46 protein-coding genes are annotated in these 51,342 nt (G+C 69.5%); 25 read left to right on the top strand and 21 right to left on the bottom strand.

The window, feature by feature from the left end:
- Positions 1-292: 292 nt before the first annotated feature.
- The 3 genes from EJK15_RS11565 to EJK15_RS11555 form a co-directional block, all read right to left on the bottom strand.
- Complete coding sequence (locus EJK15_RS11565) at positions 293-535, bottom strand: hypothetical protein (protein WP_138710379.1); 243 nt, start codon at positions 533-535, stop codon at positions 293-295.
- 124 nt (positions 536-659) lie between these two features.
- Positions 660-1,412: a GntR family transcriptional regulator gene (locus tag EJK15_RS11560; RefSeq protein ID WP_138710378.1), complete on the bottom strand. Its 753-nt coding sequence runs from the start codon at positions 1,410-1,412 to the stop codon at positions 660-662.
- 152 nt (positions 1,413-1,564) lie between these two features.
- Positions 1,565-2,107, bottom strand: coding sequence for a VanZ family protein (locus tag EJK15_RS11555; protein WP_138710377.1), 543 nt, complete (start codon positions 2,105-2,107; stop codon positions 1,565-1,567).
- A 202-nt stretch (positions 2,108-2,309) separates the two neighbouring features.
- Here EJK15_RS11555 and EJK15_RS11550 point away from each other — a divergent pair, with 202 nt between their 5' ends.
- The 8 genes from EJK15_RS11550 to EJK15_RS11515 all read left to right on the top strand — a co-directional run bounded on the left by EJK15_RS11550 (position 2,310) and on the right by EJK15_RS11515 (position 9,447).
- Positions 2,310-3,719, top strand: coding sequence for an aldehyde dehydrogenase family protein (locus EJK15_RS11550; protein WP_138710376.1), 1,410 nt, complete (start codon positions 2,310-2,312; stop codon positions 3,717-3,719).
- Positions 3,712-4,509 carry a 2-keto-4-pentenoate hydratase gene (locus tag EJK15_RS11545; protein ID WP_138710375.1) on the top strand — a complete coding sequence of 266 codons (798 nt, stop codon included), beginning with the start codon at positions 3,712-3,714 and terminating at the stop codon, positions 4,507-4,509. The genes EJK15_RS11550 and EJK15_RS11545 overlap by 8 nt, the downstream gene beginning before the upstream one ends.
- A gap of 11 nt (positions 4,510-4,520) precedes the next feature.
- A complete protein-coding gene (locus EJK15_RS11540; protein ID WP_138710374.1) occupies positions 4,521-4,931 on the top strand; it encodes a RidA family protein in 411 nt (136 codons plus the stop codon).
- On the top strand, positions 4,928-5,443 hold the full coding sequence (locus EJK15_RS11535; RefSeq protein WP_138710373.1) for a 3-hydroxyanthranilate 3,4-dioxygenase: 516 nt from the start codon (positions 4,928-4,930) through the stop codon (positions 5,441-5,443). The genes EJK15_RS11540 and EJK15_RS11535 overlap by 4 nt, the downstream gene beginning before the upstream one ends.
- Positions 5,444-6,412 carry an amidohydrolase family protein gene (locus EJK15_RS11530; protein WP_138710372.1) on the top strand — a complete coding sequence of 323 codons (969 nt, stop codon included), beginning with the start codon at positions 5,444-5,446 and terminating at the stop codon, positions 6,410-6,412.
- 13 nt (positions 6,413-6,425) lie between these two features.
- Positions 6,426-7,529, top strand: a complete 1,104-nt coding sequence (locus EJK15_RS11525) for an ABC transporter substrate-binding protein (protein ID WP_138710371.1) — start codon at positions 6,426-6,428, stop codon at positions 7,527-7,529.
- Between the two features lie 4 nt (positions 7,530-7,533).
- The gene (kynU, locus tag EJK15_RS11520; RefSeq protein ID WP_138710370.1) at positions 7,534-8,730 is read left to right on the top strand and encodes a kynureninase; all 1,197 of its coding nucleotides are present in this window, start codon (positions 7,534-7,536) and stop codon (positions 8,728-8,730) included.
- Positions 8,731-8,841: 111 nt separating this feature from the next.
- The gene (locus tag EJK15_RS11515) at positions 8,842-9,447 is read left to right on the top strand and encodes a LysE family translocator (RefSeq protein WP_138710369.1); all 606 of its coding nucleotides are present in this window, start codon (positions 8,842-8,844) and stop codon (positions 9,445-9,447) included.
- On the opposite strand, the gene EJK15_RS11510 is transcribed toward EJK15_RS11515, so the two are convergent.
- Positions 9,448-10,488 (bottom strand): DUF2293 domain-containing protein, encoded by a 1,041-nt coding sequence (locus EJK15_RS11510; protein WP_138710368.1) that lies wholly within the window; start codon positions 10,486-10,488, stop codon positions 9,448-9,450.
- 172 nt (positions 10,489-10,660) lie between these two features.
- Here EJK15_RS11510 and EJK15_RS11505 point away from each other — a divergent pair, with 172 nt between their 5' ends.
- The gene (locus EJK15_RS11505; protein WP_138710367.1) at positions 10,661-11,464 is read left to right on the top strand and encodes an FKBP-type peptidyl-prolyl cis-trans isomerase; all 804 of its coding nucleotides are present in this window, start codon (positions 10,661-10,663) and stop codon (positions 11,462-11,464) included.
- Positions 11,465-11,494: 30 nt separating this feature from the next.
- On the opposite strand, the gene EJK15_RS11500 is transcribed toward EJK15_RS11505, so the two are convergent.
- The gene (locus tag EJK15_RS11500; RefSeq protein WP_138710366.1) at positions 11,495-12,007 is read right to left on the bottom strand and encodes a GNAT family N-acetyltransferase; all 513 of its coding nucleotides are present in this window, start codon (positions 12,005-12,007) and stop codon (positions 11,495-11,497) included.
- A complete protein-coding gene (mads6, locus tag EJK15_RS11495) occupies positions 12,004-13,350 on the bottom strand; it encodes a methylation-associated defense system protein kinase MAD6 (protein WP_138710365.1) in 1,347 nt (448 codons plus the stop codon). Before mads6 ends, EJK15_RS11500 begins: the two co-directional genes overlap by 4 nt.
- 61 nt (positions 13,351-13,411) lie before the next feature.
- On the opposite strand from mads6, the gene EJK15_RS11490 reads away from it, so the two are divergent.
- The 3 genes from EJK15_RS11490 (at position 13,412) to EJK15_RS11480 (ending at position 14,895) form a co-directional block, all read left to right on the top strand.
- Entirely contained in the window at positions 13,412-14,029 is a 618-nt protein-coding gene (locus EJK15_RS11490; RefSeq protein WP_138710364.1) for a type 1 glutamine amidotransferase family protein, read from the top strand.
- Positions 14,026-14,472 carry a MarR family winged helix-turn-helix transcriptional regulator gene (locus EJK15_RS11485; protein WP_138710363.1) on the top strand — a complete coding sequence of 149 codons (447 nt, stop codon included), beginning with the start codon at positions 14,026-14,028 and terminating at the stop codon, positions 14,470-14,472. The genes EJK15_RS11490 and EJK15_RS11485 overlap by 4 nt, the downstream gene beginning before the upstream one ends.
- Positions 14,473-14,682: 210 nt before the next feature.
- A complete protein-coding gene (locus EJK15_RS11480; protein ID WP_138710362.1) occupies positions 14,683-14,895 on the top strand; it encodes an SAM-dependent methyltransferase in 213 nt (70 codons plus the stop codon).
- Here EJK15_RS11480 and EJK15_RS11475 read toward each other — a convergent pair.
- Positions 14,879-15,766 carry a helix-turn-helix domain-containing protein gene (locus EJK15_RS11475; RefSeq protein WP_138710361.1) on the bottom strand — a complete coding sequence of 296 codons (888 nt, stop codon included), beginning with the start codon at positions 15,764-15,766 and terminating at the stop codon, positions 14,879-14,881. The genes EJK15_RS11480 and EJK15_RS11475 overlap by 17 nt on opposite strands.
- Positions 15,767-16,005: 239 nt before the next feature.
- On the bottom strand, positions 16,006-16,470 hold the full coding sequence (locus tag EJK15_RS11470) for a hypothetical protein (protein WP_138710360.1): 465 nt from the start codon (positions 16,468-16,470) through the stop codon (positions 16,006-16,008).
- Positions 16,471-16,879: 409 nt separating this feature from the next.
- Here EJK15_RS11470 and EJK15_RS11465 point away from each other — a divergent pair, with 409 nt between their 5' ends.
- Complete coding sequence (locus tag EJK15_RS11465) at positions 16,880-17,146, top strand: hypothetical protein (RefSeq protein ID WP_138710359.1); 267 nt, start codon at positions 16,880-16,882, stop codon at positions 17,144-17,146.
- 257 nt (positions 17,147-17,403) lie between these two features.
- On the opposite strand, the gene EJK15_RS11460 is transcribed toward EJK15_RS11465, so the two are convergent.
- Positions 17,404-17,874: a C40 family peptidase gene (locus EJK15_RS11460; protein WP_171074242.1), complete on the bottom strand. Its 471-nt coding sequence runs from the start codon at positions 17,872-17,874 to the stop codon at positions 17,404-17,406.
- A gap of 628 nt (positions 17,875-18,502) precedes the next feature.
- Here EJK15_RS11460 and EJK15_RS11455 point away from each other — a divergent pair.
- Positions 18,503-18,847: an STAS domain-containing protein gene (locus EJK15_RS11455; protein ID WP_138710357.1), complete on the top strand. Its 345-nt coding sequence runs from the start codon at positions 18,503-18,505 to the stop codon at positions 18,845-18,847.
- A 9-nt stretch (positions 18,848-18,856) separates the two neighbouring features.
- Here the strand turns inward: EJK15_RS11455 and EJK15_RS11450 are convergent, their stop codons facing one another.
- The 5 genes from EJK15_RS11450 to EJK15_RS11430 are packed head-to-tail and all read right to left on the bottom strand — an operon-like array spanning position 18,857 to position 25,863.
- Positions 18,857-21,040 (bottom strand): terpene synthase family protein, encoded by a 2,184-nt coding sequence (locus EJK15_RS11450; protein ID WP_138710356.1) that lies wholly within the window; start codon positions 21,038-21,040, stop codon positions 18,857-18,859.
- Positions 21,041-21,049: 9 nt separating this feature from the next.
- Positions 21,050-22,420, bottom strand: coding sequence for a family 2B encapsulin nanocompartment shell protein (locus EJK15_RS11445; RefSeq protein WP_138710355.1), 1,371 nt, complete (start codon positions 22,418-22,420; stop codon positions 21,050-21,052).
- A 6-nt stretch (positions 22,421-22,426) separates the two neighbouring features.
- A complete protein-coding gene (locus EJK15_RS11440) occupies positions 22,427-23,839 on the bottom strand; it encodes a family 2B encapsulin nanocompartment shell protein (RefSeq protein WP_138710354.1) in 1,413 nt (470 codons plus the stop codon).
- Positions 23,840-23,860: 21 nt separating this feature from the next.
- Positions 23,861-24,802: a 4-hydroxy-3-methylbut-2-enyl diphosphate reductase gene (locus tag EJK15_RS11435; protein WP_138710353.1), complete on the bottom strand. Its 942-nt coding sequence runs from the start codon at positions 24,800-24,802 to the stop codon at positions 23,861-23,863.
- Positions 24,803-24,813: 11 nt separating this feature from the next.
- Positions 24,814-25,863 carry a polyprenyl synthetase family protein gene (locus EJK15_RS11430; protein ID WP_138710352.1) on the bottom strand — a complete coding sequence of 350 codons (1,050 nt, stop codon included), beginning with the start codon at positions 25,861-25,863 and terminating at the stop codon, positions 24,814-24,816.
- A 279-nt stretch (positions 25,864-26,142) separates the two neighbouring features.
- On the opposite strand from EJK15_RS11430, the gene EJK15_RS11425 reads away from it, so the two are divergent.
- The 5 genes from EJK15_RS11425 to EJK15_RS11405 all read left to right on the top strand — a co-directional run bounded on the left by EJK15_RS11425 (position 26,143) and on the right by EJK15_RS11405 (position 30,498).
- Positions 26,143-27,324: a zinc-dependent alcohol dehydrogenase gene (locus EJK15_RS11425; protein ID WP_138710351.1), complete on the top strand. Its 1,182-nt coding sequence runs from the start codon at positions 26,143-26,145 to the stop codon at positions 27,322-27,324.
- A 52-nt stretch (positions 27,325-27,376) separates the two neighbouring features.
- Complete coding sequence (locus EJK15_RS11420) at positions 27,377-28,432, top strand: NAD-dependent epimerase/dehydratase family protein (RefSeq protein ID WP_138710350.1); 1,056 nt, start codon at positions 27,377-27,379, stop codon at positions 28,430-28,432.
- Positions 28,433-28,647: 215 nt separating this feature from the next.
- Positions 28,648-29,118: an ATP-binding protein gene (locus EJK15_RS11415; RefSeq protein ID WP_171074241.1), complete on the top strand. Its 471-nt coding sequence runs from the start codon at positions 28,648-28,650 to the stop codon at positions 29,116-29,118.
- Between the two features lie 72 nt (positions 29,119-29,190).
- On the top strand, positions 29,191-30,090 hold the full coding sequence (gene folP / locus EJK15_RS11410; RefSeq protein WP_206060794.1) for a dihydropteroate synthase: 900 nt from the start codon (positions 29,191-29,193) through the stop codon (positions 30,088-30,090).
- 9 nt (positions 30,091-30,099) lie between these two features.
- Positions 30,100-30,498 carry a DnaJ family domain-containing protein gene (locus EJK15_RS11405; RefSeq protein WP_138710348.1) on the top strand — a complete coding sequence of 133 codons (399 nt, stop codon included), beginning with the start codon at positions 30,100-30,102 and terminating at the stop codon, positions 30,496-30,498.
- A gap of 124 nt (positions 30,499-30,622) precedes the next feature.
- On the opposite strand, the gene EJK15_RS77140 is transcribed toward EJK15_RS11405, so the two are convergent.
- On the bottom strand, positions 30,623-32,971 hold the full coding sequence (locus EJK15_RS77140; protein ID WP_138710347.1) for a glycoside hydrolase family 6 protein: 2,349 nt from the start codon (positions 32,969-32,971) through the stop codon (positions 30,623-30,625).
- Between the two features lie 321 nt (positions 32,972-33,292).
- Between EJK15_RS77140 and EJK15_RS11395 the strand changes: the two genes are divergently transcribed.
- Genes EJK15_RS11395 through EJK15_RS11385 form a run of 3 tightly spaced genes read left to right on the top strand, consistent with a single transcriptional unit; the run spans position 33,293 to position 40,320 of the window.
- On the top strand, positions 33,293-36,190 hold the full coding sequence (locus EJK15_RS11395; protein ID WP_138710346.1) for a glycoside hydrolase family 48 protein: 2,898 nt from the start codon (positions 33,293-33,295) through the stop codon (positions 36,188-36,190).
- Entirely contained in the window at positions 36,133-38,688 is a 2,556-nt protein-coding gene (locus EJK15_RS11390) for a glycoside hydrolase family 9 protein (RefSeq protein WP_138710345.1), read from the top strand. Before EJK15_RS11395 ends, EJK15_RS11390 begins: the two co-directional genes overlap by 58 nt.
- A 57-nt stretch (positions 38,689-38,745) precedes the next feature.
- Positions 38,746-40,320 carry a cellulase family glycosylhydrolase gene (locus EJK15_RS11385; RefSeq protein WP_138710344.1) on the top strand — a complete coding sequence of 525 codons (1,575 nt, stop codon included), beginning with the start codon at positions 38,746-38,748 and terminating at the stop codon, positions 40,318-40,320.
- Positions 40,321-40,532: 212 nt separating this feature from the next.
- On the opposite strand, the gene EJK15_RS11380 is transcribed toward EJK15_RS11385, so the two are convergent.
- The 5 genes from EJK15_RS11380 to EJK15_RS11360 all read right to left on the bottom strand — a co-directional run bounded on the left by EJK15_RS11380 (position 40,533) and on the right by EJK15_RS11360 (position 46,849).
- Positions 40,533-41,045 (bottom strand): hypothetical protein, encoded by a 513-nt coding sequence (locus EJK15_RS11380; protein WP_138710343.1) that lies wholly within the window; start codon positions 41,043-41,045, stop codon positions 40,533-40,535.
- A complete protein-coding gene (locus tag EJK15_RS11375; protein ID WP_138710342.1) occupies positions 41,042-42,097 on the bottom strand; it encodes a lytic polysaccharide monooxygenase in 1,056 nt (351 codons plus the stop codon). Before EJK15_RS11375 ends, EJK15_RS11380 begins: the two co-directional genes overlap by 4 nt.
- 167 nt (positions 42,098-42,264) lie before the next feature.
- On the bottom strand, positions 42,265-43,512 hold the full coding sequence (locus tag EJK15_RS11370; protein WP_138710341.1) for a serine/threonine-protein kinase: 1,248 nt from the start codon (positions 43,510-43,512) through the stop codon (positions 42,265-42,267).
- Complete coding sequence (locus tag EJK15_RS11365; protein ID WP_138710340.1) at positions 43,499-44,470, bottom strand: LacI family DNA-binding transcriptional regulator; 972 nt, start codon at positions 44,468-44,470, stop codon at positions 43,499-43,501. The genes EJK15_RS11370 and EJK15_RS11365 overlap by 14 nt, the downstream gene beginning before the upstream one ends.
- Positions 44,471-44,695: 225 nt before the next feature.
- On the bottom strand, positions 44,696-46,849 hold the full coding sequence (locus EJK15_RS11360) for a transglycosylase domain-containing protein (RefSeq protein WP_138710339.1): 2,154 nt from the start codon (positions 46,847-46,849) through the stop codon (positions 44,696-44,698).
- Between the two features lie 275 nt (positions 46,850-47,124).
- On the opposite strand from EJK15_RS11360, the gene EJK15_RS11355 reads away from it, so the two are divergent.
- From EJK15_RS11355 to EJK15_RS11345, 3 genes are all read left to right on the top strand, one after another.
- A complete protein-coding gene (locus EJK15_RS11355) occupies positions 47,125-48,333 on the top strand; it encodes a hypothetical protein (RefSeq protein ID WP_138710338.1) in 1,209 nt (402 codons plus the stop codon).
- Positions 48,330-49,328 carry a hypothetical protein gene (locus EJK15_RS11350; protein WP_138710337.1) on the top strand — a complete coding sequence of 333 codons (999 nt, stop codon included), beginning with the start codon at positions 48,330-48,332 and terminating at the stop codon, positions 49,326-49,328. Before EJK15_RS11355 ends, EJK15_RS11350 begins: the two co-directional genes overlap by 4 nt.
- A gap of 155 nt (positions 49,329-49,483) precedes the next feature.
- The gene (locus EJK15_RS11345; RefSeq protein WP_138710336.1) at positions 49,484-49,924 is read left to right on the top strand and encodes an STAS domain-containing protein; all 441 of its coding nucleotides are present in this window, start codon (positions 49,484-49,486) and stop codon (positions 49,922-49,924) included.
- Here EJK15_RS11345 and EJK15_RS11340 read toward each other — a convergent pair.
- Complete coding sequence (locus EJK15_RS11340) at positions 49,921-51,327, bottom strand: dihydrolipoyl dehydrogenase family protein (protein ID WP_206060793.1); 1,407 nt, start codon at positions 51,325-51,327, stop codon at positions 49,921-49,923. The two genes, EJK15_RS11345 and EJK15_RS11340, sit on opposite strands and share 4 nt — an antisense overlap.
- Between the last annotated feature and the right edge of the window lie 15 nt (positions 51,328-51,342).

Genomic DNA, 51,342 nt, shown 5'->3' with positions numbered 1-51,342 from the left:
CCCCCGCCCCCGCGCCGCAGGACGACGTGCGGATCATCGTCGAGACCGACGAGGAGGAGGACAAGCCGGAGGCGAAGCCCGTCTCCGACGACACCGAGGTGAACAACATCGTCCGCCTGTCGGAGGCCCACAAGTAACGCCGAGGAGCGGAAGCCCCCGCCCCCGATAGGGTCGGAGGCTTCCGCGTTCGTGGCCCCACCCGGTTGGTGGCCCGGTGCCGGGGCCGCCGAGACGCTGGACCCGGCACCGGGCTGCTCGTGGACGCCCGCCGCGGAACGCTCCACGGCGGACGTCAGGGAGGTCCGGGGCCGGCCCGCCGCCGGTGCGGCTCGCGGGCCCGTCCTTCCTGGTCCCGGAGCCGGTCGCGCAGACCGTCCGGGTCGTCCGCGTCGATGGTCATCGCACATCCGGCGTCGCGCTGCGCCGCGCTCAGCGGATGGTGTCTCGTGGCCCACCAGCGGCCCGCGTCGCTCCGCCAGATGGTCCACTTGGGGTACTCCCGGGCGATCTCGGCAAGATGCCGATCAAAGGACATCTTTGTCCACCTTCCCCCGGGTCCCAGGCGAGGTTTCCATCTCCTTAGAAGATGAGGGACTTCTCTAGAGAATTCAATGATCGTGACGGACAGGTCAACCTATCGCTTGACAGATCGGGTTGAACTAGGCGTCGAAGTCGTACTGGAGTACGTACGCCGCCGAGTCCAGCACCATCTCGTTGACCTCGATGGGCAGCCCGCCCGCCGTGTACGCGGTACGCGCGATGACGATCACGGGTGTACCGCCCGGCAGGTCGAGCAGTGCGCTCTCGCGCGGTTGCGGCATGCGCGCCCGCACCTCCTCGGTGAAGTGGGCCGGAGGCAGCCCCAGATCGCTCAGCCTGGCGTAGGCCCCGCCGGGGCCCGTGTCGGGAAGGGTGATCGCGCTGCCCTCGACCAGGCGCGCGGGAAAGTAGGAGGTGGCCAGCTGTACGGGCCTGGTGTCGACCGAGTAGCGGCGCCTGCGTACCCAAACCTCGCCGCTCTCGAGAACGCTCGCCACCTCCTCTGTGGCGCGCTCCAGCGCCACCTCCACGTGATCAACAGTGAACGGCCGGCCGCGGGTGTCGGCATCCCAGATGGCCCGGCCCTGGCCCCACTGCTCTCGTGACAGGCGGCGTGCGCCGTGTCTGCGTATCGGTTTGAACAGCCGCACGTAAACCCCCGAACCTCGTTTGGGTACCGCCAGCCCTTCGTTGATCAGTACGGCAAGCGCCTGCCTGGCGGTGGCTCGTGCGATTGCGTGTTCGGCCATCAGAGCGTTCTCGCCCGGTAGTCGGTCCCCGTCGCGCAGCTCGCCGGACAGGATCCGGGCGCGGAGACCGTCGGCGATGCGGCGATAGATAGGGGGCTCGTGGGGTACCGGGGATTCAGACAACTTTGATCACCCTCTGTCACCAACCAGGTTGTGGCGTCTCCAGAGAACTTGCCCCGTCTTGTCCACGATCGCACAGATACAGAGGTTGGTCGCGAGCTGTTTTTGAGCGGATCGTGCCCGTGTGATGAATTCCGCGATGTTTGAGCGGACCGTTAACGTGGAACGGTCCCAGCCGGTATTCGAGTGGCCCACCAGCGGCGAGTAACCAGAGCGAAGATCGCAGCGCCCGCCGTGTTCAGGATGACGTCGTCTATGGACGAGAAACGCCCGAGTCTGAGGACATACTGCAGGAGCTCGGCCAGGACCGAAAATGCCGCGGCGACGACCGCAACGCGGGAGATCGAGGCCATTGTGGCGGTGCGTACCGGCAGCAGCGCGCCCAGCGCCGCGAACACCAGCAGATTGCCTCCCACCTGTACGAACACCGTCTGCCAGGATGCGGCGGCGACCTCGGCGAGGTCCTTGAAAGGGACGAGGCCGACTCCGTTCGGGCCGTCGGACGGGGTGAGGATCATCCATATCCACGGGGCGGTGCCGACCACGATGCCGATGTCGGCGATCGAAGTGCGCCGAGGTGCCGGATGGCCGGCGCGAGCGCGGTGCCGGGAAAGGAGCAAGATTGCTAACAAGGCCAAGGGGAGCGTAAAGGTGCCAGCAATAATGACGTTTCCCCACAATTCCCACGTCCGCGTCATCCGACCATGATGGCGGTGATCTAGGGGTACCAGAAGATGTCCATCTGGACAGGTCTTCTCCGAGGCCTTCCCGGCGATGGCGCGTCCCGCGTTCCGGGGAGACGATGCCATGGAGGGGGAACGCAAGCCTGCTCACCCAAGATGAAGTCCCCGCGACCAGCGGAGATCTATACCCGGAGTGAGGAGAGATGAGGAGACCGTTGTGCTGACCCATTACATCGGCGGCGAGCCGGTGGCCGCGGGCAATGCCTTCCCGGTTCACGACCCGGTGACCGGGACGGTGATCAGACAGGTCTGCGAGGCCGACCCGGAGGTGGTGGATCGGGCGGTCCGCGCGGCCAGGGAGGCGGCGCGCGACTGGGCGGCGCTGCCCGTCGCCGAGCGGGCCGGGTGGATGCGGCGCCTGGCCGAGGGCATCGAGGCCCGCTTCGACGACCTGGTGGCGGCGGAGATCGCCGACACGGGCAAGCCGCTCGACCAGACCCGCACGCTCGACATCCCACGCGGCATCGCGAACTTCCGCGCCTTCGCCGAGATCGCCGCCCAGCGCCCCGACGACGCCTTCCACCTGTCGGGGGTGCTCAGCTACACCCTGCGCAGGCCGCTCGGCGTGGTCGCGGTGATCGTGCCGTGGAACCTGCCGTTCCTGTTGATGACGTGGAAGCTCGCGCCCGCCCTCGTCGCCGGCAACACCGTGGTGGTCAAGCCGTCCGAGCACACGCCGGGCTCGGCCGCGGTGTTCGCCGAGATCTGCGCCGCCGCCGGGCTGCCCGCCGGTGTCGTCAACATCATCTACGGGTACGGCGCCTCCGGCCAGCTCCTCGTCGAGCACCCCGGGGTGGACGCGGTGACGTTCACCGGCTCCACCAGGACGGGTACGGCGATCATGAAGGCCGTGGCCGACCGGGTCAAGCCGATCTCGTTCGAGCTGGGCGGCAAGAACGCCGGCCTGGTCTTCGAGGACTGCGACCTGGACCGGGCCGTCGAGGGGAGCGTGAAGTCCGTCTTCACCAACGGCGGCCAGGTCTGCCTGTGCACCGAGCGGCTCTACGTTCAGCGCTCGATCGCCGAGGAATTCTGCGCCCGGCTCGCGCTCCGCGCCCAGGAGGTCGAGCCGCAGCCGATGATCTCGGCCGAGCATCGCGAGAAGGTGCTCTCCTACTACGCCTTGGCCCGCTCGGAGGGAGCCAAGGTGCTCGCGGGAGGCGGTGTCCCCGCGTTCGGCGATCATCGCGATTCCGGTTATTTCGTGGAGCCGACGGTGGTGACAGGCTTGTCGGAGTGGTCCCGCTTCAACAGGGAGGAGATCTTCGGTCCCGTGTGCCACATCACCCCCTTCGACAGCGAGGCCGAGGCGGTCGACCTGGCCAACGGCAGCGAGTACGGTCTGGCCGCCACCCTCTGGACCGGCAGCCTCGACCGCGCGCACCGGGTGGCGCAGCGACTGGAGGCCGGGCTCGTCTGGGTCAACACCTGGTACGTGCGAGACCTGCGGACCCCGTTCGGCGGCGTGGGGCTGTCGGGCATCGGCAGGGAGGGCGGCACCCAGTCGCTCGACTTCTATTCTGAACCCACCACGATCACCATCAAACTGGAGCAGCCCGATGCATGACGAATGGTCCGAGGCCGTGGACGCGCGCGCCCAGGCCGCCGACCGGCTGGTCGAGGCCGCGCGATCCGGCAAGCCGTGCGCACCGATCAGGGACCTGATCGGCACCGCCGCCGACGCGTACGCCGTACAGGAGATCAACACGCGGCGGGCGCTCGGCGAGGGGCGCCGGCCGGCCGGCCGGAAGATCGGTGTCACGAACCCCGACGTGCAGCGGCAGCTCGGCATCGACCAGCCGACCTGCGGCGCGCTCTTCGCGGACATGGCCTACCTCGACGGGCAGCCCATCCCGTACGACCGGCTCCTGCAGCCGCGGGCCGAGGCCGAGGTGGCACTCGTGCTCGGCGCGGACCTGGTGGGCGGGCCCTTCACGGTGGCCGAGGTGATCAGGGCGGTGGAGTTCGCGCTGCCCGCCATCGAGATAGCCGACTCGCGGATCGCCGGCTGGGACATCACGTCGGCCGACACGGTGTCCGACAACGCCTCCAGCGGGGTGTTCGTGCTGGGCAACACGCCTGTCTCCCTGATGGGGCTCGACCTGCGGGCGGCCGGGATGACGATGACCCGCGACGGTAAGGAGGTCTCGGCCGGATCGGGCGCCAGGTGCCTGGGCAACCCGCTCAACGCCGCAGTCTGGCTGGCCGCGCGGCTGGGCCGGACCGACCGGCCGCTGCGGGCGGGCGAGGTGGTGCTGACGGGCGCGCTCGGTCCGGTGGTGCCGGTCGAGCCCGAGGACGCGTTCGAGGCGCACATCGAGGGGCTCGGATCGGTGCGGGCGGTGTTCGGCAAGTGAGGCCCAAGGCCATGCGCGTGCCCGGGAAGGCCACCCCGCGTGGCAGGTTTCCGCACGTCAAGCGGGCGGGAGACTTCCTCTACGTCTCGGGCACGAGCTGCCGCCGGACGGACGACACGTTCGTGGGCGTGGAGGTCGACAAGTACGGGGCAACGAACCTGGACATCCGCGCGCAGACCAGGGCGGTCATCGAGAACATCGGCGACATCCTCAAGGCGGCCGGAGGGTCGCTCGCCGATCTCGTGCAGATAACCGTGTACTTGGTGAACATGAACGACTTCAAGGGCTACAACGAGGTCTACGCCGAGTTCTTCGACGAGGAGGGGCCCACCAGGACCACGGTCGCGGTGCACCAGCTGCCGCACCCGCACCTGCTCATCGAGATGCAAGCTGTCGCCTACCATCCACAGGAGCGATCATGATTCCGCCCATCGACTTCACCCGATGGATCGACGAGCACGCCCACCTGCTCAAGCCGCCGGTCGGCAACAAGGTGGTCTTCGAGGGGGCCGACGACTTCATCGTGATGGTGGTCGGCGGGCCCAACTCCAGGACCGACTTCCACGTCGACCCGTACGAGGAGCTGTTCTACCAGGTGCGCGGCAACATGCACGTCAACGTCGTCACCGAGAACGGCCCCGAGACCGTGCACATCCGCGAGGGGCAGATGTGGCTGCTGCCGCAACGCATGCCGCACTCGCCGCAGCGGCCCGAGGCCGGGTCCGTCGGGCTGGTCGTGGAGAAGATCCGGCCGGAGGGCACGCTGGAGAGGTTCCAGTGGTACTGCATGGAGTGCGGCAACCGGGTGCACGAGGTCGAGCTGCAGGTGCGCGACATCGTCAAGGACCTGCCGCCGGTCTTCGAGGCGTTCTACGCCGACGAGAAGGCCCGCACCTGCGACCGGTGCGGCGCGCTGCATCCTGGCAAGGGCTAGATGGTCATCGACGTCCACACGCACCACGTGCCCAAGGGCTGGCCCGAGCTGGGCTGGCCCGGGGCGCCCAGACTGAGGGTCGAGTCGGAGCGCGAAGCGACGATCCTCGTCAACGACCGAGATTTCCGGAAAATTCAGGATGACTGCTGGGACCCGCGGGTCCGGCTGAAAAGGATGGACGAGGACGGCGTGGACCGGCAGGTGGTCTCGCCCACCCCCGTCTTCTTCGGCTACGACCGGCCGGCCGAGGAGGGCGTGCGGATCGCGCGGGTCTTCAACGACCTCGCACTCGAGATCTGCCGGGACGAGCGCCTGATCCCGTTCTGCCAAGTGCCGCTGCAGGACCCTGACCTGGCCTGCGCGGAGCTCGACCGCTGCCTGGCCGGCGGCCACCGGGGCGTGGAGATCGGCAACCACGTCGGCGACCGCGACCTCGACGACCCCGGAGTCGTCGAGTTCCTCCAGCACTGCGCGGAAAGGAACGTTCCCGTCTTCGTGCACCCGTGGGACCTGCCCAACGGACCGCGCGTCGAGCGGTGGATGGCGCAGTGGCTCGTCGGGATGCCCGCGGAGACGCACATGTCCATCCTGGCGATGATCCTCGGCGGCGTGTTCGACCGCGTCCCGGACACGCTGCGGATCTGCTTCGCGCACGGCGGTGGCTCGTTCGCGTTCTGGCTCGGCCGGTTCGAGAACGCCTGGCACCGCAGGCGCGACCTGGTCGGCGTCTCTGAGCGGCCGCCGTCCCACTACCTCGGCAGGTTCAGCGTCGACTCTGCCGTCTTCGACGAGCGCGCGCTGCGGCTGCTCGTCGACACTCTCGGGGAGGACCATGTGATGCTCGGCAGCGACTTTCCCTATCCGCTCGGCGAGTCACCCGCGGGTGACCTGATCCGGCACGCCCGCTTCCTGTCCGGCACGGCCCGCGCCAAGCTGCTCGCAGCCAACGCCGAGGCGTTCCTGGGCTGAAGGGAGCTTCCCCATGCGCGTGCCTGTGCTGGGGCTTGTCGTGCTCATGGCCGCCGGTTGCGGCGGGACGCTGCCGCCGGACGAGGACGACCCGCCGGTCAAGGTCGGCGCGATCATCTCTCAGACCGGCGTGTACGCCATGCTCGGTGACGACATGGAGACCGCCATGCGCCTCTACCTGGACGACCACGGCGGCAGCCTGGGCGGCCGGCCCGCCGCGCTCGTCGTGGCCGACGACGCGGGCAACCCGGAGGAGGGCCAGAAGCAGGCCAGGCGGCTCATCGAGGACGATCGCGTGGATGTGATCACCGGATTGATCGCCTCTCCCGTGGCCGAGGCGGTGGTCAGGACGGCGGGCGGGACGCCCGTGGTGATCGCCAACGCGGGCGCGGACGAGCTGGGCGGCCCGAACGTCTTCCGCGTCTCGTACACCAACCACGACCACGGCTACGCCGCCGGCCGCTACGCCGCCGAGCGGTACGGTCGGCAGGACGTCGTGCTCATGGCCTCCGACTACTCCGCGGGCGTCGAGACGCTCAGCGGCTTCACCGAGGGCTACGGCGCCCGGCCGCTCAAGCGGATCCTCACGCCGTACGGCGGCCCCGCGGACCTGGAGCCGTACCTGGCGCAGATCCCGCCGGAGGCCGGGCTCCTGTACGCCTTCTACGCAGGCGGCGAGGCGGTCACGTTCGCCAGGGCGTTCAAGCAGCTCGGCTACGACGCCAGGATCGAGCTGCTGACCTGCCAGAACCTCACGGACGAGGACGTGGTCCGGGCCATCGGGCCGGACGCGGAGGGCATCACGAGCGTCGGCATGTACTCGCCCGCGCTGGACAACCCGGACAACGCCGCGTTCGTCGCCAGGTGGCGGGCCAGGACCGGCAAGAACCCTTCCGCGGTCGCGCTGCAGAGCTGGGACGCCATGCGGCTCATCGACGCGGCGCTGTCCGGGGGCCGCGATCTGGCGCGCGGGCTGGCCGAGGTGGGCGAGCTGGCCGGCCCGCGCGGCAGCTTCCGGCTGGACGCGCGGCACAACCCGGTGCAGAACTGGTACGCCCGCGAGTACCAGAATGGTGTAAACCGTGTAATTGCCACCATCCCACCACAACAGGAGTGAATGGGTGCTAAGTCGCGACGATTGCCTCGCTCTTGACGCCGCCGATCCGCTGCGGGAGTTCAGGGACGAGTTCGTGCTGCCCGAAGGCGTCGTCTACCTCGTGGGCAACTCGCTCGGCGCGCTGCCCCGGCGCACCGCCGAGCGGGTGCGGCGGGCCGTCGAGGACGAGTGGGGCGGGCAGCTCGTCGGCGGCTGGAACCACGCCGGCTGGTACGACCAGCCGCTGACCACCGGCGACCGGCTGGCCCCGCTCATCGGCGCGGGACCCGGGCAGGTCGTGGTGGGCAACACGACGTCGATCGCGGTCTACCAGGCGGTGGCGGCGGCGCTGCGACTGCGTCCCGGGCGCCGGGTGATCGTCTCCGACGTGCGGAACTTCCCCACCGACCACTACATGGTGCAGGGGCTGGCCGCGCTGCTCGGCGGCTATGAGATCCGCGACTTCGCGGCGGGACGCTTCGACGACGCGGCTGTGGTGCTGCTGTCGGAGGTGGACTACCGGACCGGCGCCCGCCACGACGTGCCGTCGGTCACCTCCCGGGTCCAGGAGGCCGGGGCGCTCATGGTCTGGGACGTGTGCCACAGCGTGGGGGCCATGGAGGTGGACGTGTCGGCGGCCGATTTCGCGGTCGGGTGCACGTACAAGTATCTCAATGGCGGCCCTGGCGCGCCCGCGTTCCTGTACGTCAACCCGCGCCACCACGCGACCGCCGAGAACGCGCTGTCCGGCTGGTACGGGCACGCCGCGCCGTTCGCGTTCGAGGCCGACTACCGCCCGGCCGAGGGGATCAGGCGGTTCGCGGTGAGCACGCCGCACGTGCTGTCGTTCGCGGCGCTGGAGGCCGCGCTCGACGTGTGGGAGCGGGTGCCGATGGACCAGGTGCGGGCCAAGAGCATGGCGCTGACCTCGCTCTTCATCGACCTGGTCGGCGACGCGCTGGAGCCGGTCTCGCCCGCCGACGCGGCCGCGCGCGGCAGCCAGGTGAGCTTCCGGCACCCCGGCGGCTACCAGGTCATGCGGGCACTGATCGACCGGGGCGTGCACGGGGACTTCCGGGCGCCGGACATCCTCAGGTTCGGCTTCGCGCCGCTGTACATCAGCTATGCCGACGTCTGCGACGCGGCGGCCACCCTGCTGGAGGTGCTGGACAAGGAGCTCTGGCGAGACGAGAGGTACGCCCGGCGGCTGGCCGTCACCTGAGGCCCGGTATCCTCATCCTGCCCACAAGGCATCTATGTTCGCCCGCGTTGCCGTGCGGCCTGCGCACGAGCGGGCCGGCGGAGCGCGCCCCAGCTCTGGGAGACCCCCGCCATGCTGCTGACCTTCGCGGTCACCACCCTCGTCATGATCATGATTCCCGGCCCGGACGCCGCCCTGATCATGCGTAACTCCCTCGCGCACGGCCGGGTCGCCGGGCTGCTGACCATGCTCGGTGGCCTGCTGGGCCTGTCGGTGCACGCCTGCGCCGCCGCGGTCGGCCTGTCCGCGCTGCTGGCAGCCTCGCCCACCGCCTTCACCGTGGTCCGCGCGCTCGGCATCTGCTATCTGCTCTGGCTCGGCGCGCACGCGCTGCTGTCGAGCCGGAAGCGGGTCGTGCCGCACACGGCGCCGGAGCCCGCCGCCCGGGCGCTCGCGCACGTGCGCAGGGGGCTGCTGTCCAACCTGCTCAACCCCAAGGTGCTGCTGCTCTTCGTGACGTGGCTGCCGCAGTTCCTGCCGGCCCAGGGCGATACCCTGGGCCGGGCGCTGCTGCTGTCGGCCGTCGTCGCGGCGCTCTACGCGCTCTGGTTCAGCCTCTACAACCTGATCATCAATTGGGCCGGGGCGTTGCTGCGCACGCCGCGGATCCGGGCCAGGATCGAGCGCGCCACCGGCGTCCTGCTGGTCGGTTTCGCGCTCCGCCTCGCCGTTCAGTAGTCACGGGCGGCGGAACTCCTCCAGCTTGCGCTCGATGCGGTCCCTGATCAGATCGCGGGCCTCCATCCGCGGCACGCCCGACATGAGCAGGCTGTCGTAGTCGGTGTCCAGGTGCCGGATCGAGGCGATCACGGCCAGCGTGATCGCGTTCTCGTCGAGCGCCCTGGCCGCCGCCGACCTGCCCACCCGGCCGCTGCCGCGCTGCCCCGCGTGCTCGGCGATCTCCTGCGCCCGCGGCGCCGGGCAGCCAGGGAACAGCCGGGCGATCTCGGCCGCCATGCGGGCCTGGAAGTCGACGTCCTGCTCGGCCCTGCGGACCCGGTCGCGCTCGCGGCGGCGCAGGCGCACCTCCTCGTCGGCCAGGCACCGCTCCTCGGCCGCGTCCAGCGCCGCCTGCTCGACCAGCAGGCCGAGGCGCTGGTAGACCTTGCGCCGCCGGTTGTACTGCACGACCACCGCCGACAGCCCGCTCTCCTGCTTGGCACGGCGGCTGAGCGCCGCGTTACCGGCCGGCAGGAACGCCAGGTGGTCCATGTCCGCGCAGGTCAGGCAGTGCGGCCTCTCCTCTTCCATGATCAGGTATGGGCCTGTGTCGCCGCAGTCCGCGCACGTCCACGCGTTGAGCGGGGCCACCGCCACCAGGTCCGGCGCCTTGCTCTGCCGCTCGGTGAGCCGGCGCACCCTGGCCTCGCTGAGGTCGGGCGAGATCCAGTGAACGCGGAAGGCGTCCTGCGGATGGCGGGCGGTGAAGCGCAGCTCGCGGCGGTCGCGGGTGCCGGCCACATAGGGCGTGTCCACGGGCTTGAGTCCCTTGGCCAGCGCCCAGTCCTTCAGCAGCGCGACCGCGGTGAGCAGGCGGTCCTCATCCACGTCGGCCAGCTCGGCCAGCGTGGCGGCCCGGCCCTGCCGCCAGGTGTCCACGTGCCTGGAGTGCAGCCAGCGCAGCCCCGTGACCACGTCGATGAACGTCACGTATTTGCGGGTGGTCAGCGCGATCTCGGCCGCGTCGGCGACCCTGCGCGCGAGGTTCGGCTTGCTCACAGGCCCTCCTGCGTCAGTCCTGTGAGCATGCTGTTGTGTCTCTTGGTTGGCTCGCCACGCTCGCTCACGGTCCCAGTCTCCCGCGCCCTTTGTCGTGAGATGGCCAGACGCGAAGCTTTGCTTTTGCCCATCGAGGCAAGTAACCCCTTCGGGTTTGCGTCTGGAGGATCTCGTGCGCCTGTTCTGGCCTGCCATCTTCATGCTCGCCACGTCGTGTGGCCTGGCGGAGGAGGGCACACAGCCCGTCGTCACCGGCACGGTCGGCACCAAGCCGGTCGTCGCCATACCCAAGGGCAAGCCGGGCCGCACGCCGCGGGTCACGGTGCTGTCGGTGGGGAGCGGGCGGCGTACCGTGCCGGGTGACGTGGTGCTCGCGGACGTGGACATCCGGCGGTGGTCGGGCAACCAGCCGTACATGAGCACGTACGACGCCAACCAGCCCACCACAGTCGTCTTCGACGGCCGGCAGATTTCGGATACCTGGCGGCAGTCGCTCATCGGTCATCCTGCCGGCAGCCGGGTCATGCTGGTCAGCCGGGCCGCCGAGGCGCTGGGCCCGAACGTGCCGCTGACCGGCGTCTCGCCCGCGGACACGCTCGTCCTGGTCTTCGACATCCTGGGCGGCTATCCGCCGGACGCCCGGCTGGTCGGCCGTACGCTGCCGGTGATCCCCGCCGACCTCACGCCCGCCGCGCCGCCGCGCACGCTCATCGACGGCTCAGGGCAGGAGATCGTGGCGGGCGCGAAAGTGATCATCCAGTACGTGGCCGCGTCGTGGCCGTCCCGCGTGATCGTGGACTCGTCGTACCGGCGGGGCGGGCCGAGCGCGTACCCGCTGATGCCGGGGGCGGTGCCCCCGGCCTGGCTGCACACGCTCGTCGGGAAGCGGGCCGGCTGCCGGGTGGCGGTGCCCTCTCCCGGCGATCAGCCCAGGTTGTACGTCATCGACGTCCTGGACACGATCACGCAGGCGTAGTGGCCGGCTGCCGCAGTGCTCGAACGTGAATCAGCCGTCGAGGTCGGAGCGGATCATGCTGTAGAGCACGCCGTCGCGCCACTTGCCCGCGCGAAACCCGCCGCCGCGCAGCACGCCCTCGCGGGTGAACCCGGCCTTCTCCAGCGCCCGCTGCTCGGCCACGTTGTCGATCTCGGTGGACGCCTCGATCCGATTGACCGTCGTGTGGTCGAACAAGTATCGCGCGATCAGCTTCTGCGCCTCGGTGCCGTAGCCCTTGCCCCGGAACTCCGGCGCCACGATCAGCCCCATCGCCCAGCTGTAGCTGGCCCGGTCGGCGACCATCTTGCGCCACGACACGAAACCGATCCGGTCGTCGTCCGCCGCCATGATCAAAGTGCCGCCCTCGTCGCCGAGCATCCCGTTGTCCTCCCAGCGTTTGCGCAGGCGGTGCGGGTCTTGCCAGCCGTACCACTGGAAGTCGCCGGTGCTGTCCGGGTCGCTGGTGAGCCGGTGGAGGAAGGGCAGGTCGTCCTCGTCGACGGCACGCAGTCTGATGGTCATGATCCGGACACTATGCGACGTACCAGTCGCCTGAGCCGCGATTTCTGCGGCCGCGCGCCCTCCAGGGCGTCGAGCGCCTCGGCGGCGGTCGGCCGCTTGGCGGGGGAGTGGTCGAGCATCCTGCGCACCACCTCCGGCACGTCCGGGCCGTGGGCGTCGGCGCTCGTCGGGAGCTCCCCGGTGAGGAGCTGGTAGGCGATCGCCCCCGCCGCGTAGACGTCGGAGGCCGTCGTCATCCGGTCGGGCCGCTCCTGGCACTCCGGCGCCACGTAGTGCGCGTCCAGTACGTTGCCCAGCTCGTGGGCGACGGTGTAGTTGCGCGGCCCCGGCTTGGCGTAGTCGAACCCGGTCAGCACCGCGTGCCCGTCGTCGGTGACCAGTACGCAGGCGGGCGTGAGCGCCCGGTGCATGACGCCGTTGGCGTGCGCGTGCGCCAGCCCGCGCAGCAGATCCTGGATCACGCCCATCCGCTCGCCCCGGCCCAGCGACAGGTGCAGCGCCTGGCCGTGCACGTCGTCGAGCACCAGCACGAACCGGCTCTCGTCGTCGATGGCGAAGAAGTCGCGCGAGCGCACCACGCACGGGTGCGGCGGGATCCTGGCCAGCGTCTGGTACGCGTTGGCGATGCGCTGCCGCTCGGCCGCCCGCGCCTCGTGGTCGGCCATCGGATCGGCCTGGTAGACCCGCAGCAGCACGGTCTCGCTGCCCGGCAGCGTCGCGTTGAAGGCGCGATATTCGGTGACCTTGGTATCGCCGCCGAGCTGCTCCTCGACCTCCCAGTTGCCGAACCTGGGCGGCGCCGTGCTGCGGCGCACGCTCTGGTTGAGCGCGTCGAGAATCGCGGTCATGTACGGCCGCGCGTGCGGGCTGCACCCGCGCCTGACCCGCGAGACGTTGCTCAGCGTGGCCAGCAGCTCGGGCAGGGTCGTGACGTTGACCGCGTCGCGCCCGGCAGGGTCGATCAGCTCGGCGTCGGGCGAGGTGAGCACGACCAGGGCGTCGACGTAGACCCGTTCGAGCTGGGTGGCCTTGGACACCAGCAGGCCCTTCAGCGCCTTGGCGGTGCCCCGCAGCTTGGCCACGGGAGAGCCGAACGCCTCCCTGCGCGGCGGGAACCAGCGCGTGCCCGACACCTCGATGCGCCCGCGGGTGCCCTTGACGTCCACGACCACGAGCGAGTGGCCGGTCAGCACGAGCAGGTCGACCTCGAAGACGTCGAGGCCGCGCGGGACCTCGATGTTGTGCAGCAGCAGCCAGTCGGCGGGCGCGTGGTCGCGCAAATATGCGATCACGCGCCGTTCGGCGTCGTTGACCGGACGTCCTCCGCCGACGATCTCTGCCATGGCCCCTATCCTCGCACGGGATCCTATTGACAACATGTTGTCGTAATGACAGGATATTGTCATGAAGGAAATCGTTCACCACGCTGTTTACGACACGGTCGCCGACTGGGAGACCGGTCACGCGACCGCACACCTGCGCAGCGGGCGCTTCCGCCGCGAGCCAGGCGGCTACGAGGTCGTCACGGTGGGCCTGACCACCGATCCGGTCATCACCATGGGCGGCCTGCGCATCACCCCCGACCTCGCGCTCGACCAGCTCTCTCCCGCCGATAGTGCGCTGCTGATCCTGCCCGGCGCGGACCTGTGGGACGCGGGGCAAGAGCTGGCGCCGTTCGCGCGCAAGGCCCGCGAGTTCCTGGAGGCGGGCGTGCCGGTCGCGGCCATCTGCGGCGCCACGGCCGGGCTGGCCAGGGAGGGGCTGCTGGACGACCGTGACCACACCAGCGCCGTGGTGCAATACCTGGAGGCCCAGGATGGCTACGCGGGCGCCAAGCGTTATCTCGATCGCGACGCGGTGCTCGACGGCGACCTCATCACGGCCGGGCCCACGGAGCCGGTGGCGTTCGCCAGGGAGATCTTCCGGCGGCTCGACATCTACCGGCCCGAGGTGCTGGACGCCTGGTTCCGGCTCTTCGCCAAGAGCGACGCGTCGGCGTACGAGGTCCTGATGGCGGCATGAGCGAGACGCCCGAGCTGCTCTCCGGCATGGCGCTGGCGGCGTTCCGGCTCAACGGCCAGTTCCTCCACGTGGCGGAGGGGCTGGCCAGGCCCGCGGGGATGACCGCGGCGTGGTGGCAGGTGCTCGGGGCCGTTCTGCGTGAGCCGTTGCCGGTGGCCGGGATCGCCAGGGCCATGGGGATGACCAGGCAGGGAGTGCAGCGGATCGCGGACCTGCTGGTGGAGCGCGGGCTGGCCGAATACCAGCCCAACCCGGCACACCGGCGGGCCAAGCTGCTGCAGCCGACCGCCGCCGGCCGGGAGGCGGTCGCCAAGATCGTCCCTGGGCACCAGGAGCTGGCCGACCGGCTGGTGGGCGAGCTGGGCGTCGAGGAGGCCAGGGAGTGCCTGGAGGCGCTGCGCCGGCTGTCGGCCGCGCTGGACCGGCTCGGCGAACAGCCGTGAGCCCGAATATCGGTGAACGTCCGCGGAAAATGTCTGCGGAGATCATTCCATGCTGAATAAACGGCCGCGACGCCTTCCATAAAACCCTGGTAATCGGCCTCGGCCCGGGGGGTCGCCGCAGGCCGGGAGGGCGGGATCCTTCGTATGGAAATGTCAAACCCAGAACCTTAGGTTGAATAGCCCGCGGATCCGCTGAACAGGAGAAGCTCCATGACAGCTGAGCCCTCTCCGGCAGGTCAGGCGCTCCCGCCCCGCATCGACACCAGCATTCCGCACGTCGCACGGATGTGGAATTACTGGCTCGGCGGCAAGGATCATTACGCCGACCACCGGGAGGCCGGCGACCAGTTCAGCCGGCCGTTCCCGGGTCGACGCACCGTGCGGCGTCGCCCGCAAGCCGTGAGGCCTACCGGCTCTCGATGATCCGGCGCAGGAGCGCCGGGGTGTCGGCCGGGGGCAGGGCGTGCACGCTCAGCTCGTTCATCAGGTGCTGGTAGCGGTGGACGTCGGTCTCCTTGGTGAGGAACTGTGCGCCGGTGAGGTGTTCGAGGTAGACCACGTCGTTCAGCTCCGTCTGCGTGAAGCGCAGGATGGTGACGGGGCCGACGCCGCCGATGGCGGTGCCGGAGGAGAACGGGAACACCTGCAGCGTGATGTGCGGCTGCTGGGCCAGCTTGGTGAGGTGGCCGAGCTGGGCGCGCATGATCGCCTCGCTGCCGACCCGGCGGTGCAGCGCCGCCTCGTCCATCACCGCCCAAAGCTTGCGGGGCTTGGGCGGGGCCAGGATCTGCTGCCGGCGCATGCGTACCTCGACCCGGCGCTCTATCCGCTCTGCGGAGTCGCGCTCGTGGCCCTGCACGATCACCGCGCGGGCGTAGTCCTCGGTCTGCAGCAGCCCGGGGACGAACTGCACCTCATGGGTACGGATCAGCACGGCGTCCTGCTCCAGCCCGAGGTAGGGCTCGAACCAGTCGGGGATCACGTCGCGGTAGTCGTGCCACCAACTGGGGGCGTTGGCCTGCTCGACCAGGGCCAGCATGCTCGCGCGCTGGGCCTCGTTGGTGACGCCGTACAGGGTGAGCAGATCGGCCACGTCGCGCGTTTTGAAGCTCGTACGCCCGGATTCCATCCGGCTGATCTTGGAATGCGAGCCTCGGATGGCATATCCGGCGTCCTCGCGAGTGATTCCGCGGGATTCGCGAAGCCGGCGCAATTGCGCGCCGACAAGGAGTCGTAGCGCTGTCGGCCCGGATTGGATGGAATCACTATCGGACGTTTCGGTCAAGTCGCCCATATCGTGAGCACTCTGCATCTATTCCCCTCAATTGGCAGTTCGCCACAGTCCCGGCCCGAAGACAATCCTGCCACGCCGATCGGCACGAGGACCGTGTTTCCCGGCGCCTGAAATCTGCCACGAATTTCACCCATATACCCCATCCCCACCCGCGCGTCGGCCCGGCTTCGCGTCGGCGTCCGTCCGGCGTCCGCCGGCGCGGGCTGGTCTGCCGGGGCGCGGAAGGGTGAGCAGCCACGTCACCGGAGTTTCCAGCGCGGTTTGAACACCGACAGCACGGTCGCGATCAACAGCATGGCGATCTGCCCGCACAGCACCGCGACCTGGCTCCACTGCCGAGTGGCGACGGCCTGCCTGGCGCCTTCGGTGGCGGCGGCCATTCCTTCGGGATCGAACAGGAACATGCCGAGGCAGATGACCGCCACCAGCAGAACCAACTTGATCACGATCCAGTAATAGCGAAACAGCCCCCAATGGCTGCCCAGGCCGAGCGTGATGCCGGTGATCAATGCGGTGACGCTGAGCGGTATGCCGCCCGCGAACACGAGGATCGGCATCAGCCGATAGGCGGCGTGTGCCAGCTCCAGATCCTTGGTCAGCGCCGCCGCCGTATTCAGCGCCACCAGCCCCCACACCTCGCCGACCAGCGCGACGGAGACGACGATGTGGATGACCAAGACCGTCTTGCGGATACCTGGCCGCATCGCTCTCACCTCACCCCTTGATTCAGAAACTCCGGCCATCGTCGTGGCTTTGTTCACGCGGGGCATCCACCCACAGGTGGTGCTCCAGGTACGCCGATCGGCGTAGCGGGATTCTCAAAGTTTCAGGTGATCCTTGCTTATGCGGCGGTGAAAGACTGCCCCGTCGATCTCACCGTCAGCCAAATCAATGTCGTTTACCGCCTGGTCGGTGCAGTCTGAATGCCGTGCGCCGGCGACTGGCGCGAAAACCGAGTGCCAAGAAATCGAGGGTCCTCCTTGACCTCGGTGAGGGCTTTTTGGGTTGCGAGCCGGGCTGCCTGCCGCGATTGTTATTTGCGGCACCTCACAGCCCTGCACAAACGAGTATGGCGCCGGGAATTCCCGCGCCTATCAATGGAGGAAACCAAACATGTTCCGTCGTATTCTGGCCGGCGCGGCAATCGCGGCCGCCGCCCTTGGCTTCTCCGCCACCGCCGCGTCCGCCGACATCGGCCCCAACGAGACCGGCGCGCAGCTAGCTGCGATCAACCTCCCGGTGGAGGTCGGCGACTGGCTGAACAACGCGCTCAGTCAGGCCGAGCTCTTGAGCCGGAACTCGCTCGTCTTCAATGCACCGATCCTGAACGGTTCCCCCATCGCGCCGCTGTTCAGCACCGTCGCCATCCCGCGGTCGTAGGTCGGCCACGGCAACGCAGACAGCGACGCCGGGGTGGCGGCATCCACTTGTGACGCTCGTCGCGTGGCGTAGGCAGGAGGGTCGATGCGCGGCTGCCGTATGAACGGAAGCCATCTGGCCAGAAATGACCCTCCTGGTGCCTAGGTGAGCCGACGGAGCTCGTCGTGGAGACTCGCGAGGCCACGAAAAGCTCTTGAGGACACCGAAATGTTCAGCGTCGTGCGGCCCAGGTCGCTCCTGGGCCGCACGGCTCAACCTCACACGTCGATGCCGGTACGGCCCGCGCCCGGCCGGATCACCCCCATCAACCGCGGCCTGTCCAGCCGATCCAGCCGCACGAGCGCCCCCGTGAACGGCGCGTGCACGATACTTCCCGCGTCCGCGGCGATGCCGACGTGTTCCGGCCCTGGACTGTCCGGCGAGTTGTCGTAGAAGACCAGATCCCCCGGTTCCACGAGCTCCTTCGGTACCTGGATCCCGGAATGCCATTGCTCCCGCGTGGTGGATCCGATCAGCGTCCCCGCCCGCGCGTACGCGTACTCGGTGAGCCCCGAGCAGTCGAATCCCTTGATCTTGGCCCCCTTCCCTATCCCGTAACCGGGCCCGTGCACCCCACCGCCGCCCCACGAGTACGGGACGCCGATCATTTCCAGCGCCGCCCGCAGCGCGATGCTCCCGGTCGCCGACCTGATGCCGGCGGCGCCGGCCAGTGCGGGGACCGAATGCACGACGCACACGATGGCGCATGCCGCCGCTGTCAGTGGTCGCGCCCATCTTCCGTTCATGGCATATTCAGCGCCCCCCGAATCGCTGCCCTGCGAGTGTTGTCTGCTGCGTGACTTTCTCCCTCTCTATAGGGATAAACGCTTTCGGACAAAACCCCACGAGACGGAAATTTCGCGATTATTCGGGCGTCGGCGCGCCAGGTCAGATACGGGTATACGACTCCGGCCGGATATTCGTCTCCGGACCGTCAACGGTGAACGACAACGCCTGATTCAACGCCGATTCCGGGAAGTGGATCGGAAATACTCCGCCGCATTCTTGGCGGCACCGCCGTTCAGATCTGGGCCCAGGGCGGGTGCGAGGACCAGGCGGGGCGCCGCTCGGGAGATCCTCGGTAAACCCGCTGGTAGCGGGGCCCGAGCGCGCCTGCACGGGCGCCGCCGCGTCACCCTGCCGACGCGCGGAGGGCCGCACCGCCGGGCACTTCAGGATTTCTCACTAATTCGGTCATATTCTCGCGAAAATTACATAGTGAAACATACTTCGTGTAACCTTGGTTCTGGCTAATCCTCAGTGGGTGCAGGTTCGGCAACAACCCCCGAAGCATGCGTGTTGGGGGGTGCGAGGAGCGTGGGCGGTCTCGAAGAGCGGCTGCTCTACCAGGACGAGCAACTCAAGATCACAGTGCGCTCGGCTGACGGGGCACCGGCCGTCACGCTGATCGGCGAGATCGACGCCACCAACAGCAGCGCGCTGGCCTTGGTCCTGGCGAGCTGTCGCCAGGACGCTTACATCACCGTCGACACCGGAGCGCTGACCTTCATCGACGTCTCGGGGCTGCGCGTGCTGGTCATGCCCACGCTGCCCCCGTCGCAGCGCTGGATCCGGCTGCACAACGTCACGCCGTACCAGCGGCGCCTGCTGCGCATGATGGGCTGGTACTACGAGCCCCGCGCCCATCACCTGCCCCTATAGCCCGCTCTCTCACCTGCCAGGCAGGCCGGCGAAGGCGACCGCGGCCGAAGTGCCCAGCCCCGTCGGGCCGCGGAGTGAGAAGCGCGGCGGCCGGTTGTGGCGCAGCAGGGACTCCTCGTCGTAGCGGAAACAGCCGCGGTGCCAGTTGAGGATGCCGGCCAGCCAGTTCCGCAGCTCTGCCACGAACGCGCCGAGGTCGTCCCGGGCCTCGGCGTCCAGCCCGAAGTCGTCGCACACGATGGGCAGCTCGTGCTCGACGATGTGCTCGAACTGCTTCACCCGCGAGGTCAGCAGGTCGTTCACGATGGTCAGCGCCGCCGGGTAGTCGCAGTCGAAGAAGCTCTGCACCACGAGGACGCAGTTGTGCACCTCGCCCTCGAACTCGATCTCCTTCTGGTAGGAGAAGATGTCGTTGACGAGCAGCCCGGAGTCCATCATGGCGTTCTCCATCGCCCGCATCGGGCCGCTCTCGTACACCTCCTCGGGGATGCCCTTGCTGTGCCGCAGCCGGCTCAGGCTCATGGTCATGTCCGAGCCGAAGGTCAGCCGGCGCATCTCCATGTAGTCCACCGGGTCGGGGATGTGGTGGGCCACCTCGTTGGCCAGCTCCCACAGCCACCCCTCGCACATCCGCTCGACCGCCCGGCGGAGCTTGCGGCGGTCCCCGAGCGGCATCGGCGCGACCGTGCGGGCCCAGACGTCGGCCAGCCCGCGCTCCAGCGCGCTGGCGGGCGGTGGCGCGGGCGTCCCGTCCAGCGGCATGAACGCCGAGAACCGGGCAACCGTGATCCTGGCGGCGACGAGGCTGCGCGACCTGCCGAAAACGGCCGGGAAGTAGTCGTCGCCATAGGTGCCCCAGGCCAGCCAGAACGATGCCAGGTCCAGTTCTTCGGGGGTGGCGCCGGGATGCAGCCCCGCCGCGCACAGCGGCAGGTCGTTGTCGATCAGCTTCTCCTCGTCCCACACCGCCGACCCCACGACGCCGGGCTGGGCCTCCAGCATGCCCATCTCCCGGCACCAGGCCACCGTGTTGCGGCGGGCGGCGTCGAGGTGTGGCGAGAGCCTGAGCTGGAAGGGCACGTAGAGCTCGGGGATCCGGGAGGGCCCCACCCGCTGATAGGGAACGTGCGTGAAGTTCCTGATCCGCTTGGCCCCCAGCAGGTCCACGACCGACGACATGCCCAGGGGCCGGCTCGCCCGCGCCCGCTCGTTCATGTAGCGGCTCGATCGCATGTGCCACTCGTGCCCGCCCGACTGCCAGTCCTGCAGGCCCTTGACGTACGCCAGCACGCCGGCGGCGGTGAGCGGGTCGATCGCGTGCTCCGCGAACAGCGGCCCCAGCTCGGTGAGCGCGGTGTGCTCGAACTGCTGCAGCCGCGAGGTCAGCAGGTCGTTGACGGCGTCCGCGGCCTCCTGAGTGGTGCAGCCGAGGAAGGTCTCCAGCACCAGCACGCCGTTGCTCAGCTCGCCCTCCTCCCCGACCTCCCGCTGGTAGGAGAACAGGTCGTTGCGCAGGTGGACGGCGTCGGAGAAGGCGTCCTTCAGCACCCGCATCGGCCGGGTCCCGGCGATCCTGGCCGGCACCTCGGCCCCCACCGCGTGCTCGACCAGCCCCGCCGACCACGGCGCCCCGCCCACCTTGCGCCGCATCTCGATGTACTCGACCGGATTGGCGATCCGGCCCTTGTTGATGTTGGCCAGCTCCCAGAGCGACTCGTTGAGCAGGTTTCGCGTGCTCTCGGCGAAGCGCTCGCGCCATTCCCCCGACATGCCGGGCACCGTGCGGACCCACAGGTCGGCCAGGCCCGCCTCGACCGGGTTGGCCGGCTCGGGCATGGTCAGGTCCGCGCCCATCGGCATGAAGCAGGGGAGCCTGCCGAGGTACTCCTTGCTGCCCTCCAGGTCGCCCGTGCGCTTGAAGACCTCGAGGAAGTGGTCGTCGAAGAAGAAGACCCACACGTACCAATCGGTGATCAGGCAGAGCTCGGCGCCGTCGCAGTCGGGATGGGTGTAGGCGCACATCAGCGAGTAGTCGTGGGCGTCGAGGTCGGCCTCCTCCCAGACGCCCGATCCTTCGAGCATGCCCATGTCGCGCGCCCACTGTTTGGAGTGCGCGCGTGCCTCTTCGAGATGCTGGTTGAGCCGCGCCGGGTACGGCATGTAGAAGTCCGGCAGTTCGAACGGCTGGGTCATGATCACTCCTTAAACCTGGGCGTTCTCCAGCGCGCCGAGCGCGTCCGGCACCAGGACCGCGGCCGAGTAGTAGGCGCTGACCAGGTACGACGCGATTCCCCTCGCGTCGACGCCGGTGAATTTCACGCCGAGCCCCGGCTCGCGCTCGCCGGGCACGCCGGTCTGGCGCAGGCCGACGACCCCCTGGTCCGCTTCGCCCGTCCGCATGACGAGGATCGAGCTGGTGCCCGCCCGGCTGACGGGGATCTTGTCGCAGGGCAGGATGGGCACGCCGCGCCAGGCGGTCAGCCTGGCCCCGTGCAGCTCGACGCAGTCGGGGTAGACGCCCTGGGCGCTGCACTGCCGGTGGAAGGCGGCGATGGCCCGCGGGTGGGCGAGGAAGTAGCGGGACTTCTTCCTGCGGCAGAGCAGCGCGTCCAGGTCGTCGGGTCCCGGCGGGCCCGTACGCGGGTGGATCCGCTGCCCGCGGTCGACGTTGTGCAGCAGCCCGAAGTCGCGGTTGTTCACCAGCTCGCGCTCCTGCGACTCGCGCACCGCCTCGATCGTCAGCCTGAGCTGCTCCTCGGTCTGGTCCATGGGCTGGTTGAACAGGTCGGCGACCCGGGTGTGGACGCGGAGCACGGTCTGCGACACGCTCAGCTCGTACTCGCGCGGTCCCGGGTCGTAGTCCGCGAACGTGCCGGGGAGCACGGGCTCGCCCCGGTGCCCGGCGGCGATGGCGATGGCGGCCTCGCCCCACTTGTTCCGGGGCCTGGACATCCTGGCGCGGTGGCGTTCGAGCTGGGCGCGCAGCGACGGGGACTGCGCGGCCGCCGCGTGGAGCTCCTCCCAGGGGAGGGCCAGCACCGTGCAGGCGGTGCCGGCCTCCAGGGTGAACTCCCAGGCCCCGCCCGGGAGCTCGGCCCCGGCGTGGTCGCCCTCGGCCAGCGAGTCGCGCACGAGGCGGTCGCCGTACTCGCCGGACTGGAGCCGGGTCACCCTGCCGTGGGCGATCAGGAGGATCTCGTCGGCCGGCCGTCCGGCCCGCGCGATCGTGTCTCCCGGCGCGAAATCCCGCTGCTCGAACAGCCGCGCGAGGGTCTCGAGGACGTCGCCGTCCTCGAGACCGTGCAGTGGCGGCAGCTCGGTCAGGCTCGGTGGGACCACCCGGATCCGACTGCCGGTGCCGGAGAAGCTCACCCGGCCGCCGCCGACCGGGTATGTGAGCCGCCGGTTCACCCGGTAGACGCCGGCTGCGACGTCGACCCACGGGAGCACCCGCAGCAGCCAGCGCGGTGAGATCTCGCACATCTGCGGGGGCGTCTTGGTCGTCGTGGCGAGCCTGCGCGCCGCCGCGGTGCCGAGGCTCAGCCGCGCTTCCCGCTGGTCCGACTCAGTCATCGCAGGCTAGCCGTTCCTGCCGATCTCGACGTCCTCCAGGATGCCCAGCGCGTCGGGCACCAGGACGGCGCACGAGTAGTAGGCGCTGACCAGGTAGGAGACGACGGCCTTCTCGTTGATGTTCATGAAGCGGACGGAGAGGCTGGGCTGGTACTCGTCAGGGATGCCCGTCTGGTGCAGGCCGACGACGCCCTGCTTCTCCTGGCCGGTCCGCATGAGCAGGAACGACGTCGTCCGCGTGCCGGAAATCGGGATCTTGTTGCATGGGAAGATCGGCACGCCCCGCCAGGCCGGCACCCGGTGCCCGCTGACCTCGCTGGACTGCGGGTAGACGCCGAGCTTGCTGCACTCCCTGCCGAACGCGGCGATGGCCTGCGGGTGGGCCAGGAAGAACGCCGGCTCCTTCCACACGGTGGCCAGCAGGTCGTCGAGGTCGTCGGGGGTGGGCGGGCCGGAGCGGGTGCGGATGCGCTGGCTGAAGTCGGCGTTGTGGAGCAGGCCGAACCCGCTGTTGTTGATCAGCTCATGCTCCTGGCGCTCGCGCAGGGCCTCGATCGTGAGGCGGAGCTGCTGGTCGAGCTGGCTCATCGGCTGGTTGTACAGGTCCGAGACCCGGCTGTGCACGCGCAGGACCGTCTGGGCCACGCTCAGCTCGTACTCGCGCGGGCTCTGCTCGTAGTCCACGAACGTGCCGGGCAGCACGGGCTCGCCGGTGTGGCCCGACGCCATGTCGATCGCGGCCTCGCCATAGTCGTTGTGGGCGCGGTCGCTGCTGGAGCGCCACCTCTCCACATGGTCGCGCAGCGCGGGCGACTGCTCGGCGATCTGCTCGAAGTCCTGCCGGGAGAGCGACAGCACGGTGGTGGCCGTCTTGGCCCGCGCGCTGAACGCGAACTCGCCGCCGTCGACGAGCGCCTGCTCGCCGAGGTAGTCGCCGTCGGCCAGAGTGCCGAGGTGCTGCTCGTCGCCATAGGCGCCGTGGCTTGTCTTGCGTACGCGGCCGTGGGCGATCAGCACGAGCCGGTCCCCGGGGCTGCCCTCGGTGACGATGTCCTGATCGGCCGCGACCTCGCGCTGCGTGAAGCGATCGGCCAGCGCTTCGAGCACCTCCTGGTCGTCGAAGCCGCGCAACATGGGGAGCTCGGTCAGCTCGGCCGGGATGACGCGCACCTCCGAGCCGGTGTTGGTGAACGTGATGCGGCCATCCCCCAGCGTGTACGTCAGCCGCCGGTTGACCCGGAACACGCCGCCGGAGCACTGCACCCACGGCAGCAACCGCAGCAGCCACCGTGAGGTGATCTCCTGCATCTGCGGAGGCGTCTTGGTCGTGGTCGAGAGCTGTCTGGCGGCATCGGTGCTGAGGCTCAGCTGTCCGTTGCCGTTCTCAGGGCCGGTGGTGTGAGTGGTCGTTTCGGTCATCGTGCACCTTCCTTGCTGGGCCTAGCCGGGGTTGCGAGTGGATCGGAGTTCGGGTGGGAGGGAGAACGTCAGGGTCTCTTCGGTCAGGGTCACCTGCTCCACGTCGGTGTAGCCGCGGGCGGCGAGCCAGCCGAGTAACTCCTTGACCAGCCGCTCGGGGACGGAGGCGCCGCAGCTCACGCCGACGGTCTTCACGCCGCGCAGCCACCCCTCGTCCGCGTCGGCCGCCCGGTCGACCAGGTAGGCAGCGTCCGCGCCGGCGTTCCGGGCGACCTCGACCAGCCGCTGGGAGTTGGAGGAGTTGGCCGAGCCGACGACGACCACCAGCTCGCATTCCGGGGCGATTCTGGTGATCGCTTCCTGGCGGTTCTGGCTGGCGTAGCAGATGTCGTCGCTGGGTGGGTCGGCCAGCTGGGGGAAGCGCCCGCGCAGCTCGGTGACGGCGCGCATGGTCTCGTCCACGGCCAGCGTGGTCTGCGACAGCCAGCTCACCCGCCCGGAGCCGCTCGCCGTCACCTCGTCCGGGCGGGCCGGGTCCACGACGTGGATGCGGCCGGGGGCCTCGCCGAGGGTGCCCTCGACCTCCTCGTGCTCGGCGTGCCCGATCAGCACGATCTCGTAGCCCGCCTCAGCGAGCCGGGTGGCCTCCTTGTGGACCTTCGTGACCAGCGGGCAGGTCGCGTCGATCGTACGCAGCCCGCGCCGGTCCGCCTCCTCCTTGACCGTCGGCGAGACGCCGTGGGCGGAGAAGACCACGAGCGCGTCGTCGGGGACCTCGTCGAGCTCGTCGACGAAGACCGCGCCGCGGCCGGTGAGTTCGCCCACCACGGAGGTGTTGTGAACGATCTGTTTACGCACGTAAACGGGGGGTCCGAAGCGCTTCAGCGCCTCCTCGACCGTGACGATCGCGCGTTCGACGCCCGCGCAGAAGCCGCGCGGCGCCGCGAGAAGTACCCGTCCCATCTGGGAGCCCCTTACCTGGTGCGGTGCGCGAGCTGATCGGCCAGCACGGCCAGCGCGCTCGCGGCCTCCGGCTTGATCTGGGCCTTGGCCAGGGCCGTCGCGGCCTCGCGCACCCGTTGTTCGATCATTTCCTCGACCTTGGCGACCGCTCCTGTGTCGAGCAGGATCCGGCGCAGGCCGGCGGCGCGTTCCTCGGTCAGCTCAGGGTCGCCGTGCCAGCGCCTGAGGTGCTCGCGCTGCGCCGGCGAGGCGTGCCTGACGGCATGCGCGATCAGTACCGTGTGCTTGCCCTCGCGCAGGTCGTCGAGCGCCGACTTGCCGGTCTCCGCCACCGAGCCGAACGTGCCCAGCACGTCGTCGCGCAGCTGGAATGCCTCGCCGAGCGGCACGCCGAAGCGGGAGTAGGAGTCCAGCAGCTCGGGGGAGGCACCGGCCAGGGCGCCGCCGATCTGCAGTGGCCGCTCCACGGTGTACTTGGCGGTCTTGAAGCGGATGACCGTCAGCGCCTCGTCCACGCTCGCGCCGGAGCGGAGCTGGCCGAGCATGTCGAGGTACTGGCCGCTGATGACCTCGGTGCGCATGGCGTCGAAGACGTGGTGCGCGGCCCGCAGCCGCGGCGGATCCACCCCGCACGACGACAGCATCGCGTCGGACCAGGCCAGGCTCAGCGTGCCGAGCAGGATGCCGCCCGCCTGGCCGAACGCCTCCGCGCCCGGTCCATCGTGCAGCCCCGCCAGGTTCTTGTGTACGGTCGCCCGCCCGCGGCGCAGCTCGCTGCCGTCCATGATGTCGTCGTGGATGAGCAGCCCCGCATGGCACAGCTCCAACGCCGCGGCGGCCTTGATGATCTCCTCGCAGTCGTCGCCGCCGGCTCCGCGCCAGCCCCAATAGCAAAGCTGTGGCCGGATGCGCTTGCCGCCGCCGAGGACGAAGTCGTTCAGCACCCGGTACGCCGCCTCCACGTCGGGATCGGAAAGCGGCGCGCGCCAGGTTTCGAGAAACCCGCTCAGGTGCTGATCAATGCGTGAACCAAGGGAGTGCTGAGTGAAGCTCACCGGCATTCGCACGGCTCCTTCTGTCAAGCGGTCACTACCCCCAGTTACTCATTGAATACCCAGTGTGTAAAGTGTCTTTTGTGACTCGTGGGCTCAGGAACGGGGCGTCGGCGCTGTGCCACGCGGCGCGCCGGAGACACGTCACAGGCCTTGACCGGCTCGCCGCTTCGATCAGGGAGGGGCGTGGGGGCTGCCGTGCAGCGCAGCCAGGGGCGTCAAGGGAGGCGGCCGTTTGACGCTCTACGTGGGGGTATGCGGCATATCAGCGGTGATGAGGAGGCCACCATGAAGGCAGTGACTTGGCACGGCAAGCGCGACGTCCGCGTCGAGAACGTGCCCGACCCCGCCATAAAGGAGCCCAACGACGCGGTCATCAAGGTCACCAGCAGCGGGATCTGCGGCTCCGACCTGCACCTGTACGAGGTGCTCGGCCCGTTCATGGCCGAGGGCGACATCCTGGGCCACGAGCCCATGGGGATCGTCGAGGAGGTCGGGTCCGCGATCAGCAACATCAAACCCGGCGACCGCGTGGTCATCCCGTTCAACATCGCCTGCGGCCACTGCCACATGTGCGGCATGGAGTTCTACGCGCAGTGCGAGACCACCCAAGTGCGCGAGCAGGGCACCGGCGCCGCCCTGTTCGGCTACACCAGGCTGTACGGCCAGGTGCCCGGCGGTCAGGCCGAATACCTGCGGGTGCCCGAGGCCCAGTTCGGCCCGATCAAGGTGCCGGCCGGACCGCCGGACGAGCGGTTCGTCTACCTGTCGGACGTGCTGCCCACCGCCTGGCAGGCCGTCGAGTACGCGGACATCCCCGACGGCGGCAGCGTCACCGTGTTCGGCCTCGGCCCCATCGGCCAGATGTGCGCCCGCATCGCCCGCCACCTCGGCCACCGGGTGATCGGCGTGGACGGCGTCTTCCAGCGCCTCGAGATGGCCCGCCGCCACGGCATCGAGGTCGTCGACGCGAGCGAGGTCTCGAACGTCCCTGAGGAGATCCGTCACCGGACGTCGGGACGCGGCACGGACTCCGTCATCGACGCGGTCGGCATGGAGGCCCACGGCTCGCCCGCCGCCAAACTCGCCCAGACGCTCACCGGCCTGCTGCCCGACGCGCTGGCCGCGCCGCTGATGTCGAATGCGGGCGTCGACCGGCTGGCGGCGCTCAACCAGGCCATCGACACCGTACGCCGGAGCGGCGTCATCTCCGTCATCGGCGTCTACGGCGGCATGACCGACCCGCTGCCCATGCTGCGCATGTTCGACAAGGGCATCACGCTGCGCATGGGCCAGGCCCATGTCAGGCGGTGGATCAGCCGGCTGATGCCGCTGGTGACCGACGACGCCGACCCGCTCGGTGTGATGGACCTGACCACGCACCGGATGCCGCTGGAGCAGGCGCCGAGGGCGTACGAAATGTTCCAGAAGAAGGCGGATGGGGCCGTCAAGATTCTGCTTGAGCCGTAAGGCTGCAGGTCATCGGGGTTTCGCGGGGCAGAGAGCGGGCAGCGGAGCGGTCATGAGAGTCGTTGTGGTAGGGGCTACCGGGAACGTCGGTACGAGTGTGGTACGCGCGCTGGCGGTGGACGACACCGTGTCCTCGATCGTGGGGGTCGCGCGCCGGCTGCCCGGGTGGCGGATCGACCGCACCGACTGGCGGCAGGCAGACGTGGCCACCGATGACCTGACGCGGATCTTCGACGGCGCGGACGCCGTGGTGCACCTGGCGTGGCTGTTCCAGCCGACCAGGGATCCGGCGACGACCTGGCGGTCCAACGTGCTCGGCAGCATGCGGGTCTTCCATGCGGCGGCCGAGGCCGGGGTGCCCGCCCTGGTCCACGCCTCGTCGGTGGGGGCGTACTCGCCGGGGCCGAAGGACCGGCCGGTGGACGAGAACTGGCCCACGCACGGTTGGCCGGGCGCCGCGTACGGGCGCGAGAAGGCGTACGTGGAGCGGGTGCTCGACGTCTTCGAGCACGATCATCCGAGCATCCGCGTGGTGCGGATGCGGCCGGGGTTCATCTTCCAGCGGGTGGCCGCGACCGAGCAGCGGCGGCTGTTCGGCGGGCCGTTCGTGCCGCGGCGGCTGGTGAAGGCGGGGCGGATCCCGTTCTTGCCGGACATTCCCGGACTGCGGCTGCAGGTGCTGCACGCCGAGGACGCGGCCGAGGCGTACCGGCTGGCCGTCACCCGGCCCGTGAGGGGCGCGTTCAACCTCGCGACCGAGCCCGTGCTCGAGCCGCACGACCTGGCCAAGCTCCTCGACACCCGCACGGTACGCGTCCCGCGCGGGCTGGCCAAGGCCGCCGTGGCGGCGGGATGGCACCTGAGGCTCGTGCCCGCCGCGCCCGGCCTGCTCGACCTGGCCCTGCGGCTCCCGGTCATGAATGTGGACCGTGCCAGAGACGTGCTCGGCTGGACGCCGCGGCACACGTCCTGGGACACCATGCGGGAGATGTTCGACGGGCTGTACGCCGGCGCCGGCATGGACACCGCGCCGCTCGCTCCCGACGGCGGCCCGGCCGGCCGGATCAAGGAGTTCGCCACAGGCGTTGGCGGGCGTTCGTCAAGCTAGCGGAGTGTAATTTCCTATTCCGTGGGAAGAGGTCTGGGCGACGTGAGGTCCTGAGGCGCGGCCTACGTGTCTGAACGACGCGGAGGAGCGGCATGGGCCTCTATTCACGGGCCGCCTTTGAGCAGGTTCTTCATCTCGACTTCTCGTCCGAGGGCGCCACGCCCTCGGGTTCCGCCGCGCGTCGCCGTGTCCAGGCCAGGTTGGAGGAGCCTGACATGCGCACCCTGTTGGCCCAGCCCTTCACGCTCCACGACGTCACGAATCTGCGCCGTGAGGTGGCCGAGCAGGCAGAGAGGTGCGGACTGAGCGGCCCGAGGCTGGACGACTTCGTCCTGGCCGTGCACGAGAGCATCGTCAACGCCATCGAGCACGCGGGCGGGCATGGTTACTTCAGGCTGTGGACGGTGGACGGCATCATCCGCGCGGAGACGACCGATCAGGGGTCGGGCATTCCCGAAGGCTACGTCGAGGGCCGCCGCCGGCCGTCCGGCCTCACGTCCACCGGACGAGGGATCTATCTCATCCGCCGGCTGTGCGACAACGCCGACTTCCGCACCGGTCCCCACGGCACCACGGTCCGGCTCACCATGCGGTTGCCGCGCGGCCCTGACCCCGGCGCGCGCCGGGTCATGAGGCGCATCAGGGTCTCGGCCGGCGGGCACCCGCAGGGCCGCTTCACGGCCTGACTCGCGTCCCCGGTCCCGTCTGACCTGGACGAGCGGCAGGTAGGCTCGCAGGAGACGGAAAGGGATCACTACGTGAGCGGCGAGCAGCTTTCCCCCGGGATCATCTCTCCGGTCCGGCGCATCGGGAGCAGGGTGTTCGATTTCGAGCGCCAGGTCGCCATCATGGCCATCGTCAACCGGACCCCCAACTCTTTCCACGACCAGGGCAGCACATACGCGCTCGACAGCGCCGTGTCGGCCGCCAAGCGGGCCGTGGACGACGGGGCCGACTGGGTGGACATCGGCGGGTTCGCCTTCAGCGCGGACCAGGAGCTGATCGGCGTGGACGAGGAAATCGACCGCGTCGCCCCCGTCATCGCGAAGGTCAGGGCCGCCACCGACGCCGTGATCTCGGTGGACACCCACCGGCCCGAGGTGGCGCGGGCGGCCATCGAGGCCGGCGCCGACGTCCTCAACGACACCAACGGCCTGCGCGAGCCCGGTATCGCCGAGGTCGCCGCGGCGGCCGGGGTGAGCGTGGTGGTCACCCACAGCCTCGGCGGCCCCGGCCGGCGGGTCTTCCGGCCGAGCTACGCCGACGTCGTCTCCGAGGTCGCGGACTTCCTGCGCGAGCGGGTCGCGTTCGCGCTGAAGGCGGGCATCGCCGCCGAAAAGATCATCATCGATCCCGGGCACGACCTGAACAAGAACACCTTCCATTCCCTGGAGCTGACGCGCCGGCTGGAGGAGATCGCCTCGATCGGATACCCGACGCTGGTGGCGCTGTCCAACAAGGACTTCATCGGAGAGACGCTCGACCGTCCGCAAGGAGAGCGGAAGGAGGGCACGATCGCCGCCAACGTGGTCTCCATCGTCAAGGGCGCCCGCATCCTGCGCGTGCACGACGTGCCCGCGACGGTCGCGTCCGTACGCATGACCGAGGCCGTGCTCGGCTGGCGCGGCCCCCTCTCACCCCGTCACAATCTGGCCTGAGGAGATGATGTGACCGAGCGCAAGCCGACCGGCGTCCCGTTCGAGACCTGGGTCGACCGGCAGATCCGCGAGGCGACGGAGCGCGGCGAGTTCGACGACCTGCCGGGCGCGGGCAAGCCCCTGCCGGGGCTGGACCGCCCGCACGACGACATGTGGTGGATCAAGCAGAAGGTGCAGAGCGAAGGGCTCACGATGCCGCTGCCGCCGACGCTGGCGCTGCGCAAGGAGGCGGAGGAGGCGCTGGCCCAGGCGCGCGGGGCCCGGTCCGAGGCCGAGGCACGGCAGATCATCGAGGACGTCAACCACAAGATTCGTGAGGCGATCAGGACGGGGCTGTCGGGTCCGCCGCTCAACCTGATGCCGTTCGACGTGGACGAGATCGTGTCGGAGTGGCGCAGGGCGCGATGAGGAGAAGGGGCCCGGGCCGCAAGGGCCGGACCCCTCCGTGAGCCGAGGGACCCGGGTCAGGCGGGCCCCTCCCGGCCGATGAGCGGACCCGGGTCAGGCGGGTCGCTCACCGGCCGGACGCCTCTCAGTTGATCGGCGGGTAGGCGTTCTGCAGCAGTTGACGGAACTGCGCGGAGAACCACTGGCCCGACAGCGGCGCGTCGGGCAGCGCACCCGACATGTTGAACTTGTTGAGGTTGTTGCCGGTGTACGTCGGGTCGCACATCCGGTCGAACTTCTTGCCCTCGTCGTTCGGGATGTCCTCGCTGGCGCCGTCGGACTCGCCCGGAGGCTTGATCCAGACGTAGGCGTCGAAGCCGGCCGCCGGGTTGGCCACGGGGCGCGCCCCCATGCCGGCACCGTTCTGGTTGCACCAGTTGCCGGCGTGGATGCGGCGGTCGACACGTGACTGGTCGACGAACGGGTTCAGCTCCGTCGAGGTGCTCGGCCCGGTCGGGCGGGCGCTGCCGCCCCAGCCGTTGCGCGAGGTGTCGATCAGCATGCCGAGCCCGGAGCGGAAGCCCTTGGTGATCAGCCGCGAACGCAGCTCCGTCGCGAAGGTCCGCTCGTCGATGTACCAGTTCCAGTCCACCCAGTTGGACTGCCGGATCGGCTGGTTGCCCACCGTGCCGTTGACGGTGAAGTACGGCTCGGTCGTGGCCGAGTAGTTGGCGGTGTTGACGACGAAGCCGTCCACGCTGTCCACGCCCGCGGTGGTGCCGGCGACGGTGTTGTAGAAGAGGTCGACCGCCGGTTGGAAGTTCGAGTCCCAGCCGAGCCAGGCGTGGTGGGCGGCGTCGATGTAGGTGTAGACGTTGGTGATGGCGTGCAGCTGGTTCAGCGCATACCGGACGCCGTCGACATAGCCGCCGGGGCCGTTGGCCTCGCGGCACTTCTCGAAGGCGTTGAGGTTGGTGACCAGGTTCGGCAGCGAGTCGGGCTCGATGATCGTGACGATGCGCAGGCTGGCGTACTTGGAGTCGCGCATGATGGCCGCGATCGGGTCGATGTACTCGGTCTTGTAGCGGTTGAACCCGTTCTGGGCGATGAGCAGCTCACCGCTGGAGGCCAGCGCCGAGCAGTCGCGGTTGGGCAGGTTGTAGATGACGACCTGGATGGTCAGCGGCGCGGAGCCGTTGGCGGCGTCCTGCCTGACGGCCTCGTCCAGATGGGCGCGCAGGCCCATGGCGGAGGAGTTGCCCGCGATGGCGGCGATGCGGTCCATCCACACGGCCGTGGAGGTGTTGGCCACCGCGGAGCCGCCCGGCTCGGCCGCGGCCTTCGCCGACCAGTTGGGGTTCACGTAGCCGGTGGCTCCGGCGTACGGGTTCTCGGCGTGGGTCGGGTTGGTGCCGCCGTCGTCGTCGGCCTCGGTGGCGGTGACCGTCCGCGAGGTCAGCCCGGTGGAGGCGACGTTGATCGTCCGGCTGCCGTTGGCGGTGTCGGAGTCCTGCGCGGCGGCCAGGGTCACCGTCTGCGGGGTGTTCCAGTTCGACGTGCTGAACGTGAGGTTGCCGCCGGAGGAGACGGTGATGTCGGTGTCGCCGGTGCCGGCCGTCGAGGTGACGCTCACGTTGCCGGTGGGCTGGGTGGCCAGCTGCACCGCGTAAGTGGCGGTGGAGCCCTCGGGCACGGTCACCGCGGTCGGCGTCACGATGATCGACTGCTCCTGGACGGCGTCGTCGTCCACCTCGGTGGCGTTGACCGTGGCGCCGGTGACGCCGTTGCCGCCGACGCTGAAGGCGGCCGTGCCGGCGGTGGTGTCGGAGTCCTGGGCCGCGGCCAGGGTGACGGTTTGCGCGGTGTTCCAGTTGCTCGGCGTGAAGGTGAGCGAGCCGCCTGAGCTGACGGTCAGGTCCGTGTCACCGCTGGTCCGCGCGGTGTTGACGGTCACGTTGGCGCTCGGCGCGGACGACAGCCGGGCGGTGAACGTGGCGGTGCCGCCCTCGTTGACCGCGACCGAGCTGGCCGAGACGACCACGGACGGGGTGGTGGAGGCGCCGCCGCAGGTGACGCCGTTGACCTTGAACGTCTCCGGGTTCGGGTTGCTGCCCGACCAGGTGCCGTTGTAGCCGATGGAGACGGAGGCGCCGGTGGCGAGGCTGCCGTTGTACGGCATGTTCGTGCCGGTCATGGTGGTGCCGGACTGGCTCCAGTTCGCGCCCCAGCCGGTCGGGGTGTACTTCTGGCCTGTGGTCGGGTAGTCGAAGGCCAGCGTCCACGACGTCAGCGGGTCGCCGGTGCTCTTCAACGTGATGTTCGCGGTGAAACCGCCCTGACCCGGGCTGCTCGTCCACGAGTTGGCAGAGTAGGTCACGTCGCAGGCGACCGCGGCGTTGGCGGCCGTGCTCTGGCCGACGACGAGCCCTAAGGCCGCGACACTCGCGGCGGTCACGGTCACGGCCCATTTGCGGAGGCCGCGTTGGAGTCTCACGAGCGATCATCTCCAGTGCTGCTAGGTAGCTGGGAGCGCTCCCATGGTGTGCCGGACTTGTGGCGCTGTACAGAGCGCGGCCCGCGCGGAGGTGTCCGCCGCCCCGCATGCTCGTTGAATGCCCCGGAACGCCGATGAAACTTTCATCCGGAGCAGCCTGGTGGGAGGAAACACGGGGGTTACCGAATAGCCATTCCGTTGACATACGCCGGAGGGCACCCACAATCCCCATTGGGAGCGCTCCCACACCCCTACTCCCATGGAGATCCCGTGAAGTACAGACCTCCTTCCCTCCTCTCCCGCTTATCGAGGCGTCTCGCCGTGGCCACGACCCTCGTCCTCGTCGCGGGTGCGACCACGGCGGTGGCGGCCGGCCCCGCCCAGGCCGCCGTTGCCTGCGACGTGACGTACGCGGCCAACCAGTGGACGAGCGGCTCGAACCAGGGCGGCTTCACCGCGAGCATCACGCTGAAGAACACCGGCGACCCCATCACGTCGTGGAGCCTGGCCTTCGACTTCCCGACCACGGGCCAGAAGTACACCCCGACCGGCTGGGGCGCGAACTGGAGCCAGTCCGGCACCCGCATGACCGGCACGAACATGTCGTGGAACGGCACCCTCGGCACCGGTGCCTCCACCAACATCGGCTTCCAGGGCACGTGGACGGGCAGCAACCCGAGTCCGGCCTCCTTCAGCGTCAACGGCGTCACCTGCGGCGGCACGGGCACCAACACGCCGCCCACCGTGTCGCTGACCTCGCCGACCGCCGGCCAGACGTTCACCGCCCCGGCCACCGTGCCGATCGCGGCCAACGCCGCCGACTCCGACGGCACGGTTTCCAAGGTCGACTTCTACCAGGGCTCCACGCTGCTCGGCACCGACACCTCGACGCCGTACAGCTACAACTGGACCAACGTGGCGGCGGGCAGCTACTCGATCACCGCCCGGGCCACCGACAACGGGGGTGAGGTCACCACCTCGGCGCCGGTCGGGATCACGGTCTCCGGGGACACGGGCCCGGCGCTCGTGGTGAGCCCGACGACCTTGTCCGTGCCGGAGGGCGGGAACGCGTCGTTCGGGGTGCGGCTGTCGCAGGCGCCCTCGGCGAACGTGACCGTCTCCGTCGCCAAGGTCAGCGGCGACGCCGACATCACGGTGCCGAACGCCAGCCGGACGTTCACGCCGGCCAACTGGAACACCGCGCAGGACGTCCAGGTGAGCGCGGCCCAGGACAGCGACACCACGAGCGGCTCCGCCGTGATCAGGGTGAGCGCGAGCGGCTACACGCCGGTCGACGTCAACGTCAGCGAGGCGGACGACGACGTGGGCGGCGACAACGAGTACGTCCAGCGTTTCGTCGAGATGTACAACGAGCTGCACGACCCGGCCAACGGCTACTTCTCGCCGGAGGGCGTGCCGTACCACTCGATCGAGACGTTCATGGTCGAGGCGCCGGACCACGGGCACGAGACCACGTCCGAGGCCTACAGCTATTACCTCTGGCTGGAGGCGGCCTACGGTCAGGTCACCGGCGACTGGTCGAAGTTCAACACCGCGTGGGCCTCGATGGAGAAGTACATCATCCCGGCCACCGCCGACCAGCCGACGAACTCCTTCTACAACCCGGCCAAGCCGGCCACCTACGCGGCCGAGTCGAACACGATCAGCAACTACCCGACGCAGATCGACACCAGCGTCTCCGTTGGCGCCGACCCGCTGGCGAGTGAGCTGCAGAGCGCGTACGGCACCCGCGACATCTACGGCATGCACTGGCTGCTCGACGTCGACAACACCTACGGCTTCGGCCGCTGCGGCGACGGCACCACCAAGCCCGCCTACATCAACACCTACCAGCGTGGCCCGGAGGAGTCGGTCTTCGAGACGATCCCGCAGCCGTCCTGCGACACCTTCGCCCACGGTGGGACCAACGGCTACCTGGACCTGTTCATCAAGGACAGCTCCTACGCCAAGCAGTGGAAGTACACCAACGCCCCCGACGCCGACGCGCGTGCCGTCCAGGCCGCGTACTGGGCGCTGACCTGGGCCAAGGCGCAGAACAAGGCCTCGGACATCTCCGGGACGGTGGCCAAGGCCGCCAAGATGGGCGACTACCTGCGCTACGCCATGTACGACAAGTACTTCAAGCAGCCCGGCTGCACGAGCCCCTCGTGCCCGGCGGGCACCGGCAAGAACTCCTCCGCCTACCTGCTGAACTGGTACTACGCCTGGGGCGGCGCGACCGACGCCAACGCCGGATGGGCCTGGCGCATCGGCTCCAGCCACAACCACTCCGGCTACCAGAACCCGTTCGCGGCCTGGGCGCTGTCGAACGTGACCGAGCTCAAGCCCAAGAGCTCGACCGGCGCGGCCGACTGGAACACCAGCCTGACCCGCCAGCTGCAGTTCTACAAGTGGCTGCAGTCGAACGAGGGCGCCATCGCCGGTGGCGCGACCAACAGCTGGGAGGGTCACTACGCGGCGCCGCCGAGCGGGCTGCCGAAGTTCCACGGCATGGCCTACGACTGGCAGCCGGTCTACCACGACCCGCCGTCGAACCAGTGGTTCGGCTTCCAGGCGTGGACGATGGAGCGGGTGGCCGAGCTCTACAACGTCACCGGCAACGCCGACGCCAAGGCCATTCTCGACAAGTGGGTGACGTGGGCGCTGGACAACACCACGATCAACGCCGACGGCAGTTACCAGATCCCGTCCACGCTGCGCTGGACCGGCCAGCCCGCGGGCGACTTCAACGCCACGACCGGCATGCCCCCGGCCAACCCGAACCTGCGTGTGACCGTCGTGGACCACACGCAGGACGTGGGCGTCGCCGGCGCCTACGCCAAGGTGCTGATGTACTACGCGGCCAGGGCCAACCACGCCGAGGCCAGGGACACCGCCAAGGCGCTGCTCGACGGCGTCTGGGAGAACCGCGACGCCGAGGGCGTGTCGGTGCCGGAGACCAAGGCCGACTACAGCCGCATCGACGACGCGGTGTACGTGCCGCCGGGCTGGAGCGGTGAGATGCCGAACGGCGACGCCATCAACTCCAGCTCGACGTTCATCTCGATCAGGTCGTTCTACCGGAACGACCCCGACTGGCCGAAGGTCGACGCCTACCTGAAGGGCACCGGACCGGTGCCGACCTTCAACTACCACCGGTTCTGGGCGCAGGTGGACGTCGCCGTCGCGCTCGCCGAGTACGGGCGGCTCTTCCCGTGAGAAAGGCAGCACTCATAGCCGCGGCGTCGCTGGTCCTGCCCCTGTTGGGGGCGGGGCCGGCGGCCCGTGCCGCCGTACCCGCCTTCGCCTACGGCGAGGCGCTGCAGAAGTCGCTGTGGTTCTACGAGGCCCAGCAGTCGGGCGCGCTGCCCGACTGGAACCGCGTCTCCTGGCGCGGCGACTCGGGCATGGACGACGGCAAGGACGCCGGCGTGGATCTCGCGGGCGGCTGGTACGACGCGGGCGACCACGTCAAGTTCGGCTTCCCGATGGCGTTCTCCGCCACCATGCTGGCCTGGGGCGCGGTCGAGTACCGCGACGCGTACGCCTCCTCAGGGCAGCTCACGCACCTGCTCAACAATCTCAAGTTCGTCAACGACTACTTCATCAAGGCCCACCCGTCGCCGAACGTGCTCTACGGGCAGGTCGGCAACGGCGGCACGGACCACGCCTGGTGGGGGCCGGCCGAGGCCATGCCGATGACGCGGCCCGCGTACAAGATCGACGCGTCCTGTGGCGGGTCGGACCTGGCGGGGGAGACGGCGGCGGCGATGGCGGCCTCGTCGATGGTCTTCCGCCCGACGAATCCGACTTATGCCGACACGCTGGTGACGCACGCCAAGCAGCTCTACTCCTTCGCCGACACCGTCAGGAAGAAGTACAGCGACTGCATCAGCGACGCGCAGGGCTACTACAACTCCTGGAGCGGCTTCAACGACGAGCTGGTGTGGGGCGCGATCTGGCTCTACCGGGCCACGAACGACGCCTCCTACCTGGCCAAGGCCGAGACCGGCTACGACAACCTCGGCACCGAGCCACAGACCAACATCAAGTCGTACAAGTGGACGATCGCCTGGGACGACAAGTCCTACGGCGCGTACGTGCTGCTCCACAAGCTGACCGGCAAGCAGCGCTACCTCGACGACGCCAACCGCTGGCTCGACTGGTGGACGGTCGGCGTGGACGGCGCCAAGGTCAAGTACTCGCCGGGCGGCCAGGCCGTGCTGGACCGGTGGGGATCGCTGCGGTACGCGGCCAACACCTCGTTCGCGGCGCTCGTGCACAGCGACTCGATCACCGACGCGACCCGGAAGGCCCGCTACCACGACTTCGCGGTACGGCAGATCAACTACGCGCTCGGCGACAACCCGCGCAACTCCTCCTACGTGATCGGATTCGGCACCAACCCGCCGAAGAACCCGCATCACCGCACCGCGCACGGCTCGTGGACGGACCAGATCACCACCCCCGAGCAGACCCGCCACACCCTGTACGGCGCGCTCGTCGGCGGCCCGCCCGACCCGGACGACGCCTACACCGACAAGCGTGACGACTACGTCATGAACGAGGTCGCCACCGACTACAACGCCGGCTTCACCAGCGCGCTGGCCAGGCTCTACAAGGAGTTCGGCGGAGCCCCGGCGGCGAACTTCCCGGTGGCGGAGACGCCGGACGGGCCCGAGATCTTCGTCGAGGCGGGCGTGAACGCCTCGGGGAGCAACTTCACCGAGATCAAGGCCATCGTCCGCAACCAGTCGGCCTGGCCCGCCAGGATCCTGTCCGACGGCTCGTTCCGCTACTACTTCACGCTCGACGGTTCGACGACGGCTGCGCAGGTCAGCGTGTCGTCGGCCTACACGCAGTGCAAGGCGCCCACGCTGCACGCGGCGGGCGGCAGCACGTACTACGTGTCCATCGACTGCTCGGGGCAGGCCATCGCGCCGGCCGGGCAGTCGCAGCACCGCAGGGAGGTGCAGTTCAGGATCAGCAGCTCGGGCACGTGGGATCCGGCCAACGACTGGTCGTACCGGAACATCCCTGCCACGCCCGGCGCCACGCCGGTCCGGACGAGCGACATCACCCTCTACAGCGGCGCCACCAAGATCTGGGGTGAGCCGCCGGGTCCGGAGGAAGAGGACGACACTGCGCCCAGCAAGCCCGGCAAGCCCGCGGTCTCCGCGATCACGGGCTCCACCGCCAGGCTGAGCTGGTCGGCCTCCACGGACAACGTGGGCGTGACGGGCTATGACGTCTACCTGGGGTCCACCAAGGCAGGCACGGCCACGAGCGCCTCCTTCGACCTGAGCGGTCTCACCCCTGCCACGTCCTACACCGCCCACGTGGTGGCGCGGGACGCGGCGGGCAACACCTCGGCGCCGTCGGACAGCACGACGTTCGCCACGACCGACGAGCCGCCGCCTCCGGGCGGCTGCACGGCGGCGTACAAGGTGACGAGCTCCTGGGACGGCGCGTTCCAGGCCGAGGTGACGGTGAAGAACGCGAGCACCTCGGCGATCAACGGCTGGACGGTCGCCTGGACCTCCCAGAACTCGATCAGCCAGCTGTGGGGCGGCAAGCACACCCAGGCCGGCTCCAGCGTCTCGGTCAAGAACGAGAGCTACAACGGCGCGCTCGCCCCGGGCGCCACCACCACGTTCGGCTTCATCGCCAACGGCACTCCCACCACCCCCGACCCGATCACCTGCACCCCCGCCTGAGCCCCGCCCCCGCCGCAGGAGCGGCGGGGGCGGTTCCAGCTCAGTGAAAGGCACGCAATGAGAGCAGTGTTCACCGCGCTGACCGTCCTCCTGGTCATGCTCGTCGCCCCCGCCGGCCCGGCGAACGCCGCGGTCGGCATCCACGTCAGCGGTGCGAAGATCCTGGAAAGCAACGGCCAGGAGTTCGTCATGCGCGGCACCAGCCACCCGCACACCTGGTACACCGGCCAGACCAAGGCGTTCGCCGACATCAAGTCGCTGAAGGCCAACACCGTGCGCGTCGTGCTCAGCGGCGGCCGCTGGCCCGCCAACGGCGTCACCGACGTGGCCAACGTCGTCTCGCTGTGCAAGCAGAACAAGCTCATCTGCGTCCTGGAGAACCACGACACCACCGGGTACGGCGAGCAGAGCGGCGCCTACACCCTCGACCAGGCCGCCGACTACTGGATCAGCGTCAAGTCCGCCCTGGTCGGCCAGGAGGACTACATCATCGTCAACATCGGCAACGAGCCGATCGGCAACAACGCCGTCACCCCCGGCTGGGCCGCCCGCACCACGGCCGCCATCCAGAAGCTGCGCGACAACGGCTTCGACCACGCGCTGATGGTCGACGCGCCCAACTGGGGCCAGGACTGGCAGTTCACCATGCGCGACAACGCGCGGGCGGTCTTCGACAGCGACCCCGACAAGAACACGATCTTCGCCATCCACATGTACGGCGTCTTCGACACGGCCGCCGAGATCACCGCGTACATGGACGCGTTCAGGACCGCCGGGCTGCCGCTGGTCGTCGGCGAGTTCGGGCACAACCACTCCGACGGCAACCCCGACGAGGACACGATCATGGCGCAGGCCGTGAGCCGCGGCCTCGGTTACCTGGGCTGGTCGTGGAGTGGCAACGGCGGCGGCGTCGAGTATCTCGACCAGGTCGTCAACTTCGACGTCACCCAGCTCACCGACTGGGGCCGGAGGTTGTTCAACGGCGCCAACGGCATCGCGGCCACCTCCAAGGAGGCCTCGATCTACGGCGGCGGCACCTCGGACCCGACTCCGCCGAGCACACCGGGCACGCCGTCCGCGTCGAACATCACCTCGTCCGGGGCCACCCTGACCTGGACCGCCTCCACCGACAACGTGGGCGTGACCGGCTACGACGTCTACACCTCTGCGGGCACCTCGCTCGGGGCCACGGCCACGAACTCGATCACGCTGACCGGGCTGTCGCCGGCGACGCCGTACCAGGTGTACGTGCGGGCCAGGGACGCCGCGGGCAACCAGTCGAGCCCGTCGCCGACGGCGTCCTTCACGACCCTCACCGGCGGTGGTGGCGGCTGCACGGCCGCGGGCACCGTACAGAGCCAGTGGAGCACCGGGTACGTCGCCCAGGCGACCGTGACCAACACCAGCACCTCCACCCAGACCAGCTGGACGGTGACGTTCACGCTGCCCGCCGGGCACACGATCACCGGCTACTGGAACGCCGCGGTGACGGTCAGCGGCCAGACCGTGACGGCCGAGAACCTGAGCTACAACGGCACGCTCGCGGCGAACGCGAGCACCGGCTTCGGGTTCCAGGCGAGCCGGCCGAACGGCAACACGTCCGTGCCGGCCGGCTACACGTGTGCCAACTGAAAGAACACCCCATTTGAACACTGGGGCCGTCGGCTGCGTATGAGGAGGTGAGGCCAAAACTCCATATCCCTGCCCGAATACCATCCCCGCCCGGATGGGACGGACGCGGCCGATTCCTCCAGTCGGCCGCGTCCGTTTAATCTGGCCGATCTTATTTTCGGCCCGGCTTAATTCGGCCTGGTCTTATTCGCTCGATCGTATTCGGCTTGATCTTATTTGGCTTGGGCGAACCGCTGACGAGCGGCGTCGATCGCCTCGTCGTCCTCGAACTCGGCGAACGCCTGCTCGTGGTAGCGCGCCGGGATGAGCTGCCTGACCCGCTCGGGATAACCCAACCCCGGCTCCGGCACCTTGACTTGCGGAGGGATGCCGAGCCGCACGGCGATCGGGCCCGAGGCGCGCACGGAGACCGACCACTCGCTGCTCTCGCCGGTGATCGCGCACATGTGGCGGGCGTACACCCACTCCACCTCGACCAGGGATGACGCGTCGGCCGGCTCGGTGCCGAACGGCTCCACCGCGCACACGACGCGGGACTCGAAGTCGTGCCCGTGGTGCTGGTGCTCGCCGGGCGAGGCCTGCTCGAGCACGAGCGTCACCTGGGCGGCGAGCTCTCGGTAGAGCTGGGACGACGGCTGCGTGGCAGCGAAGAACATCACCCCGGCCAGGGTCAGGCCGGCCAGGGTGACGATCGCCGCGACCAGCCCGCGACGCGTTCTGATCACGGGCTGGTGCAGGTCAGGGTGGGTGCCGGGTTAGGGACCGAGCCGGTGGCGTTGAATCCGAACGTGGTGGTCGCGTTCGGCGCCAGCTGGCCGTTGTAGGTGGCGTTCTTGACCGCCACGTTGGGTGGCTGCCCGGACAACACGCCGTTCCACGGCGCGCCATCGAAGCCCTGCCCGCCGCTGTAGGTCCACTTGACCGTCCAGCCGTTGATCGAGCCGGCGCCCGTGTTCTTCACGGTCACCTCGCCCTGGAAGTGGCCGGCCCAGCCGGTGTCGGTGGCCTTCCACGTCGCCGTGCAGTCGCCCGCCGGGGTCGTCGGCGTGATCGTCGGGTCGGGACCGGGCGACTGGCCGCCGGGGCCGACCCCGGTGACCTCGCCGTTGCCGCCGTCGAAGACGACGTCGGAGCAGCTGTAGAAGTTCTCGTTGCTGTCCGAGCGGATCCAGTGCGTGAAGATGAGGTGTCGCCCGCTCTTGCCGGACGGGAGCTGGGTGTTCCAGTAGTAGTAGTTGAGGCCGCCGGCGCCGCCGCTGGCGGGCGGGTTGGTGACGCTGCCGAACGGCTCCAGGTCCGACCACTTCAGCGGCGCGTTCGGGTTCCAGCCGTTCTTGGTGATGTAGTAGTTGAAGGCCCCGGGATGCTGCGCCCAGTTACTGTGCCGCATCTGGATGTTGGCGCCCGAGGTCAAGTGGGTCAGCGGCCAGTCGGAGCGGACCGCGTTGTATGCCGAGAAGTCGTAGGGCCCGCCGGTGCCGCCGCTGCAGATCTGCCCGTCGGGGATGAATCCGGTGGTCCGGCCCGCGCCGTCGGAGCGCAGCACCGCGAACCAGTTGTAGAGGGGGGTCGTGCCGCTCTGCGCGACGGCGGCCGCGCACGCGGGGTTGTAGGGGATGATCTGGCCGTTGTCCCGCAGGCCGTCCTGCCAGCACAGGAACGTGCGGCTGCCGGGGAACATCGACACCCCGTGCGCCTGTGCCTGCGAGGGCACGAGCAAGATCGTAGTGATGAGGACCATGACGGCGGTGATCGCCGCCGGCTTGAATGACTTCATGGGGATTCCCTTGTGCTGACGACAGAGGAAACCTGCCCACGACCTGCCCGCCCGGCCAGCGCATTCAATCACGCGCCGCGCCGATTCGACAACGCGCGGTGAAACTTTCAGCCGATCTTGGTCACGTTGTTCGCGAGGGGTACGGCTGGTGCTGCCGTACCCCTCACTCAATCTCGCCGGAGTGCGGCGTCGATCTCGTCGAGCCTGGCCTCAAGCTCGCTCAGGCAGGCGGGCGCGAGCCGGCCCTCCCGCAGGCGGTCGGAGAGCTTCTGCCGCACGTTCTCCGTCCTGGACTCGTACGGGCCGAGCGGCGTCACGGTGGCGTGCAGGACCTGCTTGAGGTCGAGCACGACGTCCGCGTCGGTCGCGCCGCACGGCGTCCTGGCCTCGAGCACGGTCTTGAAGCCGTCCACCGCCTGCTCGACGGTGGCCACCGCGGCCGGCGAGCTCTCGAGGTACCGGGCCGACGAGGAAGGCGATGGCATCACCACGGCCTGCTCCACCGGCTGCTTGAGCTCCGTCTGCTGGAACCACAGCAGGGCGGAGAGCGCGACCGCGGCGGACCCCGCGACCGTAAGACCCCGCCTGACGTGCAGTCCCAGACTCGCCGTGCCGAGCGCCGAGGTCAGCTCCGCGACGATGTCCGCCGCCGTGGGCCGCTCCTCCGGCCGGTGCGCCAGGCAGCTCTGGCAGAGCGAGGCGACGGCGTGCGGCACGCCGGGGACCCGCGGCGGTGGAGAGGTGCGGCAGGCCGCCTCGATCTCCTCCCACGTGGTCTCCGGGTACGGCGTCCGCCCCGTGAGCATGGTGTGCAGCAGCACGCCCAGGGCGTAGACGTCGACCGCCGGATGGGTCGGCGCGCCGAGCAGGCGCTCCGGGGCGACGTAGGGCGGGGTGCCCCGGTCGTCCTCGGGGTCGCCCGCCCAGGCCGCGATGCCGAAGTCGAGCAGCTTGGGCCCGTTGGCCGTGAGCAGCACGTTCTCGGCCGTGACGTCCCGGTGGACCAGGCCGCGGGCGTGCCCGGCCATGAGGACCCGCGCCAGCCGCAGCGCGATGGCCGCCGCCTCCGTCCACGGCAGCGGCCCCGCCTCGATGCGCTCGGCCAAGGGCATGCCGTCGAGCAGCGGCATCACCACGTAGGCCGCGACGCCGCCGCTCGTGGTGACGGTCTCGCCGTAGTCGTAGATCTCGATGGTGTCGGGGTGGATGAACCTCGCGGCGGCGCGCGCCTCGCTGCGCACACTGATGCGGTCGCCATGGTCGGTGTGCAGGGACGCGGTGAGCACCTTGACTGCGATCATCCGGTGCAGGGACTGGTCGAAGGCACGCCAGATGACCGACATGCCCCCTCTGGCCAGCGGATCCAGCAGCAGATACCGCCGGGCCAGAACGTCCCCAGGCTCAAGCCGACTCACGGACGACCAGTTCCGTGGGGAGGACGGGGTCGATCCCCGCGGCCCCCGTGAGGAGCAGCCGGGTGGCGACCGTGGCGAGCTCCTCGACGGGCTGGCGGATCGTGGTCAGCGTGGGGACCGTGTGCTTGGCGACCGGGGCGTCATCGAACCCGATCACCGCCACGTCGGCGGGCACCTTGCGCCCGGCCCTGCGCAGTGCCTGGATCGCGCCGGCCGCCATCAGATCGGAGGCGACGAAGACGGCGTCCAGTCCCGGGGCGTGGCGTAACAGCCACTGCATGGCGTGGGTGCCCGAGGCGGCGGTGAAGTCGCCGTAGGCCACCGGCACGTCGGGCGCGCCGACCGCCTGGAGGGTGCGGACCAGCCCCTCCAACCGGTCGCGGGCCGCTGGTAGGGATGGTGGGCCGCCGATGGCGGCGACGTTGCGGCGGCCGGTGAGCAGGAAGTGCTCGGCCGCCTGGCGGCCGCCGTCGAAGTTGTCGACGTCGGCGTACGGGAGTTTGAGGTCGTGGGGCGGGCGGCCGATGTTGCGCACGGGGACGCCCGAGGTGGACAGCTTGATCGCCAGGGGGTGGCGTTCTCTGGCGCCGATGATCAGCACCGCGCCGGACAGCACGGGAAGGGTGGAGGAGGTGGGGGTCACGGTCGTGACCATGAGATGGGTGCCGTGCTCGGCGATCACGGCGCCCGCGGCGGACAGGAGCCTGGCGTAGTAGGGCTCGGAGAACAGGCGGGGTAGGTGATCGCAGATCACGGCCGTGACGCCGTCGGCCATGGTTTTGGCGGCCGTTCCCCTGGGCGCCCGTTGCCGGACGTAACCCATGCGGGAGACGGCGTCGTAGACTTGGCGGCGGGTCGAGGTACTGACCCGCACCGAGCCCGTGAGGACTCGAGATGCGGTCGCGGGGGAAACCCCTGCAGCGGCCGCCACCTGTGCCAGTGTGGGCTGCTCGGTCATGGAGCACCTCGCGGAAAAGGTCCTGGGAGCGCTCCCACGTTACCAATGTTTCGGCGTTGTTAATAGGGCCTTTGCAAGGAGTGCGCCCCGTTGTGCGGACGCACTCCGAATTTGCGGAGCTAGAGGCGTTGGTAACCGTCAGAGCTTTTTGTGTCCGGTGTGGAGCGCCCTATATTTCCATGTCCGATTTGTCGTATCCGACGTCCTGGAAACCCCTCTTACCGATCAATCGTCCACGTCTCCGAGCCCGAGGCTGATGTCGTCGTCATCGTCGTCCTCCGGCAGCACCCGCTCCGGCTCCCGCTGCACCGGCTGGCAGCTCTGGCCGCAGCCGCCGAAGCGGGCGGTGTTCACCGGCGTGAAGTCCGTCGCCGGAACGCCCTTCAGCGCGCCGATCATGGTGTCCTTCCAGATCGGTCCCGGAATCGAGGCACCGAAGACCGAGCCGTAGTACCGGCCGCCGATGGTGACGTTGTTCAGCTTGTGCGTCACCGCGCCGCGCGGGTCGCCGATGCTGACCGCTCCCGCCAGGTCCGGGGTGAACCCGGCGAACCAGGCTGTGGCCTGTGAGTCCGTGGTGCCGGTCTTGCCGGCGGCCGGGCGGCCGATGCCGCCGACGCCGCGCATGGTGCCCCTGATGAACACGCCGGACAGGATGTCCGCCGCGGCGTCCGCGACCTCGGGGTCCAGCGCCTGCTTGCACTTCGGCTTGTAGTCGGTCACCTTGCCGTTGCGGTCGGTGATCTTGGTGATGGCCATGGGTGCGCAGTACTTGCCGCGCGCGCCGATCGAGGCGTACGCGTTGGCCACGGTCACCGGGTCCATCTCGTTGATGCCGAGCGTGAACGTGGAGAACTCCTGCAGCTTCAGGCCGTCGGACCGCTTGATGCCCAGCGACTTGGCCGTCTTGACCACGTTGCACAGGCCCACCTTCTGCTCCAGCGTCATGAAGAAGGTGTTGACCGAGCCCCAGGTGCCGGTGGCCAGCGACTTGAAGCCGCCGCCGCCCTCGTCGTTGGTGACGGTGTGGCTGGGGTCGGCGATGTTCTCGCCCTTGCAGTTCTTGAACGTGGAGTAGTAGGGGGCGCGGAAGCCGCTGCCGACGGTGAACCCATCGTTGATCTTCATGCCCTGATCGAGCGCGGTGAGCAGGGTGAACGTCTTGAACGTCGAGCCGGCCTGGAAACCGACGCCGCCGCCGTGCACCGCGTCGGCCACGACGTTGTACGACATCTCGTGCTTCCGCTTGGACTGGCCGTACTTGCGGCTGGCGGCCATGGCCTTGATCTCGCCCGTGCCCGGCTCGACCAGCGCCTCGGAGGCCACGGGATTGTCGGACGCGTTCACGTACTTCTTGATGGCCTTCTCGGCGGCCTTCTGCATCGTGGTGTCGAGCGTGGTCTGGATCCTCAGGCCGCCCCTGTTGAGGAAGCGGCTCCTGGCCTTGGCCGTCTTGGCGAAGACGGGGTTGCTGAGGATCTCGTTGCGCACGTACATGCAGAAGTACGGGTAGTCGCTGGCCCCGCAGCCGCCCGGGAGCGGGGTGCCCTTGTAGCCGAGCTTCTTGGTCTTGGCCTCGGCGGCCTCCTCGGGCGTGATCTTGCCCAGTTTGGCCATCGTGTCGAGCACGAGGTTGCGCCGATTGAGCAGCCGGTCGCGCTGCTCCTTGCCCAGGTTGGGGTCCGTCGCGTTGGGGTCCTGCACGGCGCCTGCCAGGGTCGCCGCCTGCGCCAAGGTCAGGTCGGACGCGCTCACGCCGAAGAAGCGCTGGGCCGCCGCCTCTATCCCGTAGGCGCTGGCGCCGAAGTAGGCGATGTTGAGGTACTTCTCCAGGATCTGGTCCTTGGTGTACTTCTCCTCGACCGCCATCGCGTAGCGCAGCTCCTTGAGCTTGCGCGCGTAACTGCTCTCGACCGCCGCTTTCTTCTCCTCCTCGGTGGTCGCCGAGTTGTACAGCACCTGCTTGACGTACTGCTGGGTGATGGACGAGCCGCCCTGGGCGATGCCACCCGAGGTGAGGTTCTTGGCCAGGGCGCGGATGGTGCCCTCGATGTCGATCGGGCCGTGCTCGTAGAAGCGGTAGTCCTCGATGGAGATGATGGCCGTCTTCATGACGTCGGCGACCTTGTCGAGGGTGACGCTCTGGCGGTACTCCTCGTAGAACTGCGCGATCTGGTTGCCCTTGGCGTCGAGGATCTCTGTCTTCTCCGCGGGCGGGGGCTCCTTGAGCTCCTCGGGTTTGATGCCGAGCTCCTCCGATGCCGAGACGAACATCGCTCCGGTGCCTCCGACCGCAGGCAGCGCGATGGCAGCGGCCACCACGCCGGCCGCTGCCGCGGCCCCGGTCAGGCGCGCGATACTCGACAAACGGGAACTCATGCGGAAATTCCTCCCCCTCGAGGCAATAGGGTGCATCCTAAACCCAGCCATGGCGTGCTCCAGATAAAACCTTTGACCCCGCGGGGAGGCCGTTGGTTCGGCGCTGACGCGGTGATTTTCCGGCACAGCCGGCTGATCGTCCGGCTGCCTTCCCCTTGCGGCCGGCTGAGTTTACGTCAGCGGCGGGCAAAGAAGCGTGTCAGCCGCCCGATGGCCGTCCCCCGTTCTGGCAAGGTCTACCAGGGCATATCTTCCTGGCCTCGGTGGAGGGTCTCATGCGTCGAATCGGGGATGGCGAGCACTTCGATCGTCTGCTCCGAGCTGCTCGCGGTCATTGGGGAGAGAGCCCCGGCGGCGACAGGTGTGTCGTGGCGGAGGTGTTCGACCAGGACATCAGGGTCGTGGTACGCACGCTCATGGCCGCGAAGGCCGTCTGCGGGATGATCTCGGGGCGGCTGGTCGTGCTGGGCGACCCGGAGGCGCGGCGGCTGGCCGAGGTGTTCGGAGCGGCGCGCGACCTGCAGCCGGAGACGCTGCCGGCCGTGCTGGTCACCGGGCGGGTGGACCGCGGCCTGCCCAGGGACATCCCGGTCGTGCACGTCCACGGAAAGGGCACGCTTCAGGCGTACGCGCTGTTCCCCGGGGACGGGGCGAGCTCCTTCCATGACGACCTGCCCGGCCGGGTCGCCGAGTTCTTCGAGCTGCGGGTCTGGCCGAACCGGGACCTGATCAGGGCCAGTGCCGAGCGAGTGGCCTGGCAGGAGAAGAGCGGCTACCAGGTCCGCACGGACACCGAGCGCCGCCAGCTCCGCAGCTACGGCTGTGCCCGCCTGGGCCTCGACCCGGGCCTGCCCACGATCGTCGTGTTCAACCACGTGGCCGGCCAGGACACGGAGCTGTTCGAGACGACGGCGCGGTTCGCCGCGTCGGACGAGTCGGCGAACTGGCTGTTCCTCGACCCCTTCGCGGGCGGCCACGCCCGCATGAAATACGTGGCCGACGCACTGTCCACGAACATCCTGTGGAGCCTGGCGGACGTCGGCGTCGCGTTCTCCGACAGCGACCTGCCCGCCTTCGGCATCCCCGTCATCCAGGCCGGCTGGTCGGCGGGCGCCGACTGCGGCGCCACGCACGTCGCGCGCTCGCCGTCCGAGCTCAGCCACCTCCTGGAGGAGGCCGTCGCCAGGCACGCCAAGGGCGACACCATTCTCGGCCCCGAGCAGCGCGAGCGCGCCCGCCTCTGGCTCTGGCTGCGCCGCTGCGGCGCCGACGTGCCCACCCAGCTCCTGCCGCACTGGGCGCACGGCGCCGACTACGCGCGCGTGCTGGCCGTCAACCTGCGGTACGTGGAGCGCGACGGTGATCCCCTCTTCGGCGCGGTCCACCGCATGTGGGAACGGCGTGAACCCCTGCTCACCCGTTTCGACTTCCGCCACCCGGCAGGGCTGTCCACTTCACTCACCCCCGCGAGGAGCACTCGATGAGCAGCGCAGAATCCGCCACCGACCTCGACCAGTTGGTCCTTCCCGCGATACCGCCCGCACATCTGCTCAGCGGCCAGGTCGCCGCCCTGCAGGTGACGGACCGGCTGCGCCGGGGCACGCAGATCGTGGGCAGGTTCGAGACCTCGGGGCTGGCCGGATTCAAGATCGCCGCGCAGGGCCGTCCGCTGCGGGTGCGGATGACGCTGTCGGTGGACGAGGTGTCGGTGACCGGCTGGCACACCGACGCGACGGGGCCGCCGAGCCCGCTGCCGCGGCTGGTCCAGATCCGCTCCCAGGGGCGGCTGCGCCAGTGCGTGCTGCTGCGCGGCCGGAAGGCGCACGCCCAGGTGGCCTTCGACCTGGCGGCGGAGGAGATCCCCGACGACGGGCTGATCTGCGTCGAGGCGCTCGACATCATGGAGGGCGCCGGCGTCTGCGAGGACGTGCGCAGCGCCGTGGCCGGCCGCATCCTGCCGGACGGCGTGGCGGGGCTGCGGCTGGACAAGATCGTGTTCGAGGAGCCGCCCCCGGTGGACTTCGACCCCGACACTCTGGACGGCTCCCGCTGCGAGCTGTACTCGCTGATCAGCGGCGGTGGCCTGGCGAACCTCAACAGGCAGGGCACACGCCTGCTGCGCTCGGGCATGTTCGTGGTCAACCCCGTGTTGCGGAACACGTTCGGGGGGACCGGCCGGATCACGCTCAGGCTCGGCACGAGGGCGGAGCCGGCCAGCGTACTCCCGACGACGTGGCGGCGGATGAACAGCGAGCTGCGCTGGCTGCGCCACGCCACCAAGAAGATCGTCAGGGCGGCGGCGCCGTCCGTGGAGCAGATCCTCAGCATCAGGGACGGCGACGCGGGCCCGCCGGACCAGCGGAGGCAGGGCAACGTCACCGAGCTGGAGCTGGCCAGCCTGGTCCGGTCGCCGCTGCTGGTGCTCATCACCCCCGTCCCCGGCGTGGTGCCGACCCTGGAGTCCGGCACCTCGCACTGACCAGTACGGGCGAAGGGGACGCCGGCACACTGGCCGCGATCTTGCGCAGGCTGCTCGATGACCCTCTTGGTAACCAGGGGGATCGCGAGGCCTAATGGCCCGGGAAAAATAGCGATCACCTGTGATAACGCCACCCTGAGGGCAGGGGAAAAGGCGTGAGCAGCAGCGGCTTGCGAATCGAGACGACCCGGTATGTCCACTGCACGGTCATGCGCGCCAGCGGCGAGCTCGACCACGCGGGGCGGGTCCGGTTCAGCGCCTGCATCAACGCCGTGTGGGACTGGTCGGACGGGCCCGTCCTCGTGTTCGACCTCGCCGATCTGGACTTCTACGACTCCTCGGTCATCGGCGTGCTGGCGATGGTGATGCAGCGGATGGAGGAAGAGGGCAGCGGACGGATCATCCTGGTCCGGCCCTCCGATCATCTGCTGTCCGTGTTGCGGCTGACGGACCTGCTGTCGCACGTGGAGCTACGCGACAGTCTCGAGGAGACCGTGGCGGAGCTGATGCTGGAGTCGGGGGAAGACCTCAGCCTCAGCTCGGCCGCGTCCCCCGCGTCCCCCGCGGCCGAGCGCGGCCGGCGCGGCGGGTCCTAGAGCCCGTACGCCTCCAGCAGGCGCAGCCACACCTCGCTGACCGTCGGGAACGACGGCACGGCGTGCCACAGCCGGTCCAGCGGCACCTCGGCGGTGACCGCGATCGTGGCGGCGTGCAGCAGCTCGGCCGCGCCGGGTCCGGCGAACGTGACGCCGACCAGCACCTTCCTGTCCTCGTCCACGACGGCCCTGGCCCGGCCGCGGTAGCCGTCGCCCAGCAGGTAGGCCCCGGTGACCGCGCCCATGTCGTAGTCCACCGCGCGTACGCGGAAGCCCGCCTGCCTGGCCGCCGCCTCGGTGCGGCCGACCGCGCAGATCTGGGGGTCGGTGAAGACCACCTGCGGCGCGCCGTAGCCGTCGGCGAGGTCGCGCATCTCGGACAGCTCCTCACCCCGCGCCCGCGCCGCGATCACGTCGCCGCAGATCCTGGCCTGGTACTTGCCCATGTGCGTGAGGAGGTTGCGCCCGTTGAGGTCGCCCACGGCGTACAGCCAGCCCTCGGGGACCCCGGTCGCCCGCATGCTGTCGTCCACCTCGACGTTGGCGCCGTCGGCCAGCCCCACCGAGGTGAGCCCCAGGTCGTGCGTGGCGGGCCGGCGGCCGGTGGCCACCAGCAGCTCGTCGGCCTCCAGCGACGGTCCTTCGGCCAGGTGCACGGTCACCTTCCCGCCGGGCTCTGGCCGCTCGATCCCGACCACGCCGGCCCCGGTGCGCACGTCGATCCCGGCCTCGGCGAACGACTCGGCGAGCAGCTCTCCCGCGAACGGCTCCATCCTGCTCAGCAGCCCGCCGCCGCGGACGAGCAGGGTGGTCTGCCTGGCGCCGAGCCCGTGCATGGCCTGAGCCATCTCGCAGGCCACCACTCCGCCGCCGAGCACGACCAGCCGCTCGGGGATCTCGGTGGCCGCGGTCACCTCGTGGCTGGTCCACGGGTCCGCCTCGGCCAGCCCCGGCACCGGCGGCACCGCGGCCTTGCTGCCGGTGGCCAGCACAACGGCCTGCCTGGCGGTCAGCACCCGCTCGCCGCCGTCCTCCGTGGTCACGCGCACCCGCTTGGCGCCGTCGAGCCGGCCGCGACCGCGGATGAACTCGGCCGGCACGCCCTCGATCCACCGCACCTGCCCGGCGTCGTCGTAGCGCCCTACGGCCTCGTCGCGGTGGGCCAGCACGGCGGCCACGTCGATCTCCCCGAGCGACAGCCCGGGCACCCGGCGCACCTCGCCCGCCAGGTCGATCGGCCGCAGCAGCGCCTTGCTCGGCACGCACGCCCAGTAGGAGCATTCGCCGCCGGCCAGCCGCTCCTCGACGACGGCCGCGGTCAGGCCGCCGCGCACGGCCCGGTCCACGACGTTCTCGCCTGCGGGACCGCCGCCGATCACTATGACGTCGAACTCGTCAGCCACCCCAGCCTCCAGAAG

Source organism: Nonomuraea basaltis, from assembly GCF_005893125.1.
GTDB classification, from domain to species: domain Bacteria; phylum Actinomycetota; class Actinomycetes; order Streptosporangiales; family Streptosporangiaceae; genus Nonomuraea; species Nonomuraea basaltis.
The sequence above is the reverse complement of the archived record's forward strand: the minus strand, read 5'-3'. Positions and strand labels throughout refer to the sequence as shown.

Bases quoted from the DNA above. Each gene is read 5' to 3' on its own strand.
- EJK15_RS11445 (WP_138710355.1), bottom strand. From the start codon at position 22,420: ATGACTGAGTCGGACCAGCGGGAAGCGCGGCTGAGCCTCGGCACCGCG.
- mads6 (WP_138710365.1), bottom strand. From the start codon at position 13,350: ATGGCAGAGATCGTCGGCGGAGGACGTCCGGTCAACGACGCCGAACGG.
- EJK15_RS11350 (WP_138710337.1), top strand. From the start codon at position 48,330: ATGAGCAGCGCAGAATCCGCCACCGACCTCGACCAGTTGGTCCTTCCC.
- EJK15_RS11470 (WP_138710360.1), bottom strand. From the start codon at position 16,470: ATGCGGCCAGGTATCCGCAAGACGGTCTTGGTCATCCACATCGTCGTC.
- EJK15_RS11425 (WP_138710351.1), top strand. From the start codon at position 26,143: ATGAAGGCAGTGACTTGGCACGGCAAGCGCGACGTCCGCGTCGAGAAC.
- EJK15_RS11525 (WP_138710371.1), top strand. From the start codon at position 6,426: ATGCGCGTGCCTGTGCTGGGGCTTGTCGTGCTCATGGCCGCCGGTTGC.
- EJK15_RS11485 (WP_138710363.1), top strand. From the start codon at position 14,026: ATGAGCGAGACGCCCGAGCTGCTCTCCGGCATGGCGCTGGCGGCGTTC.
- EJK15_RS11545 (WP_138710375.1), top strand. From the start codon at position 3,712: ATGCATGACGAATGGTCCGAGGCCGTGGACGCGCGCGCCCAGGCCGCC.
- EJK15_RS11490 (WP_138710364.1), top strand. From the start codon at position 13,412: ATGAAGGAAATCGTTCACCACGCTGTTTACGACACGGTCGCCGACTGG.
- EJK15_RS11415 (WP_171074241.1), top strand. From the start codon at position 28,648: ATGCGCACCCTGTTGGCCCAGCCCTTCACGCTCCACGACGTCACGAAT.
- EJK15_RS11540 (WP_138710374.1), top strand. From the start codon at position 4,521: ATGCGCGTGCCCGGGAAGGCCACCCCGCGTGGCAGGTTTCCGCACGTC.
- EJK15_RS11465 (WP_138710359.1), top strand. From the start codon at position 16,880: ATGTTCCGTCGTATTCTGGCCGGCGCGGCAATCGCGGCCGCCGCCCTT.
- EJK15_RS11555 (WP_138710377.1), bottom strand. From the start codon at position 2,107: ATGACGCGGACGTGGGAATTGTGGGGAAACGTCATTATTGCTGGCACC.
- EJK15_RS11385 (WP_138710344.1), top strand. From the start codon at position 38,746: ATGAGAGCAGTGTTCACCGCGCTGACCGTCCTCCTGGTCATGCTCGTC.
- EJK15_RS11500 (WP_138710366.1), bottom strand. From the start codon at position 12,007: ATGACCATCAGACTGCGTGCCGTCGACGAGGACGACCTGCCCTTCCTC.
- EJK15_RS11420 (WP_138710350.1), top strand. From the start codon at position 27,377: ATGAGAGTCGTTGTGGTAGGGGCTACCGGGAACGTCGGTACGAGTGTG.
- EJK15_RS11565 (WP_138710379.1), bottom strand. From the start codon at position 535: ATGTCCTTTGATCGGCATCTTGCCGAGATCGCCCGGGAGTACCCCAAG.
- EJK15_RS11430 (WP_138710352.1), bottom strand. From the start codon at position 25,863: ATGCCGGTGAGCTTCACTCAGCACTCCCTTGGTTCACGCATTGATCAG.
- EJK15_RS11450 (WP_138710356.1), bottom strand. From the start codon at position 21,040: ATGACCCAGCCGTTCGAACTGCCGGACTTCTACATGCCGTACCCGGCG.
- EJK15_RS11515 (WP_138710369.1), top strand. From the start codon at position 8,842: ATGCTGCTGACCTTCGCGGTCACCACCCTCGTCATGATCATGATTCCC.
- EJK15_RS11355 (WP_138710338.1), top strand. From the start codon at position 47,125: ATGCGTCGAATCGGGGATGGCGAGCACTTCGATCGTCTGCTCCGAGCT.
- EJK15_RS11440 (WP_138710354.1), bottom strand. From the start codon at position 23,839: ATGACCGAAACGACCACTCACACCACCGGCCCTGAGAACGGCAACGGA.
- EJK15_RS11375 (WP_138710342.1), bottom strand. From the start codon at position 42,097: ATGAAGTCATTCAAGCCGGCGGCGATCACCGCCGTCATGGTCCTCATC.
- EJK15_RS11475 (WP_138710361.1), bottom strand. From the start codon at position 15,766: ATGGGCGACTTGACCGAAACGTCCGATAGTGATTCCATCCAATCCGGG.
- EJK15_RS11530 (WP_138710372.1), top strand. From the start codon at position 5,444: ATGGTCATCGACGTCCACACGCACCACGTGCCCAAGGGCTGGCCCGAG.
- EJK15_RS11365 (WP_138710340.1), bottom strand. From the start codon at position 44,470: ATGACCGAGCAGCCCACACTGGCACAGGTGGCGGCCGCTGCAGGGGTT.
- EJK15_RS11535 (WP_138710373.1), top strand. From the start codon at position 4,928: ATGATTCCGCCCATCGACTTCACCCGATGGATCGACGAGCACGCCCAC.
- EJK15_RS11435 (WP_138710353.1), bottom strand. From the start codon at position 24,802: ATGGGACGGGTACTTCTCGCGGCGCCGCGCGGCTTCTGCGCGGGCGTC.
- EJK15_RS11360 (WP_138710339.1), bottom strand. From the start codon at position 46,849: ATGAGTTCCCGTTTGTCGAGTATCGCGCGCCTGACCGGGGCCGCGGCA.
- EJK15_RS11480 (WP_138710362.1), top strand. From the start codon at position 14,683: ATGACAGCTGAGCCCTCTCCGGCAGGTCAGGCGCTCCCGCCCCGCATC.